Origin of the sequence: Kitasatospora sp. NPDC059827, assembly GCF_042731675.1 — a bacterium.
In the GTDB taxonomy this organism is placed as follows: Bacteria; Actinomycetota; Actinomycetes; order Streptomycetales; family Streptomycetaceae; genus Kitasatospora.
Genome location: NZ_JBHWIV010000051.1, coordinates 1 through 57,450, shown reverse-complemented (window position 1 = coordinate 57,450; position 57,450 = coordinate 1). Strand labels below are relative to the sequence as shown.

Annotated in this window: 44 protein-coding genes and 4 CRISPR repeat arrays (1 of these 48 only partly in view); of the genes, 18 read left to right on the top strand and 26 right to left on the bottom strand. The window is 73.8% G+C overall.

Annotated features, from left to right (window positions below):
- Window positions 1-513: the beginning of a hypothetical protein gene (locus ACFV8H_RS27660; protein WP_380405081.1), read on the bottom strand. The gene continues 1,737 nt to the left of window position 1, outside the view; only the first 513 of its 2,250 coding nucleotides appear in the window; the start codon lies at window positions 511-513; its stop codon lies beyond the left edge, outside the window.
- A 535-nt stretch (window positions 514-1,048) separates the two neighbouring features.
- Between ACFV8H_RS27660 and ACFV8H_RS27655 the strand changes: the two genes are divergently transcribed.
- The 3 genes from ACFV8H_RS27655 (at window position 1,049) to ACFV8H_RS27645 (ending at window position 3,279) form a co-directional block, all read left to right on the top strand.
- Complete coding sequence (locus tag ACFV8H_RS27655) at window positions 1,049-1,297, top strand: hypothetical protein (protein ID WP_380405078.1); 249 nt, start codon at window positions 1,049-1,051, stop codon at window positions 1,295-1,297.
- A 184-nt stretch (window positions 1,298-1,481) separates the two neighbouring features.
- A complete protein-coding gene (locus ACFV8H_RS27650) occupies window positions 1,482-2,225 on the top strand; it encodes a class I SAM-dependent methyltransferase (RefSeq protein WP_380405075.1) in 744 nt (247 codons plus the stop codon).
- Window positions 2,226-2,322: 97 nt separating this feature from the next.
- The gene (locus ACFV8H_RS27645) at window positions 2,323-3,279 is read left to right on the top strand and encodes a phosphatidylinositol-specific phospholipase C (RefSeq protein WP_380405072.1); all 957 of its coding nucleotides are present in this window, start codon (window positions 2,323-2,325) and stop codon (window positions 3,277-3,279) included.
- Between the two features lie 54 nt (window positions 3,280-3,333).
- Here ACFV8H_RS27645 and ACFV8H_RS27640 read toward each other — a convergent pair whose 3' ends face one another.
- Complete coding sequence (locus tag ACFV8H_RS27640) at window positions 3,334-4,383, bottom strand: DUF2690 domain-containing protein (RefSeq protein WP_380405070.1); 1,050 nt, start codon at window positions 4,381-4,383, stop codon at window positions 3,334-3,336.
- Between the two features lie 375 nt (window positions 4,384-4,758).
- On the opposite strand from ACFV8H_RS27640, the gene ACFV8H_RS27635 reads away from it, so the two are divergent.
- Window positions 4,759-5,307 (top strand): helix-turn-helix domain-containing protein, encoded by a 549-nt coding sequence (locus ACFV8H_RS27635; RefSeq protein ID WP_380405067.1) that lies wholly within the window; start codon window positions 4,759-4,761, stop codon window positions 5,305-5,307.
- Window positions 5,308-5,479: 172 nt separating this feature from the next.
- On the opposite strand, the gene ACFV8H_RS27630 is transcribed toward ACFV8H_RS27635, so the two are convergent.
- From ACFV8H_RS27630 to ACFV8H_RS27605, 6 genes are all read right to left on the bottom strand, one after another.
- Window positions 5,480-6,244: a D-Ala-D-Ala carboxypeptidase family metallohydrolase gene (locus ACFV8H_RS27630; protein WP_380405064.1), complete on the bottom strand. Its 765-nt coding sequence runs from the start codon at window positions 6,242-6,244 to the stop codon at window positions 5,480-5,482.
- Window positions 6,245-6,323: 79 nt separating this feature from the next.
- Window positions 6,324-7,046 (bottom strand): peptidoglycan-binding protein, encoded by a 723-nt coding sequence (locus ACFV8H_RS27625; RefSeq protein ID WP_380405061.1) that lies wholly within the window; start codon window positions 7,044-7,046, stop codon window positions 6,324-6,326.
- Window positions 7,047-7,262: 216 nt separating this feature from the next.
- Window positions 7,263-8,372: an N-acetylmuramoyl-L-alanine amidase gene (locus tag ACFV8H_RS27620; protein ID WP_380405058.1), complete on the bottom strand. Its 1,110-nt coding sequence runs from the start codon at window positions 8,370-8,372 to the stop codon at window positions 7,263-7,265.
- A gap of 276 nt (window positions 8,373-8,648) precedes the next feature.
- A complete protein-coding gene (locus tag ACFV8H_RS27615) occupies window positions 8,649-9,407 on the bottom strand; it encodes a DeoR/GlpR family DNA-binding transcription regulator (RefSeq protein ID WP_360234102.1) in 759 nt (252 codons plus the stop codon).
- Between the two features lie 147 nt (window positions 9,408-9,554).
- On the bottom strand, window positions 9,555-10,421 hold the full coding sequence (locus ACFV8H_RS27610; protein WP_380405055.1) for a ketose-bisphosphate aldolase: 867 nt from the start codon (window positions 10,419-10,421) through the stop codon (window positions 9,555-9,557).
- Window positions 10,422-10,500: 79 nt separating this feature from the next.
- Window positions 10,501-11,373 (bottom strand): SIS domain-containing protein, encoded by an 873-nt coding sequence (locus ACFV8H_RS27605; protein ID WP_380405052.1) that lies wholly within the window; start codon window positions 11,371-11,373, stop codon window positions 10,501-10,503.
- A 221-nt stretch (window positions 11,374-11,594) separates the two neighbouring features.
- Between ACFV8H_RS27605 and ACFV8H_RS27600 the strand changes: the two genes are divergently transcribed.
- Window positions 11,595-12,851, top strand: coding sequence for a 4-hydroxybenzoate 3-monooxygenase (locus tag ACFV8H_RS27600; RefSeq protein WP_380405049.1), 1,257 nt, complete (start codon window positions 11,595-11,597; stop codon window positions 12,849-12,851).
- A gap of 51 nt (window positions 12,852-12,902) precedes the next feature.
- A complete protein-coding gene (locus tag ACFV8H_RS27595; protein ID WP_380405046.1) occupies window positions 12,903-14,633 on the top strand; it encodes a methyltransferase in 1,731 nt (576 codons plus the stop codon).
- Window positions 14,634-14,678: 45 nt separating this feature from the next.
- On the opposite strand, the gene ACFV8H_RS27590 is transcribed toward ACFV8H_RS27595, so the two are convergent.
- Complete coding sequence (locus ACFV8H_RS27590) at window positions 14,679-16,301, bottom strand: multicopper oxidase family protein (protein WP_380405043.1); 1,623 nt, start codon at window positions 16,299-16,301, stop codon at window positions 14,679-14,681.
- A 303-nt stretch (window positions 16,302-16,604) separates the two neighbouring features.
- Here ACFV8H_RS27590 and ACFV8H_RS27585 point away from each other — a divergent pair, with 303 nt between their 5' ends.
- Window positions 16,605-17,849, top strand: a complete 1,245-nt coding sequence (locus tag ACFV8H_RS27585; RefSeq protein WP_380405040.1) for a 2-isopropylmalate synthase — start codon at window positions 16,605-16,607, stop codon at window positions 17,847-17,849.
- Window positions 17,846-18,556 carry a hypothetical protein gene (locus ACFV8H_RS27580; protein ID WP_380405037.1) on the top strand — a complete coding sequence of 237 codons (711 nt, stop codon included), beginning with the start codon at window positions 17,846-17,848 and terminating at the stop codon, window positions 18,554-18,556. Before ACFV8H_RS27585 ends, ACFV8H_RS27580 begins: the two co-directional genes overlap by 4 nt.
- A gap of 76 nt (window positions 18,557-18,632) precedes the next feature.
- On the opposite strand, the gene ACFV8H_RS27575 is transcribed toward ACFV8H_RS27580, so the two are convergent.
- The 3 genes from ACFV8H_RS27575 to ACFV8H_RS27565 form a co-directional block, all read right to left on the bottom strand.
- A complete protein-coding gene (locus ACFV8H_RS27575) occupies window positions 18,633-19,106 on the bottom strand; it encodes an ATP-binding protein (RefSeq protein WP_380405034.1) in 474 nt (157 codons plus the stop codon).
- Window positions 19,107-19,292: 186 nt separating this feature from the next.
- Window positions 19,293-19,718: an STAS domain-containing protein gene (locus tag ACFV8H_RS27570; protein ID WP_380405031.1), complete on the bottom strand. Its 426-nt coding sequence runs from the start codon at window positions 19,716-19,718 to the stop codon at window positions 19,293-19,295.
- 169 nt (window positions 19,719-19,887) lie between these two features.
- Entirely contained in the window at window positions 19,888-20,829 is a 942-nt protein-coding gene (locus ACFV8H_RS27565) for an RNA polymerase sigma factor SigF (protein WP_380405028.1), read from the bottom strand.
- Window positions 20,830-21,037: 208 nt separating this feature from the next.
- Between ACFV8H_RS27565 and ACFV8H_RS27560 the strand changes: the two genes are divergently transcribed.
- The 5 genes from ACFV8H_RS27560 (at window position 21,038) to ACFV8H_RS27540 (ending at window position 23,885) form a co-directional block, all read left to right on the top strand.
- Window positions 21,038-21,484 (top strand): SRPBCC family protein, encoded by a 447-nt coding sequence (locus ACFV8H_RS27560; RefSeq protein WP_375891605.1) that lies wholly within the window; start codon window positions 21,038-21,040, stop codon window positions 21,482-21,484.
- A 55-nt stretch (window positions 21,485-21,539) separates the two neighbouring features.
- A complete protein-coding gene (locus ACFV8H_RS27555; protein WP_375891607.1) occupies window positions 21,540-21,908 on the top strand; it encodes a PRC-barrel domain-containing protein in 369 nt (122 codons plus the stop codon).
- Window positions 21,909-22,007: 99 nt separating this feature from the next.
- Window positions 22,008-22,403, top strand: coding sequence for an SsgA family sporulation/cell division regulator (locus tag ACFV8H_RS27550; RefSeq protein ID WP_380405024.1), 396 nt, complete (start codon window positions 22,008-22,010; stop codon window positions 22,401-22,403).
- 73 nt (window positions 22,404-22,476) lie between these two features.
- Window positions 22,477-22,680 (top strand): hypothetical protein, encoded by a 204-nt coding sequence (locus ACFV8H_RS27545; protein ID WP_380405021.1) that lies wholly within the window; start codon window positions 22,477-22,479, stop codon window positions 22,678-22,680.
- 50 nt (window positions 22,681-22,730) lie between these two features.
- Window positions 22,731-23,885: a mechanosensitive ion channel family protein gene (locus ACFV8H_RS27540; RefSeq protein WP_380405018.1), complete on the top strand. Its 1,155-nt coding sequence runs from the start codon at window positions 22,731-22,733 to the stop codon at window positions 23,883-23,885.
- Window positions 23,886-23,909: 24 nt separating this feature from the next.
- Here ACFV8H_RS27540 and ACFV8H_RS27535 read toward each other — a convergent pair whose 3' ends face one another.
- On the bottom strand, window positions 23,910-25,337 hold the full coding sequence (locus ACFV8H_RS27535; RefSeq protein ID WP_380405015.1) for an amidase: 1,428 nt from the start codon (window positions 25,335-25,337) through the stop codon (window positions 23,910-23,912).
- 182 nt (window positions 25,338-25,519) lie between these two features.
- On the opposite strand from ACFV8H_RS27535, the gene ACFV8H_RS27530 reads away from it, so the two are divergent.
- Window positions 25,520-26,353, top strand: a complete 834-nt coding sequence (locus ACFV8H_RS27530) for a hypothetical protein (RefSeq protein ID WP_380405013.1) — start codon at window positions 25,520-25,522, stop codon at window positions 26,351-26,353.
- Between the two features lie 22 nt (window positions 26,354-26,375).
- Here ACFV8H_RS27530 and ACFV8H_RS27525 read toward each other — a convergent pair whose 3' ends face one another.
- The 3 genes from ACFV8H_RS27525 to ACFV8H_RS27515 all read right to left on the bottom strand — a co-directional run bounded on the left by ACFV8H_RS27525 (window position 26,376) and on the right by ACFV8H_RS27515 (window position 29,804).
- Entirely contained in the window at window positions 26,376-27,242 is an 867-nt protein-coding gene (locus tag ACFV8H_RS27525; RefSeq protein WP_380405010.1) for an NAD-dependent protein deacetylase, read from the bottom strand.
- 82 nt (window positions 27,243-27,324) lie between these two features.
- The gene (locus ACFV8H_RS27520; protein ID WP_380405007.1) at window positions 27,325-28,764 is read right to left on the bottom strand and encodes a carboxylesterase/lipase family protein; all 1,440 of its coding nucleotides are present in this window, start codon (window positions 28,762-28,764) and stop codon (window positions 27,325-27,327) included.
- Between the two features lie 122 nt (window positions 28,765-28,886).
- Window positions 28,887-29,804, bottom strand: coding sequence for an MBL fold metallo-hydrolase (locus tag ACFV8H_RS27515; protein ID WP_380405005.1), 918 nt, complete (start codon window positions 29,802-29,804; stop codon window positions 28,887-28,889).
- A gap of 184 nt (window positions 29,805-29,988) precedes the next feature.
- Between ACFV8H_RS27515 and ACFV8H_RS27510 the strand changes: the two genes are divergently transcribed.
- The 3 genes from ACFV8H_RS27510 to ACFV8H_RS27500 all read left to right on the top strand — a co-directional run bounded on the left by ACFV8H_RS27510 (window position 29,989) and on the right by ACFV8H_RS27500 (window position 35,511).
- Window positions 29,989-31,026, top strand: coding sequence for a helix-turn-helix transcriptional regulator (locus ACFV8H_RS27510; RefSeq protein WP_380405002.1), 1,038 nt, complete (start codon window positions 29,989-29,991; stop codon window positions 31,024-31,026).
- 128 nt (window positions 31,027-31,154) lie between these two features.
- The gene (locus ACFV8H_RS27505) at window positions 31,155-32,321 is read left to right on the top strand and encodes an alanine--tRNA ligase-related protein (protein ID WP_380405000.1); all 1,167 of its coding nucleotides are present in this window, start codon (window positions 31,155-31,157) and stop codon (window positions 32,319-32,321) included.
- A 160-nt stretch (window positions 32,322-32,481) separates the two neighbouring features.
- On the top strand, window positions 32,482-35,511 hold the full coding sequence (locus tag ACFV8H_RS27500; RefSeq protein WP_380404997.1) for a BTAD domain-containing putative transcriptional regulator: 3,030 nt from the start codon (window positions 32,482-32,484) through the stop codon (window positions 35,509-35,511).
- A 62-nt stretch (window positions 35,512-35,573) separates the two neighbouring features.
- On the opposite strand, the gene ACFV8H_RS27495 is transcribed toward ACFV8H_RS27500, so the two are convergent.
- The 4 genes from ACFV8H_RS27495 to ACFV8H_RS27480 form a co-directional block, all read right to left on the bottom strand.
- On the bottom strand, window positions 35,574-35,840 hold the full coding sequence (locus ACFV8H_RS27495) for a hypothetical protein (protein ID WP_380404995.1): 267 nt from the start codon (window positions 35,838-35,840) through the stop codon (window positions 35,574-35,576).
- Between the two features lie 508 nt (window positions 35,841-36,348).
- On the bottom strand, window positions 36,349-37,173 hold the full coding sequence (locus tag ACFV8H_RS27490; protein WP_380404992.1) for a HEAT repeat domain-containing protein: 825 nt from the start codon (window positions 37,171-37,173) through the stop codon (window positions 36,349-36,351).
- 563 nt (window positions 37,174-37,736) lie between these two features.
- Complete coding sequence (locus ACFV8H_RS27485; RefSeq protein WP_380404990.1) at window positions 37,737-38,546, bottom strand: hypothetical protein; 810 nt, start codon at window positions 38,544-38,546, stop codon at window positions 37,737-37,739.
- Window positions 38,547-38,914: 368 nt separating this feature from the next.
- The gene (locus ACFV8H_RS27480; protein WP_380404987.1) at window positions 38,915-41,038 is read right to left on the bottom strand and encodes a hypothetical protein; all 2,124 of its coding nucleotides are present in this window, start codon (window positions 41,036-41,038) and stop codon (window positions 38,915-38,917) included.
- A gap of 1,931 nt (window positions 41,039-42,969) precedes the next feature.
- Between ACFV8H_RS27480 and ACFV8H_RS27475 the strand changes: the two genes are divergently transcribed.
- Window positions 42,970-43,371 carry a hypothetical protein gene (locus ACFV8H_RS27475; RefSeq protein ID WP_380404985.1) on the top strand — a complete coding sequence of 134 codons (402 nt, stop codon included), beginning with the start codon at window positions 42,970-42,972 and terminating at the stop codon, window positions 43,369-43,371.
- 105 nt (window positions 43,372-43,476) lie between these two features.
- On the opposite strand, the gene cas3 is transcribed toward ACFV8H_RS27475, so the two are convergent.
- The 6 genes from cas3 to casA form a co-directional block, all read right to left on the bottom strand.
- Window positions 43,477-46,143 (bottom strand): CRISPR-associated helicase Cas3', encoded by a 2,667-nt coding sequence (gene cas3, locus ACFV8H_RS27470; protein ID WP_380404982.1) that lies wholly within the window; start codon window positions 46,141-46,143, stop codon window positions 43,477-43,479.
- Between the two features lie 47 nt (window positions 46,144-46,190).
- Window positions 46,191-46,646: direct repeats of the CRISPR family, unit length 29 nt; unit sequence CGGGCCACCTCCGCGCAGGCGGAGCGGAC.
- A gap of 39 nt (window positions 46,647-46,685) precedes the next feature.
- Window positions 46,686-47,339 (bottom strand): type I-E CRISPR-associated protein Cas6/Cse3/CasE, encoded by a 654-nt coding sequence (gene cas6e, locus ACFV8H_RS27465; protein WP_380404979.1) that lies wholly within the window; start codon window positions 47,337-47,339, stop codon window positions 46,686-46,688.
- A 55-nt stretch (window positions 47,340-47,394) separates the two neighbouring features.
- Entirely contained in the window at window positions 47,395-48,132 is a 738-nt protein-coding gene (gene cas5e, locus ACFV8H_RS27460) for a type I-E CRISPR-associated protein Cas5/CasD (protein WP_380404976.1), read from the bottom strand.
- Window positions 48,129-49,274: a type I-E CRISPR-associated protein Cas7/Cse4/CasC gene (cas7e, locus tag ACFV8H_RS27455; RefSeq protein ID WP_380404973.1), complete on the bottom strand. Its 1,146-nt coding sequence runs from the start codon at window positions 49,272-49,274 to the stop codon at window positions 48,129-48,131. Before cas7e ends, cas5e begins: the two co-directional genes overlap by 4 nt.
- On the bottom strand, window positions 49,274-49,897 hold the full coding sequence (gene casB / locus ACFV8H_RS27450) for a type I-E CRISPR-associated protein Cse2/CasB (protein WP_380404970.1): 624 nt from the start codon (window positions 49,895-49,897) through the stop codon (window positions 49,274-49,276). Before casB ends, cas7e begins: the two co-directional genes overlap by 1 nt.
- A 299-nt stretch (window positions 49,898-50,196) precedes the next feature.
- Entirely contained in the window at window positions 50,197-51,741 is a 1,545-nt protein-coding gene (gene casA, locus ACFV8H_RS27445; protein ID WP_380404967.1) for a type I-E CRISPR-associated protein Cse1/CasA, read from the bottom strand.
- Between the two features lie 1,708 nt (window positions 51,742-53,449).
- Window positions 53,450-54,399: direct repeats of the CRISPR family, unit length 29 nt; unit sequence GTCAGCTCCGCCCGTGCGGAGGTGCCCCG.
- A gap of 6 nt (window positions 54,400-54,405) precedes the next feature.
- Window positions 54,406-55,044: direct repeats of the CRISPR family, unit length 29 nt; unit sequence GTCCGCTCCGCCCACGCGGAGGTGACCCG.
- A gap of 281 nt (window positions 55,045-55,325) precedes the next feature.
- Window positions 55,326-56,449: direct repeats of the CRISPR family, unit length 25 nt; unit sequence GCTCCGCCCGCGCGGAGGTGGCCCG.
- Window positions 56,450-57,450: the final 1,001 nt, after the last annotated feature.

Sequence of the window (57,450 nt, the reverse complement as noted above, 5' to 3'; positions counted from 1 at the left end):
GGCGACCGGGCCGTTCAGGTAGTGGAAGGCGTCGCCGCGGGCGGCGGCGGTCGCGGTGGCGGTGGTGGCGTCCAGCGAGCCGGACCAGGTCGGCGCGGCCAGGCCGGTGTTGGCGCCGGGCCAGACGTAGGCGTCCACCTGGCGGACCTGGTAGGTCTGCTCGTACCCGGTCAGCGTGCTCAGTTCGGCCGCGGAGAGCTGGGTCGGCGCGTCGTTGGGCAGCACCACGCCCTCGAAGTGCCCGTGCGGGGTGCCGTCGGCCAGGGTGTCGGCGAGGAAGCCCGCGGTGATCGTGGCCCGGCCGGCGCTGGTCAGGTCGATGACGGTGGTGGGCACGCCCTCGGCGGCCAACTGCTGCCGGATGCCCTCGACCCAGGGGTTGCCGTCGGTGACCACGAGGACGTTCAGGTCCACCCGCGAGCTGGTGGCGGAGGCCGGGACGACGGTGGCCAGCCCGATCACCGTGGTGGCGACGGCCAGGGCGACGACGGGGAGGAAGCGGAAGGCCCTCACGCGGGAGCCCCCTGCGGTATTGCGGTGAATCGACTCATGTCAGCCGATGATGCCGGTCCGGAAGGGCCCCGCGCAGCAGCCTGGGAACAAGGTTTGCCAAGGGCTGGGGAATTACTGGCGAAGCCCTCGAAGGAACCGGCTCCGCATCAATGCCGCTCACTGGGAGGACATTTGACGAAGGCCCTGCGTCAGGTCCTTGACCAGCCGCTTTGCCCTTCCGAAGCCCTTCACCGACCCCGGATCCCATGCTTCTGGCGAGCGCCTGACAATTTCTCCCCCGAGCGCGCCTTCCGGGATTTCTCCGGCCACCGCCGGAATACCGGTCAGGTCAATTCCGTCGCCCGCGCGAAGGCCCGGCCGGGGCCCGGCCCGGCAGGCCGCCGCCCATCGGGTACGAACCCCGGAACGGCGCGGCCGTCAGGGGCCCGTCAGCGGCGCGTCAGCAGTGCGTCAATCCGCGCGGGCACGGGGGCGGACCGGCGCAAGCTGGGGGACGTACCTGCACGTTCCGCAGGTCCTTCCGGAGGTGAGTCGCATGTCCGTGGTCGCTGCGTTCCATTCCGTCGTGCCCGACGTCCGCCGGCGGGGCCAGGGGCTGCGCGCCGCGTTCTCCCAGGTGCTGGAGCGGCTGGCCGCCAGCCCCCTGGACAGTCCCGTCCTGGGCGCGATGGGCGCGCCGCGCTCGACCGACCGCCCCGCCGCCGGGCTGCACGCCCACTGGCACACCGTCACCCGCGCGGACGGGAGCACGGCACTGGAGGCCGACTGGCGCCCCGGCCGCTGAGGCCACCGGCACCGACGGCCGTCCCGCACGCCCCGGCACTCCCCGAGGGGGCGCGGGGCGGCCGTCGTGCGCCGGTACCCAGCGGGCCGCGCCGGTGATTTTGCCCTTCCGGATCGGGCACCGGTAGACACGGTCCCGACACGGTGCGTGACGACGCCGTGCGCGACCTCCGGAGGCCCCCGCCATGAGCGTGACGAATCGGTACCGGGACGCCTGGGAGGGCTTCTGGGGCGAGGCGCCCGAGGAGCCCGGCGCGGTGATCTGGGACGCCGAGCCGGCCCTCACCGCGGAGCGCCACCTCGCCCTGTTCCGGCCCCACCTGCACGACCCCGACCTGCCGGTGGTCGACCTGGGCTGCGGCAACGGCCGCCAGACCCGCTTCCTCGCCGAGCACTTCCCCCGGGCCGTCGGCGTCGACCTGTCCGGCACCGCCGTCGAGCTCGCCCGGCGTCAGGACCGCACCGGCCGCGCCGAGTTCGCCCAGCTGGACGCCACCGACCCGGCCGCCGTCCGGGCCCTGCACGAGCGCCTGGGCGACGCCAACGTGTACGTGCGCGGGGTGATCCACCAGAGCGAGCCGGCCGACCGCCGGCCGGTCGCCGAGGCCGTCGCCACCCTGCTCGGCTCGCGCGGCCGGGCCTTCCTGGTCGAACTGGCCGAGTCCGCCAAGGAGGTGCTCAAGGGGCTCGCCCAGTCCCCGGCCGGGCCGCCCCCGAAGCTGCGCCCGGTCTTCGCCCACGGGCTCGCCCCCGCCGAGGTGGCCGACGCGGCCTTCGACGGGCTGCTCCGCTCGGCCGGCCTCGCCGTCCTCGCCACCGGCGAACTTCCGCTGTCCCTGACCGAGTTCACCCCCGCGGGCGAACGGATCGAGCTGCCCGCCTGGTGGCTGGTGGTCGCCCCGGACGGCCGGCTGCCCGACCCGCGCTGAACCCGTTGACGCCGCGGCGGCGTTGGACGAGTGTCAGGACGGACCGATCGTCAGGACTTGTCGTCGCACCCGCGCGCGGGGCGGAGGGAGCCGGGCCATGGGCATCGCACGTCGTGAACTTCTCAGGTGGGGCGCGGGGGCGGGCGGTGCGGCCGCCGTCGGCGCTCTGCTCGGGGCGCCCGCCGCCCTGGCCGCGGGCGGCCCGACCACCCCGGGCGGGGTGCCGACGGACAGCTGGATGGGCCGGCTGGACGGGAACCTCTCCCTGCTCGACCTCACCGTCCCGGGCACCCACGACTCCTGCTGCCAGAACCCCTGGTACGGCACCGAGTGGTCGCACACCCAGAACTGGGGCATCCCCCAGCAGTTGCAGGAGGGCGTCCGCTTCCTCGACATCCGCTGCAACGGCCTCAAGGGGGCGCCCGACGAACTCGGGATCTACCACTCCGACGCCTACCAGCACATCCGGCTCCAGGACGTGCTCGACCAGTGCCGCGCCTTCCTGGCGGCGCACCCGGGCGAGACGCTCCTGATGCGCCTGCGCAACGAGCGCGCCGGCGGCCAGGCCCTCGACGACGCGGAGTTCCAGCGGCGGGTCGACCACTACCTGGACGCGCTGGGCTACCGCGGCCTGTTCCACCTCTACGGCTGGCCCACCCTCGGCGCGGCCCGCGGCAAGGTGGTGCTGCTCGCCGACTTCGCCAACCCCTGGGGCCTGATCGACTGGTCCAGCGGCCAGAACGCCTGGTTCGACACCCAGGACGTCTGGCAGACCGGCGGCACCGACCCGCTGGGCGACAAGGGCCGGTACGTCGTCGCCCAGTTCGACAGGGCCTTCGCCAGTCCGGGATATCCGAAGATGTTCGTGAACTTCCTCAGTTACGCGGGCGGCTACTGGCCCCGGAACAGCTCGCAGGCCGTGATGGACCGGGCGGTTTACCCGTACCTGAGCGCGCGCACCCGGCAGCGCGCCCGGTTCGGCATCGTCCCGATGGACTTCCCGGACCTCCACGTGAACGTGCTGCAGATGCTCGTCGACAAGAACTTCGTCTGAGAACCGGTGTCCGTTCCGGTGTCCGGGGCCCCGGCCCGTCCTCCGGAAGGAGCGTCAGGAGGAGGGCGTCACCGTCGGCGCGAGGGTGGGGGTGGGGGTAGAGGTGGTGGCCAGGGCCTGCGCGCGGGCGGCGGCGCCGGACAGGGGCAGGGTGCAGTCGTAGCCGTCCTTCTGGTGGCCGCACACCCGCAGGACGGTGTTGGGCGCGTCGGCGTCCACCATCTTCGAGTAGTTGTCGTAGCCCCAGTGGATCAGGGCGGTCTCGTGCCCCCCGGTGCCGGTGGAGATGGTGGCGCTGTCCCCCGGGGAGCCGTCGGTGATCCCGGCCCAGGCGGCCCGGCAGCGCGCACTGTAGTGGAGGTACAGCACGACCTTGCCGATGGTGCCGGTCAGCACGGTCTGGTCGTCGGCCTCGCAGCCCATGGCCTGCGGGTCCTTGCCGGCGCAGCCGACGGACTCGCAGAGCTGGGGCGGCAGGGCCCCCGTGCTCACCGCGGGCGGGGCGATCGGGGCGGTCGGCTCGACCAGCGCGGGCACGTGCCCGGGGGAGGCCGCGGCGGCGCCACCACCGTTCAGGCCGTGCAGGTAGAGGCCCGCGACCAGCAGGAGCACGGCGACGGCGGCGACCGCGACCAGGGCCTGCGGCCGCCGCCAGAGGGCGACGCGGGCGACGGGGAGGGACACCGGGACGGGCAGTGGGACGGGCACCGGGACAGGCAGTGGGACGGGTACGGGTACGGGCACGACGGCGGGCTCAGCGGCGGCGGTCGGGGCCACCTCGGCCGGGGTCACGGCGGCCGGAGTCACGGCGGCCGGGGCGCCGGGCGTCGCCTCCGCGTCGCGCGCGGCCTCGGCCTGTCGCAGCAGGGAGGTGAGCAGCACGGCGTCGCAGTCCAACGCGGTGATCAGGCCGGCCAGGGCCTGAGAGGTGATCAGACGCTTGCCGTTCAGCCAGCGTTCCCAGGACGCCTTGCTGAGGTAGGTCAGCCGGCCGAGCTCGGCGAGCGAGATCCGGTGCGCGTCCTTGACGGCGCGCAGTTCCTCGACCAGGCGTCGCGCAGGTTCCGAAAGGTCGTCAGGGAGCGGTTTCCAGGACTGACTCACGTGTGGGGCACCTCTGGCAGGTCGACGGCAGGCTCGAACTGATCTTCTTCCGGATGATCAGCTTAATCTCTCCCGCCCCGCGCTCCCATCCGGTTTCGGTCGCACCCCGGCGAATCGTCTCAAGGGTTTCCTGATCCGCGTCCCAACCCGCAGCTCAGGACCCTGGGGACGACGCGCAGCGTCTCAGAAGCCCCGGAGACGGTCGAAGATCGGTGCCCGATCGCGCAGAGTTGGCCGCGCCGGGTAGCCCAGGAGTCAACACCGGTTCTGGTCCGGATAAAGACTTCGCCGCAGACAGCACGGACGGGGGGCGCCCGGTGCAGTTCGGATCCATGCACCACAACGGTCATCTCAGAGGAAGTTCGGGGAAACCTCATGGGCCGCCACCACGCGTCCGAGATCACATCACCATCACCTGAGTCACTCGCGTCACTCACCGCACTCGCGGCACCCGCAGCAGCGGTAGCAGCCGCCTCACCCGCCGACCGGCTCGCCGGCGAGCTGCAGTCCTTGAAGAACCGGTCGGGCCTCACCTACGCCCGGCTCAGCGAACGCACCCACTACGCGAAGTCCTCGTGGGAGCGCTGGGTGAACGGGAAGCAGTTCCCCCCGCGCGGCGCGGTGCAGAGCATCGCGGTCGTCTGCGGGGGCGATGCCGAGCTCCTGCTGGAGCTCTGGCACCTCGCGGAGAGCCGACGCCTCGCGTCGGCCGCGCCGGGTGCCCCCGCGCCCGGCGGCGCCTCCTCCCCGTCCGGGCCGGCCGACGGACCGTCGGCCGACGCCCCGGGCGGGGAGGACCACCCGGAGTGCCCGCACGTGCGGCAGGCCACCCTGCTGCGGCGGTTGGCCCTGGTCTCCCTCGCGGTCGGCGCGGGCGGGGTCCTGGCGGCCGCCGGACGGCGCTCCCTGCGGCGCGAGGCCTGACCGACCGCACCCGACCACCCTGGTCCCTGTGGGCAGCACAGGAACCTCGACGAACCGCCGGAGGCACCGGAACCACCCGGCACCACCGGCACACGACAGAGCGGCACCGCGCCCTTGGGGAGGGCGCGGTGCCGCCGCCGTTGTGGCCCGGACAGGGCCGTGGCGTCCGCCGTTACGCGACGCCGTCCTGCCACCACCAGAAGCCCGAGCCGTAGTTGGAGTGCTCGATCCGGCTGTCCACGTGCTGCCAGGAGACGGTGTGGGTCTCCAGGCCCGAGAAGCCGCAGGTCTCGGCGATCCGGTAGACGTCCAGCGTGGACAGGCCGGAGACCGCGGTGTCGGCCGCCACCCCGTAGGTGTGCATGGAGTTGCCCGCCCCGCCCACGGAGGCGTTGTACGCGGTGCTGCGGAAGCCGGAGTTGATGGTGATCGCGCGGTCGCCCGCCTTCTTCCGCAGCGCCTCCAGCTTGTACATGGTGCGGCGGACGTTCTCCTTCACCTCGTCGGCGCCGACGTTGCCGCCGCCGAAGCCCGAGCCGTCGTGGCTGGTGAACTCGGACCAGTTGAAGTGGGCGGTGGAACCGTCCGACTTCTCCAGCGCGTTCAGCACGCCGAAGGTCTGCGGGCCGGCCACGCCGTCCGCGCTGAGCCCGTAGGCGGCCTGGAACCGGCGCACCGCGGCCGCGGTGCCGGGGCCGAAGGAACCGTCCACGGCGACGCAGGTCTGCGAGGCGGAGTCCGCCGCCCAGCCCGCGACCCGGATCTGGAGCTCGGACACGGCGGAACCGGAGGAACCCTGGCCGAGGTTGCCGGACCAGCCGTAGGCGGCGGCCGGACGCGCGAGGCCGACGTTGGCGACCACGGCGAACCCGGCCGCGGCCACCGCGCCGGTGCCGTAGCGCAGCAGGGCGCGACGGTCGAGGGAAGAGCTGTTCACCACGTGCTCCTTCGAGGAGTCGACAGGGGAGGACGTCGTACAGGGCGGTGCGGGTGGCCGGTCGGGACCGGCCGACCGGTCAGTACCAGTTGTGGGACTGCCAGAAGCTCCAGGCGTTGCACGGGGAGCCGTAGCGGCTCTGGATGTAGTCCAGGCCCCACTGGAGCTGGGTGGCCGGGTTGGTCCGCCAGTCCGAGCCCGCGCTGGCCATCTTGTCGCCGGGCAGCGACTGCGGGATGCCGTAGGCGCCGGAGGAGGGGTTGGTCGCGTAGACCTTCCAGCCGCTCTCGTGGTTGTAGATCTGGTCCAGGCAGCCGAACTGGCCGCTGACGCTCCAGCCGTGGGCGGGGAACTTCCACTGCGCGGTGATCTGCACCGTGCGGGCGACGCCCATCGCGTTCATGGTGGCCGGGCCGGCGATGCCGTCGTTGCTCAGGTTGTGGGAGTGCTGCCAGGTGCTGACGGCGCCGGTGGTGCCGTCGCCGTAGGCGCCGTCGGCGCCCGAGCCGGCCACCCGCTGGACCTCGGCGACCTTGTTGTGCAGGGCGAGTTCGGTGCGGCCGCCGTAGACGCCGTCCTCGTCGAGGCCGTTGTCGTGCTGGAAGCTGCGGACGGCCGCGGTGGTCTGCGGGCCGTAGTTGCCGTCGACGCCGCCGCTCGCGAGGTAGCCGATACCCACCAGGTTGCGCTGGACCCACGTGGTGCTGTCGGTGGCCTGGGCCGCCTGTGCGGGCAGCAGGGCCAGCACGGCGGCGGCGAGCACGCCTGCGGCGAGTGCGCGCAGGGCCGAGGTTTTCTTCACGGTCGATCCCATTCCGTCGGGTGCCTGTCGGTCGATCAAGCAGTGCCGCCCACTCTCGGGGGGCGGCCGCCCGTCCCTCCAGGAGTCGGCGGCACCAGGGACGTCCCGGGTGCGCTCGGGGACGGTGGGCGGGGGCGGTGGGACGGGCCCCGGAGACGCGTGGGACGGGCGTGGGACGGGCGTGGGACGGCCCCGGCGGGCGCTCGGGAGGCCGGCTCAGGCCAGCAGCCGGCTCCAGGTCCGGGCGTCCACCAGGCCGTCGGCCGGCAGCCCGGCGGAGGACTGGAAGGACGTCACCCCGGTCTGGGTGCCCGGGCCGAACGCGCCGTCCACGCTCACCTGGATGCCGTGCGCGACCAGCTGGCTCTGCACGGCCTGCACCGCGCTGCCCGAGGCGCCGCGGGCCAGCGGCGCCACGGCCTGGCTCCAGGTCTGGTTGCCCGCGACGCCGTCGGCCGAGGCGTGGGTGGTGTTCTGGAAGGCCGTGACGGCGGCCTGGGTCGCGGGCCCGTACGAGCCGTCCACGGTCAGCGACTGGCCGCGCTGCACCAGCAGGTACTGCAGCGTCCGCACCTTCTCGCCCGAGGCGCCGCTGGCGAGCACCGGCCAGACCGGGCCGGTCGGGTCCCCGCCGATCCGCGCGGCGACGTCCCGGCGGATCTGCGGGATCAGCGCGTAGAGCCGGTCGCCGGGGCACTCGGTGGTGTTGAAGTCGCGGTGCCCGTAGACCTGGTAGGCGCGCAGCCCGTACTGCTGGCAGATGTAGGTGATCAGGTCGATCAGCGCGGCGTACTGCTGGCTGCGCGGGTCGACGGTGCTGTACGTGCCCTCGTTCTCGATGCCGATGGCCACCGTGTTCTGCGCGGTGCAGTGGGCGCCCTCGACGTGCTGGCCGCCGCCGCGCAGGGTGGCCAGGCTGCTGTGGCGGCCCTCCATGACGTAGGCGCCGCGGCTGACGGTGAAGTGCTGGCCGGTGTCGATCCAGTGCTCGCTGTCCATCTGGTAGGTCTGCATCGAGCGGGCCAGCGAGAAGGCGGCGGCCTGGGAGTAGTCCGTCACGTTGGGCGTGGCGGTGTGGTGGACGATCACCTTGTCCGGCGCGCCCGGGACGAAGGTGAGCGGGCTGCTCGCCGGGCGGGCGCCCCAGGCGCCGGTGTCGGCGATCACCGGGCCGGTGGCGGCGGCGGCCGCCCCGGTGGTCAGGGCGGAGCCCAGCAGGGCGCCGGTGCCGACGGCGAAGGCGCCGGCCAGGAAGGTGCGGCGGCCGGGGCCGACGGGGGCGGGGGTCGGGTCTACGGCGGCGGAGTTCGGGTCAACGGCGTTCATACGGGGCGACCTGGTCCTTCGGGGAGCGGGCGGGGACGGAAGGACCCCTGCCCCCGGGCCTGCTGACGGCACGGGGGCAGGGGTGGCCTCGGACTCGGCGGGGGTCCGCACGTCCGCACCTCGGCGGACCGGACGGCAGTCACGCTAGGAGCGGCGCGCGCCCGTCCGCCACGCTTCGCCGTCCCCTCCCGCGTCCCAGCGCCGTCCCGGGACGCCCAGGGCGTGGCCTGACGCCGCAGGCCCGCTCGTCAGGCCCGGCTCGTCAGGCCCCGCTCGTCAGGCCCGCCGCACCCGGACGCCGCTCTCGGCGATCGCCTGCTCCTGGGCGTCCGGCAGCCCCGCGTCCGTCACCAGGTCGTGGACGTCGGTGAGCGGGCAGATCGAGGCGAAGGTGACCCGGCCGACCTTGGTCCGGTCGGCGAGCACGACGGTGTGCGCGCTGCTGCGCAGGAACGCCCGGTCGGTCTGGGCCTCCATCTCGTCGTGGGTGGTGCAGCCCTGCTGGACGGTCAGCCCGTCCACGCCGATGAAGGCGAGGTCCAGGTGGTACTGGTCGAGCATCCGCTCGGCGGCCGGGCCGACCAGCTCGTAGCTGGCCGAGCGGGCCAGGCCGCCGATCACGACCAGGCGGACCTCGGGGCGGACGATCAGCTCGGCGGCGATGTTCACCGCGTTGGTGACCACGGTGAGGTTGCCGCGCTCGGCGAGCACCCGGGCCAGCTCGGTGGTGGTGGTGCCGCCGGTCAGGCCGACCACGGCGCCGTCCGGCACCAGTTCGGCGGCGGCCCGGGCGATCCGGCGCTTCTCCTCCGCCTGCTGGTCGCTCCGGTGCCGCAGCGGGATCTCCAGGTTGACCGCCCCGGTCACCGCACCGCCGCGGGTGCGCTGGAGCAGCCCCTGGTCCTGCAGTTCCTGCAAGTCCCGGCGCACGGTCGCGTCGGACACCCCGAGCAGGTCGGAGAGCGTGCGCACGTCCGCGCTCCCCGCCTCGGCGATGTGCGAGACGATCCTGGCGGCGCGATCAGCTTTGAGCATGGACGGAGTGTAGTTCAGCCCGGGTCGACGGTCGGTGACTGCACCCGCGGACAGCTCCGCGCACCCGCGCGCAGCCAACCGCGCAGCCGACAGTGCAGCGAACCGCGCACCCCGGCGGCGGGCGCCGGTTCACGGCGGGACGGCCGGTCAGGGCGAGACGGCGGCCCGGTCCGCCGCCCGGGGCGCGGTCAGCACGCCGAGCAGCCGGGTGACCTCGCGGGCCACCGCCGCCCTCCCGTCCCCCAGGTACGTCCGGGTGTCGACCAGTGCGGGTTCGGCGGCGAGCCGGCCGCGGACCGCCTCGGTGAAGGCCTTGTTGAGGTGGGTGGCGATGTTGACCTTCGTCATCCCGTGGGCGACCGCCGCCGCGAGGACGGGCTCCGCGACCCCGGAGGAGCCGTGCAGCACCAGCGGCACCGGGACGGCGGCCCGCAGCGCGGCGATCAGGTCGAGGTCCAGCGCCGCGGTGCGGGTGAGCATGGCGTGCGAGGTGCCGACGGCCACGGCCAGCGCGTCGACGCCGGTGCGGGCCACGAACTCGGCGGCCTGCGCCGGGTCCGTCCGGGCACCGGGGGCGTGCACCCCGTCCTTGCCGCCGACCTCGCCGAGTTCGGCCTCCACCCAGACGCCCGCCGCCTGGCACTGCCGGGCCACCTCGGCGGTGGTGCGCACGTTCTCCTCGTACGGCAGCGCCGAGGCGTCGAACATCACCGAGCCGAACCCCAGCGCGAGCGCCTCCGCCACCAGCGGCCGCTCGGTCGCGTGGTCCAGGTGGACGGCCACCGGCACAGCGGCGGCCCGGGCCACCGCGAGCGTCGCCGCGCCGATCGGCGCCAGGCCGCCGTGGTAGCGCACCGCGTTCTGGCTGAGTTGCAGCACCACCGGCACCCCGGCGGCCTCGGCCCCGGCGACGATGGCCTCGGCGTGTTCCAGCTGGATGACGTTGAACGCCCCCACGCCGCGGCCGCCGTTCACCGCGGGCGCGACGATCTCTCCGGTTCCGACCAGGGTCACGGTGCTCCTTGGGGCTGTGCCGTCAGCGGACGGGCGGGGCGGGTGGCCGGGCCGGGCGGGTGCTCCGCCGGGCCGCCGGTCACGGCTGGTCCAGCACGATCGAGCGGGTGAGGTGGCGCGGCCGGTCGGGGTCGAGGCCGCGCCGGACGGCGAGGCCGACGGCCAGGCGCTGGATCCGGACCAGTTCGGCCAGCGGGTCGAGCCCGGGCACGCTGACCGCGGCGCCGGTCGCCCCGGCCTGGTCGACCAGGCCCGCCGGCGGGGTGTCCAGGAACCAGACCAGGCCCTCGGGGCCGCTGACGCTGATCGGGCCGTGCCGGTACTCCATCGCCGGGTAGGCCTCGGTCCAGGCGGCGGAGGCCTCCCGGACCTTGAGCGCGGCCTCGTTCGCCACCCCGCAGCTCCAGCCGGTGCCGAGGAAGGTGAACTGCCGCGCCTCCAGGGCGCCCCGGGGCAGCGGGTCGGCGAGCGCCGTACGGGCCTGGGCGGGCAGGTCGGCCGGTGCGGCGCCGAGGTGGGCGCGCAGCAGGACGAGGGCGGTGGTGGCGAACCTGGTCTGGACGACGGACCGCTCGTCGGCGAACTCCAGCGCCACCAGGTGGCGGGCGGCGGCGCCGACCGGGGTCCCGGGGTCGGCGGTGATCGCGACCGTCTCGGTGCCGCCCACCCGGGCGAGGGCGTCGAGCACCTCGGTGGTGGTGCCGGAGCGGGTGAGCGCGACGATCCGGTCGTACCGGCGGCCGAGCGGGAACTCGGAGGCGGCGAAGGCGTCGGTCTCGCCGTGTCCGAGGGATTCGCGCAGCGCCGCGTAGGCCTGGGCGATGTAGAGCGAGGTGCCGCAGCCGATGACGGCGACCCGCTCACCGGGTTCGGGCAGGTGTTGCGGGGCCAGTTCCAGGGCGCGCTGCCAGCAGTCGGGCTGGCTGGCGATCTCTTCGTCGACGTGGGCCATCAGGTCCTCCTGCGCGAGACTGCACGAATGTGCGTGAAGATGATCGATTTATAGTCGAGACCTCCATCATTGCGCAACAGTGCGCAGTCCCGATCAGCTTCGAGCAGGGCGCCCGGGAGTCGGCGATTGTGCGAAGCACTGGTGAAGATCATCACCCTATTCACCGATCCGAGGGATTCCGGCGCTTCCTTGTATCCAGCGGTGGCTAAGCTCCCCGTACTGTGACTGAACGTCAGACAGGCCGAACAGCCCAGCAGACCGCCGATGTCGTCATCCTCGGCGCCGGACCGGCCGGACTCACCCTCGGGAACCTCCTCCTAGCCGCCGGCATCGACTGCGTCGTCCTCGAACGGGCCGACCCCGAGCACGTCCGGACCAGGGCCCGGGCCGGGTTCCTCGCTGCCAACACCGTCCGGGTCCTGGACCGCCACGGCCTCGCCGACGGCCTGCACCGCCACGGGAAACCGCACGGCACCTGCGAGTTCCGCACCGAGGACGGCAGCTTCCGGCTCGACTACGGCGCCCTCGGCCGCCGCGAGCTCCACACCGTCTACCCCCAACAGGACCTGGTCACCGACCTCCTGACGCACTACCTGGCGGCGGGCGGCCGGATCGCCTTCGAGACCGAGGCCCAGGCCGTCGAGGGCATCGACGGCCCCTCCCCCACCGTCACCGTGCGCGACGCCGAGGGCCGCCCCGGCCGCTGGCGGGCCCGCTACGTGGCCGGCTGCGACGGCCGCCACGGCGCGGCCCGCCGCTCGCTGCCCCCCGACACCCGCCGGTACCACCGCGACCACGGCGTCTCCTGGCTCGCCCTGCTGGCCGAGGCGCCCCCGAGCATGGACGCCGTCGGCTACGCGATGCACCCCGACGGCTTCGCCGGTCACATGGCCCGCACCGCCGACGTCACCCGCTACTACCTCCAGTGCCCGCCCGGCACCCCCGCCGACGCCTGGTCGGAGGACCGGATCCGGACCGCGCTCGACCGGCGGCTGCGCGCCGACGAACACGGGCCGCTGCACCACGGCCGGATCCTCCACCGCTCCGTCGTCCACCTGGAGTCGGACGTGCTCGACCGACTCCGGTACGGCTCACTGCTGTTGGCCGGGGACGCCGCCAGCCTCCCCGCCCCGGCCGCCGCGAAGGGCGCCAACCTGGCCGTCCTGGAGGCGGAACTGCTCGCCGAGGCGCTGATCGACGAGCTCCACCGGGGCGACGCCCGGGCGCTGGACGGCTACTCCGCGCGCTGCCTCACCCACATATGGCGGGCCCAGGAGTTCGCCCACTGGATGATCCAGCTCCTGCACTCCCCCGTCGGCCCGGGGAGCGGCGCGGCAGTCGGCCCGGCAGTCGGTGCCCAAGCCGGCCCGGCGGAGGAATCGTTCTTCCACGAAGCCATGCGGCGCTCCCGCGTCGAATCCCTGCGCACCTCGCGCACCCACCAGGACTGGTTCGCCGAGAACTACGTCGGCATCTGACCCGCCCTGCCCACCGGGCGCCCCCGCCCCCGCACCAAGGACTCCCTCCCCATGACCGCGACACCCCCGGACGACACCGCCCGCCTGCGGGCGACGGCCGAGTTCGTCAGGGAGCACGACACCACGACCCTGCTCCCGCTGCTGCTGCCCGACCTCGACGGACCGGAACTGCGGGCCCTGGCCGAACGCTGCCGCTTCTCGCACGCCGCCCTGCTCGTCCTGCCCCCGGACGACGCCACCCTCCGCGCCCGACTCGCCTCCTGCGGACTGGAACCCGACGCGCCCCCGCAGCCCAGCGTGGTGGTCCGCAGCCGGCTCGCCCGCCGGTACGGACGCGCCGAGGCCGAGCTCGACGTCAGCATCCTGCGCCCGCCGGTGCCCGGCCCCGACGGGGAACGCAGCGTCGAGGTGTTCGTGCTCACCGTGCCGCCCGGCTCCGACCTCGCCGAACTCGCCGACCAGGAGCGCGCCCACGAGCACGAGGCCCACCTCGCCTTCGACGTCGCCCACCCCGACCCGCTGGCACTGCGCGGGCTGTGCGCGCTGCTCACCCGGCACGGCGCCGCCCCCGACGGCGGCGGCTACAACCCCCACGAGGACTCCACCGTCCTCTACTTCACCACCCCGGCCGGCTCCCGCACCGGGTACCGGCGGGTCGAGCTCCACGCCCACGGCGACCACCGCACGGTGCTCGCCGACCACCTGGGCGAGGACCCGACCCAGCGCTCGGCCGAGACCCTGCTGCACCAGCTCACCGGTGCCTGGACCACCCAGGCCCTGGCGGTCAGCGCCCGGTTGGGCCTGCCCGACGCCCTGGACACCCGCACCGCCACCGCGCCGCGGCAGCTCGCCGACGCCCTCGGCGCCGACCCGCAGAGCCTCGCCACCCTGCTGCGCTACCTCGCCATGCTGGGCGTCGTCGCCGAACACCCCGACGGCTACCGGCTCACCGGCACCGGCGCCCTCCTGCGCGCCGACGCCCCGGCGTCGATGCGGCCGCTGGCGCTGATGTACGGCGGCCCGTTCTACCGGTCATTCGCGGAGCTGGAGCACACCGTGCGCACCGGGGAGGCCGCCTTCGACCACCTCTTCGGCGAGAACCACTTCGACCACTTCGCCCGCGACCCCGAACTCGCCGAACTCTTCGACCTGTCGATGGCCGCCAGCGCCCGGATGTTCGACCCGCTCCCGGACCACCCGGTCGTCACCGCAGCGGGCTCCCGCGCCCCCGCCGGGACGGTCGTCGACATCGCCGGCGGCAACGGCGAACTGCTCGGCCGGCTGCTCGCCGCCCACCCCCGGCTGCGCGGCGTCCTGCTGGAACGCCCGCACGCCGTCGAGGCCGCGCGCCGCCGCCTCGACGCCGCCGGCCTCGGCGGGCGCTGCGGCTACGTGACCGGCGACTTCGCCGACGTCCCCGGCGACGCCGACGTCTACGTGCTGTCCCGGGTGCTGCACGACTGGGACGACGAGCGCTGCGCCGAGATCCTGCGGCACTGCGCCCGGGCCATGCCCGCCCACGCCGACCTGCTGATCGTCGAACGGCTGCTGCCCGCCGACGGCTCGGCCTCGCTGGCCACCGCGTGGGACCTGCACATGATGGCCAACACCGGCGGGCGCGAGCGCCGCGCCGACCACTACGGCCGACTGCTCGCCGACGCCGGGCTGCACCTGCTGGACCACCGCCCGCTCCCGCTGGGCGCCGCCGTCCTGCACGCCCGCCGGGCCGCCGTCCCGGCCCCGACCGGCCCGGCCCCCGCCCCGGCCCGCGCCGGGGCGTAGCCCTCGGGTGCCCCCCCGCCGGGCGGCGGGGCACCCCACTGTGCGTCAGGACCGGTGCGGCTCCACGTACTCGACGGCCTGCATCATGCCGAGGTCCTCGTGCTGGAGCTGGTGGCAGTGGGCGACGGCCCGGCCGGTGAAGTCCTCGTAGCGGACCAGGAGGGTGACGGTGTCGCCCGGTCTGCCGCCGGCCAGGTCGACGGTGTCCTGCCAGACCGGCGGGTCCAGCCGCTCGCCGTTGCGGTGGGTGACCAGGACGTGGTTGGTGTGCAGGTGGAAGGGGTGGTGGAAGGCGGGGTTGGTCTCGGCGGTGCGCAGCGTCCAGCGCTCGACGGTGTCGAGTTCCAGGGTGTGGTTGACGTAGCCGGGGTCGAACAGGCCGTAGGCCGGGTCCCGGGTGGGGTCGCCGGCCGGGTCGGCGGCGGGGGTCGGGTTACTGCCCAGCATCCGGTAGGCGTTGGGGAAGGAGCCCGGGAAGACCCCCGGATCGACGTGGAAGACCACCTCGCGGTCCGCGTCCGGGTTCGCGATGTCGCCCTCGTCGAGGAACGGCTTGCCGGCCGGCAGCGCGGTCGGCAGGTCCATCGGCGGGTCGAGGGCCTCGCCCGTCACCTCGACCGTCATCAGCGGCGCGGTTCGCCCGTCCGCCCGCAGTTCGTAGCTGCCGGGGTCGTCGACCCGGACCAGGACGTCGGCCCGGTTGCCCATGGTCAGGCGCACGGCGTCGGTGGCGGCCACGGCCGGGAAGGTCACGCCGTCCTGGGCGATCCGGTGGAGGGTGAGGTCCCCGCCGCCGCCGGTGAGCCGCAGCACCGGCGCGGTGAAGGCCGTCGCGCAGACCAGCCGCCAGCGCTGCACCTCGCCCGGGCGCAGCGTCACGGTGGGGTTGACCGCGCCGTTGACGGTCAGAACGGCCGGGACGGCGGCCAGCGCGTTGCCGGAGGTGAAGTCGGGGACCTTGCCGTCCTTGAGCCTCAGCTCGTTGAGGCAGACCACCAGGTCGGCGGCGGCCGCGATCTCGGGCACCTCGTCGACGTCGCCCTCGATGACGAGGACCCCGGCCATCCCGCCGACGATCTGCACGGAGGTGGCCCCGTGCAGGTGCGGATGGTACCAGTAGGTGCCGGCCGGGTGGCCGGCCGGGACGTCGATCGTCGTCACGTACTGCGGTTCCGGGGCGCCGGCCTCGACCTCGTCGGCGGTGCGCGGCTCGAACACCCGGAGCACGTTGTCGGCCTCCCCGGTCGGGTCGACGTGCAGGCCGTGGGTGTGGAGGTTGAAGCTGTTGAAGCCGTGCGGCCGGTTGTGGTCGCCGTCGTGGGGTTCGTTCGGCGGCAGGCCGTTGACCTGGGTCAGCCGCAGGGTGTCCCCGGCGCGCAGCCGCAGGGTCGGGCCGGGGATCGTCCCGTTGTAGGTGCGAGTGGTGACCGTGCCGTAGCCGGGGACGACGGTGTCCGTGAACCGCACGTCGAGCGTCTGCTCCAGCACCGCCCCCGCCCGGCCGGGCACCGGCCGCGCGGTCCGCAGGGCGGGCTGGGGGAACGGCTGCGGCACGGGGGCGGCCGCCGCGTACCGCCGGGAGAGGATCCCGTCGGACGCGGCCACCAGGACGGCGGTGGGCAGCGCCTTGAGCAGCGACCGACGACTGATTCCGACATTTTCACTCATGGTCGGGCAATCTAGGCCAACCAGCCCGGGCGGACCGGAAAGCACACCGGGCACCCACCGGCCACCGCCCCGTCATGACCGTCAGCTCATGTCCCTCAGCCGGACCAGACGGTCACCGTCGCCTCCAGCTGGGCCGCCCAAGCCCCCCTACCCCCGAAATCCCCTCCTGACAAGCGGATCCGGGAATCCCGTACCGGAACGGCGGCAGTTTCCCGGCCCGCCCCCACCGGCCCCACCCGCCGCCTAGAGTCCCGACCCGGTCGCCCTCCACCTGTGGAGGGCCGGGCGGGTTCGGGGGTTGCGATGGAGCGGGACGTCATACGGGAGTCCGCGCGGGCGGGCCGGGTGGTGCTGTGGGAGGAGTCGGCGCGCGACGGCGCCCAGGCCAAGACGCTGATGTCGGCCGCGTTCCGGGTCCGGCTGGCCCGCGAGCAGGGCCGGATGTTCGGCGCGGACGGGCCCCGGCACGTGGTGTTCGCGGCCGGCTTCCCGGCGGTGTGCGAGGAGGAGTACGAGGCGGTGCGGCGGGTCGCCGTGGAGGCCGAGGGCACGGTCAGCGTCGCCGCCGTGTGCCGGGGCCGGGCGGCGGACGTCCGGCAGGCGGTGGCCTCGGTGCGGGGCACCGCGCACGCCCGGGTCATGGTGGTCGTCCCCGCCTCCGAGCCGATGGCCCGGACGATGACCCACCGGCCGGCCCGGGAGGCCCTGGAGTCGGCGGCCGCCCTGATCGAGGAGGCCCGCGCCCTGGACGACGGGGTCGCCGTCGACCTCTGCCTCGCCGACGCCTCCCGCGCCGACCACGGCCTGCTGGCCGACCACGCGGGCGCGCTGACCGCCGCCGGGGCCGGGACCGTCCTGCTGGCCGACACCGTCGGTGTCCAACTTCCCTACGAAGCCGCCGAGTTGTTCGGCCGGGTCCGGGCGGCGGCCGATCACGACGTCGTCCTGGGTTGCCACCTGCACAACGACCTCGGCCTCGGCCTGGCCAACACCCTGGAGGCGCTGCGGGCGGGCGTCCGGGTGGTGTCCGCCTCCTGGCTGGGCATCGCCGAACGCAGCGGCATGGCGGCCACCGAACAGCTGCTGTTCCTGCTCTCCCACGACCCGGCCCGGGCGGCGCGGCTGCTGGGCGGCGACACCCCCGCCTGGTGGACCGCCCCGGACCTCACGGCGCTGCCGCACCTCGCCCGGGCCGTCTCCGGGGAGACCGGCGTCCCACTGGGCGTCACCACCCCCGTCGTGGGCAGCGGGGTCGGCACGATCTCCACCGGCACGCCCTTCGTCCACCCGCAGCTGTTCCAGCCCTTCGACCCCGAGGCCGTGCTGGGGATCGCCCCGAGCGTGGTGCTCACCCAGCTGGCCAGCCTCCGGGTGGTCCGGGCCGTCGCCGTCCGGCTCGGCCACGAGCTCGACGAGCAGCAGGCCCGGGCCGCACTGGCCTGGGTGAAGTCCCGGGCCTACCGCACCGGCCGGGCCGTCGTCGAGGACGCGGCCTTCGCCGCCTACCTGGTCGGCCTCCGCTCGGCGCCGACCGGGGCATCGGCATGACCGCCGGCACGGTCGGGACCGGCGGGACCGGCGGGACCGGCGGCACGGTCGACCTCGACGGCGCCCGGGCGGCCCTACGGCGCGGCACCGCGGTGGTGCTGCCCAACCCGGCCCCGCTGACCCACGTCGTGGCCGGCACCGACCCACGGGCCGTCAACACCGCCAAGGGCCGCCCCGCCGAGCAGGCCGTCGCCCTCTGGGTGCACGACCCGGGCACCCTGGCCCGGCTCGGCGCCGCCCTCGACCTCTCCCCCGCCCTGGCCGCCGTCGCCCGCCGGCTGCTCGCCGAGGAGCGGGTGACCCTGCTGCTCCCGCTGCTCCCACTGTTCCCGGGCACGGCACGGCCCGACTGGCTGGCCCCCGCCACCCGGGACGGCTGGACCCTGCTGTTCGGCGCCCGCTGGGAACCCCTGCTGCCACTGCTCGCGGACCACCCGGTGCTGTACGTGAGCAGCGCCAACCGCACCGGCCACCCGCCCGCGGCGACGGCGGCCGGGGCCCGCGCGATGTTCCCGGCCGCCGTGCCCGTCCTCGGCCCGCTCTCCCCCGACGATCACGACGGGCCCACGGACGACCGGGCGGCCACCACGACCCTGCGGCTGCACCCGGACGGCCGGCTCGACCTGCACCGGCCCGGGGCCCAGGACCGGCCGTACCCCGGGCCCGAGGCCTACCTGGCGCACGTCCGCAGCACGTTCCTGCCGTGAGCTCGGCGCCCATGAACGCGCACGGCGCCCGGTCGCCCATCCGGAAACCGCGCGCCGAGGGATCGGGGCCGGGCCGTCAGTTCCCGGGCTCCCGCAGGGGCCGGGCGTCGATCTCGGCCCAGACCGTCTTGCCGTCGTCGTGCGGCACCGCGCCCCAGCGGGTGGCGGCCTTCTGCACGATGAACAGGCCGTGCCCGCCCGGCAGGCCCGGGCGGTGCGGCCGGCGCGGCTCGGGCAGGTCGGTCGAGCGGTCGCTGACCTCGATCCGCAACCGGGCCGCGGAGGCGTCCAGGACGAGGTCGACGGGGCCGCCCGCGTGCAGCATGGCGTTGGCGACCAGCTCGGCGACCAGCAGCACGATGTCGTCCTCGGCCCCGGCCGGGCCGGTCGGCCAGGACCAGTCGGCGACGGCCTGCGCGGTGTACGCCCGGGCCCGGGCGACGGGCTTGGGCTGCCCGGCCAGGTGCAGGCGCCGGCGCTGGCCGCCGGGCGGCAGGGTGGGGCCGGTGCCCGGCCGGTCGCCGTCCAGGGTGGCCCGGCTGGTCGTCATGTGCGGGTTCCCCTTCGGTTCCGGTTCGGTTCCCGTTGCGGTTCCGGCGCCGTGCTCCCGGCGCGGTGTCCCGCTGTGTGCCACTGCGTACCGCGGTGTGCCGCTGTGTGCCACGTCGTTGCGCTGTCGTCTGCTCGGTTTCCCGACCACCGACGAATTATGCGTGCCGACGGGCGGCCGCGGCACTCACCGGGGTTCGGTGGCCGCGGCCTCCACGGTCGGGTGGAGCGAGAACACGGTGTCCGTGCAGGTCAGTTCCAGCAGCCGCCGCACCGTGCCGGACGGCGCCGCCAGTCGGAAGTCGACATCCGCCGCCGCGGCCGATATCCGGGTCTGCAGCAGCAGGTTGAGGCCGGAGGAGTCGCAGAACCCGACCTGGGCGAGGTCGACGACGAGCAGCGGCGGGCGCTGCTCCACCAGGGCGTCGAGGGTGGTCCGGGCGGGGGCCAGGGTCTCGATGTCGAGGTCGCCCGCCAGGGCACAGACGGCCGCTCCGGCGTCGGTGCGCCAGGTGTGCACGGCCAGGTCGGGCCCGAGCGGGGCACCCGCCCCTGGGGCGTCGGAGGGTGCGGTGGTCGGCGGCACGGTCACGGACTCGTTCTCTGCGGGCATCGTCTTCTCGGCTGGCATCGTCGTCGTGTTCCCCTCAACGGGTGTGCTCCACGAGCGTACGCACGCCACCCGGCCCAGGACCAGGCCGGGGGCGGACCGGCCTGGTGGCGGTGGGCGACGGCGGGTGGCGTGCGCGGTGCGGCGGTGCGTCCGGTGACCGTGCGGCGGTTCAGTCGGCGGTGAGGTCCGCCCGCAGGTGTTTCAGGGTCCGGCTGAGCAGCCGGGAGACGTGCATCTGGGACAGCCCCAGGCGGGCGCCGATCTGCGACTGGGTGAGCTCCTCGCCGAAGCGCATCGACAGGATCCGCCGGTCGCGTTCCGGCAGGGCGGCGACCAGCGGCTTGAGGACGATCAGGTTCTCGACCGTGTCGAACCTCGGATCCTCCTCGCCGAGCCGCTGGGCGAGCGGGCCGCGGTCCTCCTCACTCTCGGTCACGGGGGCGTCCAGGGACCCGGCGGTGTGGCCGTTGGCCGCGGCGAGGCCCTCGATCACCTCCTCCGGCGACAGGTCGAGGTGCTCCGCCAGTTCGGCCACCGTGGGCGCCCGGCCCAGCCGCTGGAACAGCACGTCGCGGGCCTTGGCGAGGGTGATGCGCAGCTCCTGGAGGCGGCGCGGCACGTGCACGGCCCAGGTGGAGTCCCGGAAGTGGCGGCGGATCTCGCCGAGGATGGTCGGCAGCGCGAAGGTCACGAACTCGGCGCCGTGGTCGGGGTCGTAGCGGTCGATCGCCTTGATCAGGCCGAGCGAGCCGACCTGGAGCAGGTCCTCCTCGGGCTCCCGGCGGTTGCCGACCCGGCGGATCGCGAAGCGCACCAGCGACAGGTTGAGCTCGATCAGCGTGGCCCGGACGTACGAGTACTCGGGGGTGCCCTCCTCCAGCGTCACGAGCCGGGCCAGCAGCACCCTGGTCAGCTCCCGGGCGTCGCCCGGCGCCACCTGCTTCGGGTCCTCGATGCCGGCGAGCTCCGGCAGTTCCGGGTGCCCCGGTTGCCCCGGTTGCCCCGGGAGCCCCGGTTGCCCGTGCCCGGCGGCCCGGTGGGCGGCCGGCGCGGCCTCGTCCGGGGCCGGGGCGGTCACGCGGTGGAGGAGTTCGTCACTGGTCGTGGCCATGTCGGTCCTTTCCCCTCGGCGTACGGTCCGTCCCCGGGTACCCGCCGTGGCCCGTTCCATGCCGGTTCCCCTTGTGAGGATTGCGTGAGCGAACGACCCGGGCGCCGACACGGTGACGCCCGCCACACCCCGCGCATGCCGGGCGGGGAACGGGGCACCCGGACCGGGTACGGGGCCGGAGCACGAGGAGGAGAAGGAGGACCGGACGATGGGACGGATCGAGGAATCGGTCGAGGTCGCCGCGCCGCTCGACGAGGTCTACCGGCACTGGGTGCACTGCGAGGACTTCCCGCGGTTCATGCGCGGCGTGGTCAGCGTGGACGTCACCGGTGGCGGCGCCAGCAGCTGGGTGGTCGAAACCGCGGGCGGCCGCCGGGAGTTCGAGGCCGTGACCACCGAGGTGGTGGAGGGCGAGCGGGTGGCCTGGGACGGCGGGAGCGGCCCGGTGCGGCACAGCGGCGTGGTGACCTTCCACCACGTGGACGACCGCACCACCCGGGTCATGCTCCAGCTGGAGGTCGAACCGCACGGGCTCTGGGCCCAACTCGCCGAGGCGCTCGGCTTCGTGGACCGCCGGGTCATCGACGACCTGAACGACTTCAAGCACCACGTCGAGCGGGACGACAACGCCCCCGGCACCACCCCGGGGGCATGAACTCCCGCATCGGGGGCAGCCGAGCCCTACCGGACGAGACGAAACGGAGGCAGTCATGACCGCACGCCGCACCATCTGGGAATTCCGCACCTCCGCCGGACACACCGCCGGCACCGACCTCATCGGCTTCCACGTCGAGGCCACCGACGGCGCGATCGGCAAGGTCGACAAGCTGTCCGAGGAGGTCGACGAGCAGTACCTGGTCGTCGACACCGGGCCGTGGATCCTCGGCCGCCGGGTCCTGCTCCCGGCCGGCACCGTGACCCGGATCGAGATCGGCGAGCAGAAGGTCTACGTCGACCGCTCCAGGGCCGAGATCCGCGACAGCCCCGACCTCGACGCCGGCGGGCCCGACCAGGAGGCCGACACCCGCGGGCGCTTCGGGCCCTACTGGGACCCGTACTACGGCGGCCGGATCCTCTGACCGGGCCACCGGAAGCACAGACCGACAGTCAGCGACGACGGACGGGGGCGGGCCGCCGGCTCCCCCCGTCCGGACCACCCGGGAAAGGGGAAACCTCCCATGGAACGTCTCACCACCCGGATCACCATGCGACTGATGACCGGCGACGACCGCAGCCGGGACCTGGACGTCGACTGGTCCTACCGGGACGACGAACCCCACGCGACGGAGCTGGACTTCACCTCCTACCAGCCGAACGCGGTCTGGTCGCTCTCCCGCGACCTGCTGCTCGCCGGGCTGCACGCGCCCACCGGCGAGGGAGACGTCCACGTCACACCGTTCGACGACGCCCACGTGTTGATCGCGCTGGCCGGCACCGAGGGCGTCGCCCTGCTCGCGGCCCCCGCGGCGGCGGTCGCCCGGTTCCTGGCCCGGACCGTACGGCTCGTCCCGCCGGGGCGGGAGCACGAGCGGATCGACTGGGACCGCGGCCTGCACGACTTACTGGCGGCCTGACCCCCATTGGCCCGCCGGGCAGTACGGCACCCCACCGCACCGCACCACACCGCACCGAGAGGAGCACCCGCCCATGACCACCTCCCCCGCCCGCCCCGGTCAGCCGCCGCCCGCGCCGGAGCCCCCGGCGCCGCCGACCAGGCCGCTGCTGCCCGACCCGCCGCCCCCGCCCGGCTCGCCCGTCCCCCCGCCGGCCCCGCGCCCGGTGCACCGGCCGGCCCCTGAACCGGCCGCCCCGCAGCCGGGCCGGCCCCACCCGGTCGAGCCGCCCGACTGAACCGGCCTTGACCCCGACCACCGTGCCAGCAGCGGAAAGGAGAGCCGCAGATGTGGTGGAGCCTGCTCCGCCTGGCCGTCGTCGGAGCCGCGGCCGCCCTCCTCACCTACGGCCTGGACCGGGCCGTCCGGTCGGCGGCCCGGCGGCTGGCGGCCCCCCGGGGTGTCGGTGACGTCCCGGAGGTGCTGCGCAGGTGCCGCCACCCGGTGCTGGCGCTGACGGCCTGTCTGCTGCTCTCCGCCTCGCTGCCGTGGATCGCCGCCCCGCCCGCCGCCCGCGCGGGGCTGCGGCACCTGGCGGTGATCCTGGCGATCACCTCCGGCGGCTGGCTGTGCGGCCGGCTGGTGGCGATCCTGGCGGAGGGCGCCGCCCGGCTCGCCGTGCACCGCCGCGAGCCGGCCTGGGCGGGCCGGGCCCGGACCCAGGCCGTCCTGCTCGGCCGGATCGGCCAGGCGGTGGTCGGCCTGGTGACCCTGGGCGCGGTGCTGATGACCTTCCCGGCGGTGCGCGGGGTCGGAACCAGCCTGCTGGCCTCCGCCGGGCTGGTCGGCGTGGTGGCGGGCGTGGCCGCCCAGAGCACCCTCGCCAACGTCTTCGCCGGGGTGCAGCTGGCCTTCGGCGACCTGGCCCGGATCGGCGACGTCGTGGTGGTGGCCGGCGAGTGGGGGACGGTCGAGGAGATCACCCTGACCGCCGTGGTGATCGAGACCTGGGACCAGCGGCGGCTGATGATGCCGATGTCGTACTTCGTCGGGCGGCCGTTCGAGAACTGGTCCCGCCGCTCCAGCCGGATCACCGGCACCGCACTGCTCCACCTCGACCACCACGCCCCGATCGGGCTGCTGCGCGAGGAGTTCGAGGACTACCTGGCCAAGTGCGAGCTCTGGGACGGCCGGGGCAGCGCCCTCCAGGTGGTCGACACCACGCCGACCACCATCGTGGTGCGGGTGCTGGCCACGGCGGCGGACGGCGGCGACGCCTTCGAACTGCGCTGCCGGCTCCGCGAGCACCTGATCGGCTACCTACGCGACCGCCACCCGTACGCGCTGCCGCGCCTCCCGGTGGCGGAGGCGCCCGCGCGGGACCCGGACGACCGGGGGGACCCCCGTACCCCCCGGCCGACCCCGGGCCCGCGCACGCCGCGCACCCCTCCGCCGCGCACGCCTCCACCGCATACGCCGCCACCGCGCACGCCGCCGCCGTAGCGGCCCGGCCGGTCGGCCCGCGCGCTACGGCCGCGGGTCGACCGGCGTCAGCGCGCCGAAGCAGCGTTCGAGCACCTCGGCGGCGTCCAGGCACTGGTCCTCGCGGTACATCCGGCCGATCAGCTGGAGGCTCTGCGGCAGCCCGTCGGCGAACCCGCTGGGCACGTTCACCGCGGGCACCCCGATCAGCGAGGTCACCGCGCACACGGCCCTGGGCAGCGTCAGCCGGGCGTGGCCCTCGGCGTCGGTGTCCTCGGAGAACACGTCGACCCCGGGCACGGGGTGGGGGCAGGTGGGGGTGAGGAGCAGCGGGTGGGTCTCCATCAGCGCGGCCCAGTCGCGCTGGAGGCCGAGCCGGACGCCGGTCTGCCGGAGGAACTCGCCGAGGTCCTCGTGCGGGGTGCGCTCCAGGAACAGGTCGACGTTCCGGGCCCCCTTCTCGGTGAGCAGCTGCCGGACCCGGGGCCAGCTCAGCCCGAACTCGGTCATGATCAGCTTGCCGTAGCACTCCAGGGCCTCGGACAGCCGGGGGATCCTGACCTCCTCGACCTCGTAGCCGGCCTCGACCAGGGCCTCGGCGGCGTCGACGGCGGCGGCGCCGATCTCGGGGTGGACGCCGATGCCGGCCGGGTCGACCACGACGCCGACGGTGATCGGGCGGGTGGGGCGTGGCCCGCGGAGCGGGGCCGGGACGGCCCTCGGGTCCTGCGGGTCGGCGCCCGCCAGCGCCTCGAAGGCGGCGCGCAGGTCGGCGACCGAGCGGGCGAACGGGCCGTCGACCGGGATGAGTTGGGAGGCCAGCATCGGCTCCTGGCCGAGGATGCGGTGGTCGGCGGCGAAGCGGCCGTAGCTGGGCTTGAGCCCGGCGACCCCGTTGAAGGCGGCGGGCAGTCGGACCGAGCCGCCGGAGTCGTTGCCGAGGCCGAGCGCCGCCATGCCGACCGCGACGGCCACCCCGTCGCCGCCGCTGGTGCCGCCCGGGTTCCTGGTCCGGTCCCACGGGTTGTACGTCCGGCCGTAGAGCTGGCTCTCGGCGTCGGAGGAGATCGACAGGTCGGACATGTTGGCGTGGCCGATCGGGATGGCGCCCGCGGCGCGCAGGCGGCGCACCGGCGGGGCGTCGGTCTCGGCGACGTGGTCGCGGAACCTGGGCACGCCGTGGGTGGTCGCCCAGCCGGCGACGCGGATGTTCTCCTTCACGGTGAACGGCACCCCGGCCAGCGGGCCGAGCGGCTCGCCGGCCGCGCGGCGCCGGTCGGTCTCGCGGGCGGCCTCGCGGGCGGCGTCCGCCATCAGCTGGGTGACGGCGTTGACGGCCGGGTTCACGGCCGCGATGCGCTCCAGGTGGCTCTCCACCACCTCGGCCGCCGTGAGCTCGCCACGGGCGACGGCGGCCCCCAGTTCGGTCGCGCCCAGTTGCCACGGGGCGGTGGTGGTCGGTGCGGCACTCATCGTGGTTTCCCCTCCGGTTCGTTCCGATGCGCTTGCATCGCATCGCGGGTCCATCACATCGCACCCCGGGAACCGATGCAAGTGCATTACTACGATCCCGCGGCGGATCCGCTCGCCCCGTCGGCACCGGTCGGCACCGGTCGACGTTAGGGTGAACGGATCGAATGATCATCAGGAGAGCCATGACCGCCGCCAAGCCCCGCGTCCTGCTCGTCACCGACCTCGCCTACCAGGCCCGGGGGCGCCGCTACTGCGACGAGGACATCCAGCTCTCCGCCCGCCTGCGCGAGGACTTCGACGTCGCCCTCTGCCACCCGCTCGACGCCGCCGCGCTGATGGACTCCTTCGACCTGGTGCTGGTCCGCAACAGCGGCCCGGTGCTGGACCACCTCGCCGCGTACCGGGACTTCCGCACCCGGGCGCTCGAACGCGGCACCCGCGTCTACACCCAGCTCACCGGGCGCGCCGACCAGGCCGGCAAGCAGTACCTGCTCGACCTCACCGCCGCCGGGTACCCCGTCATCCCCACCGTCGACCGGGCCGCAGACCTCGACCGGCTGCCCGTCGTGCCCGAGTACGTCGTCAAGCCGAAGCTCGGCGCCGACTCCATCGGCCTGCGGACCGTCCCCCGCGAGCAGCTCGACACCGTCGCGTACGACCGGGACGTCCTGGTCCAGCCACTGGTCCCGTTCCGCTACGAGGTCTCGTTCTACTTCGTCGACGACGCCTTCCAGTACGCCCTGCACGCCCCCGACCCGGAGCGGCGCTGGCGCCTCGAACCGTACGAACCCACCGCCGCCGACCTGGAGTTCGCCCGGCGCTTCATCGCCTGGAACACCGTCGAGCACGGCATCCAGCGGGTCGACGCCTGCCGCACCCCCGAGGGCGCGCTGCTCCTGGTCGAGCTGGAGGACCTCAACCCCTACCTCTCGCTCGACCTGGTCGACCCGGCCGTCCGGGACCGCTTCGTCGACGCCCTCAAGGCCGCGCTGCACGCGCTCGCCACGAAGCCCTGACCCGCCGGGCGGCACGCGTTCGCTACGCAGCCCTGACCCGCCGGGCGGCCTCGGTCAGCACCGCGCCCAGCGGCAGGCCGACCCGGGCCGCCGCCAGCTCGTCCCCGCGGGTCGCGCCCTGGTTGACGATCACCACCGGGGTGCCCGCGCGGGCGGCCCGGCGCACGAAGCGCAGCCCCGACATGACCGTGAGCGAGGAGCCCAGCACCAGCAACCCCTGGGCCGCGTCCACGAGTTCGAAGCAGCGCTCGACCCTCGGCCTGGGCACGCTCTCGCCGAAGAAGACCACGTCCGGCTTGAGCACTCCCCCGCACACCGCGCACGGGGCGACCCGGAAGGCGGCCACCGACTCCGGCGCCAACTCGGCGTCGCCGTCCGGGTTGACCCGGGCCGGGCCGTCCCGGAAGCCGCCGTTCAGCTCCTCCAGCCGGCGGTCCAGCTCGGTGCGCAGGCTGGTCCGGCGGCAGTCCAGGCAGACCACCCGGTGCACCCCTCCGTGCAGTTCCACCGCCGTCCGGGTGCCGGCCGCGCGGTGCAGGCCGTCCACGTTCTGGGTGATCACCGCCGACACGTGCCCCGAGCGCCGCAACCGCTCCACCGCCCGGTGCCCGGCGTTCGGCTCGGCCGCCGCGATCGCCCGCCAGCCGACGTGGCTGCGCGCCCAGTACCGCTGCCGGGCCGCCGCGCTCCCGGTGAACTCCTGGAAGGTCATCGGCACCGCGCGCCGCCGGCTGCCCGTCTCGCCCCGGTAGTCCGGGATCCCGGACTCGGTGGACAGGCCCGCCCCGCTGAGCACCACCGCCCCGCGCCCGGCCAGCAGGCGCACCAGCGCCGCCAGGCCGGCCGCATCGGCCGCCGTACCGCCGGGAGTCGCCGCGAGCGCGTCCATGCCGTCCAGGGTAGGACCGGGCCGGGCGCGGGAGCGAGGGCCGGGGCGGCGCGGGGCGACAGCAGCGCACGGCGGCCGGGGCTCAGCCGCCGAGGGGTTCGGCCGCCGGGTGCTCGGGGTCGTACCCCGCCCAGCCCGGCTCGCCGCTCCGGGCGAACGCCGTCCAGGCACCGTGCACCCGGGCGGCCAGCCCCGCCGGCACCGGGTCGGGGCCGAGCAGCCCCTCGGGCCCGTGCAGCCAGGGCTCGTCCGCCACGTCGAACACGAAGGGCAGCTCGACGGTGTGGGCGGCGCCGAGCCGCCCGTCCAGGGCCGTGGACCGGTACCCGAAGGAGTAGCGGTGGGTGCGGCCGCCGGAGATCCGGGCGTGTGCCCGGGCGAGGCGCTCGGTGCCGGCCTCGAACAGGGCGTGCGCGAGCACGGCGGAGCGCAGTTCGCCCGGGGTGGCCCGCGGCCGGTCGGCGCGCAGGGCCGCGAGCACGCCCTCCGGGTCGGCCAGCAGCCCGGTGGCGGCCGCGCGCAACCCCGCCTCCGTGGTGGATTCCAGCTCCCCCTGCGGCGCCAGGTAGAGGTTCGCCTCCTCGGTGTTGGTGCCGATCAGCAGGTCGACGTCCCTCGCCGGGCCGGCGGCCAGCGCGTCCGCGGGCTGGACCGGCAGGACCAGGCCGAGCGGGCTGAGCCCGGCCAGCGGGTCCACGGCGGTGTCGGTGCGCAGGTCGAGGCCGGTCAGCTCGGGCAGGACCGCCACCAGCCGCTCGTCCGGCACGGCGGCGAACGCCCCGGCCGTCGGCTCGACGCCCAGTGCGGCGGCCGCGGCGGCGGTGACCCGCCGCGCCTGCTCCGGGGTGAACGCGCCCGTCCCGCTGCCGCTCTGGACCACCGCCCGCCGGAACAGCCCGCGCGCCTGCGGCGTGGCGAGCAGCGCGCAGACCAGCGTGGCGCCCGCGGACTCGCCGAACACGGTGACGTTGCCGGGGTCTCCACCGAAGGCCGCCACGGAGTCGCGCACCCAGCGCAGCGCGGCGAGCACGTCCAGCAGGCCCCGGTTGGGCGGGGCGCCCGGCAGGTCGAGGAACCCGGGGATGCCCAGGCGGTAGTTCACCGCCACCAGGACCACGCCGTCCCGGGCGAAGGCGGAACCGTCGTAGAGGGCGGCGCGGCTGGAGCCGGTGATGAAGCCGCCGCCGTGCACGAAGACCATCACCGGGCGGCGCCGGCCGTCGGCGGCGGGCGTGTGGACGTCGACGGTGAGGTACTCCGGGCCGGGCACCCAGCCCGGCCCGAAGTAGGGGCTCACGTCGAGCCCGTCGAAGGCGCGGGGCGGCTGCGGGGCCGTGGGCGAGGGCCGGGTGCCGTCGCGGACGCCGGACCAGCCGGGGTGCGGCCGGGGCGGGGCGAAGCGGCCGGCGCCGGTCGGTGCCGCCGCGTAGGGGACGGCGCGGTAGCGCTCGCCGGTGCGGGCGCGGGCGCCGCGGACGGCTCCCGCCGGGGTCGTGACGACGGGTTCTGCCTGTCGGGGCACGTGAATCGGTTCCTCTCCACTGCTTCAACCGGGCGAACCGGCTGGACCGGCTGACCTGGCTGGACCGGTTGAACTGGGGGCTGACCTGGGGCCGACCGGGGCCGACCGGTGCCGGCGGCGCGTCAGGAGATGCGCGGGAAGCCCGCCCACTCCTTGACCGCGAAGCCCGGGCCGCGGCGCGCGACCTCGACCGCGCCGCTGCCGCCGAAGTGCGCCGGGAAGAGCAGCGCGTGCCGCTCCGCGGCCTCGCCGAGCAGCCGGTGCCGGGTGGCGCGGGACTGCGCCGGGTCCTCGCAGAAGCAGGAGTTGGTGTCCGGCTCGGCGAGTTGGAGCGCGGTGTGCACGAGGTCCCCGACGAACAGGGCGCGTTCGCCGCCGGAGTCCAGGGTGAGCACGGACGATCCCGGGGTGTGCCCGGGCGCGGGGTCCAGCCGCAGGTTGCGGTCGATCCGGTGCCCGCCGTCCCACAGCCGGACCTGCCCGGCCCGGTGGACCGGCGCGACGCTGTCCTCGAAGACGTTCCGGTTGCCCTCGCCGAGCACGCTCCGGTGGCCGTTGGCCGGGTCCCAGAACTCGAAGTCCGGGCGCGGTACGAGGTACGTCGCGTTGGGGAAGGTCGGCACCCACTCCCGGCCCTCCAGGCGGGTGTTCCAGCCCACGTGGTCGACGTGCAGGTGGGTGTTGACCACGAGGTCGACGTCCTCGGGCCGCACCCCGGCGGCGGCGAGGTTGTCCAGGTACTCCGTGTCCAGCCGGTGCCAGACCGGCGCGTACGGCCGGTCCTTGTGGTTGCCCACCCCGGTGTCGACCAGGATCGTGCGGCCCTCGCTGCGCAGCAGCCAGGTCTGGATCGCGGTGCGGCACTGGTCGGTCCCCGGGTCCCAGAAGTCGGGCGCCAGCCAGTCTCGGTGCTCCTGCCACGCGCCGTCGGGACTGTCCGGGAAGAACTGCCCCGGGGTCAGCCCGGCCGGGCCGTAGTACTCCTTGACCCGGGTCACCGTGACGTCGCCGAGGGTGAGCTGGTCCGGGTCGTGGTGCATGGGTCCGTCCTCCGGTGCGGGGCGCGCCCCGGGGCGGGGCGGCCGGCTGCGGCCCGTCCGGCGGATCGTGCCGGACGGGCCCTGGCACCGAGCCTCGGCGGTCCGGGCCGTGCGGACCAGACCCGGCCGTTCCTACCCCTCGCAGGGTGTGGCCGCGCCCGGCCGGCCGTCGAATACTGGGGGGATGAACGGACCAGGACCCCTCGGCGACTTCCTCCGGGCCCGGCGGACGCGGCTGCATCCCGCGGACGTCGGACTGCGCGAACTCGGGCCCCGCAGAAGGGTGTCCGGGCTCCGGCGGGAGGAGGTGGCGCAGCTGGCCGGCGTCAGCGTCTCGTACTACACCCGGCTCGAACAGGGGCTGTCCCGCGGGGCCTCGCCCGAGGTGCTGGACGCGATCGCCCGCGCCCTGCTGCTCGGCGGCCACGAGCGCGAACACCTCGACCGGCTGGCCACCGCCGCCCGCCGGGCACCCCGGGTGCGCCGCCCCGGGCCGGAGCGGCTCACGGCGGAGACCCGCGACCTGCTGCGCGCCGTCGGCGGCGTCCCGGCGGTGGTGCTCGGCCGCCGGATGGACGTCCTGGCCTGGAACCCCCTCGGCCACGCCCTGCTGGCCGGCCACCTGGACCGGGACAGCCCCGACGACCCGGCGCGGCGTCCGAACCTGGGCCGGATGCTGTTCCTGGACGCCCACACCCGGGAGCTGTACGCGGACTGGCCGCGCAAGGCCCGCGCGGTGGTCGGGAACCTGCGCGGAACCGTCGGCCGACACCCGGAGGACCGGCTGCTCGCCGAACTGATCGGCGAACTGACCATGGGCAGCCCGGAGTTCGTCGCCCTGTGGGCCGACCACCGGGTGGCGCCCTGTGACACCGCCGCCCACCTGCTGCAGCACCCCGTCGTGGGCGCGCTGGCGGTGAGCCAGCAGCTGCTGTCGATCGCGGGCTCGCCGGAGCAGGCACTCATCGTCCACACCGCGCCGGCCGGCTCCCCCGCCGAGGAGGCCCTGGCCCTGCTCGGCCGGGCGGGCGAGTTCGGCCCCTCGGCCGCACCGGACGCCGACCGGGTCGGCGCCCGCACACCGGACACCCGCAGACCGATGGCCCGTAAAACCGGTGGCCCGGCGGGTGCCGCCGGAGTTAACCTCGGGGGCATGGACGTCATGGACCGAAGCACCAGCGCAGCCGCGCGAGCCGCCAGCTCGCCGGTTGCCGCCGCCTGACGTACCCCCTCCCCCCGGCGACCGAAAACGGTCCGCCGGTGGTGTTGCCGGGGCGTTCCCTCCCCCGGTCCCGATTTTCGCGCGGCTCGTTCTCCGGCGCCTCCCTCCCCCGAGAAGGAGCCACCGCCATGAACACCGACCAGCTCGTCCGCGTCTTCACCGAGTACTTCGAGGAGCGCGGCCACCGCCGGATCACCGGTTCCACCCTGCTGCCCCCGCCCGGCGACCCGGTGCTGTTCACCACCTCCGGCATGCACCCCCTCACCCCGCACCTGGAGGGCCGTCCGCATCCGCTCGGGACGAGGCTGGTCAACCGGCAGCGGTGCCTGCGCACCACCGACCTGGACGAGGTCGGCGACCGCACCCACCTCACCGTCTTCGAGATGCTGGGCAGTTGGTCACTGGGCGACTACGAGGGCCCGCAGAGCCTCGACTGGGGCTACGGCCTGCTCACCGACGGCCTCGGCATCGACCCGGGCCGCCTCCACGCCACCGTCTTCGGCGGGGACGACCGGGTCGGGCCGGACACCGCCTCGCTGGAGCTCTGGCAGGACCACGGGGTCCCGGTCGAGCTGACCGTCGACGACAACTGGTGGTCCAACGGGCCGACCGGCCCCTGCGGCCCCGACTCGGAGATCTTCCTCTGGACCGGCGACACCCCGCCGCGGTCGACCCCGACCCGGGACGACCGCTGGGTGGAGGTGTGGAACCACGTGATGATGCGTCACCGCCGGCTCGACGACGGCTCGCTCGTGCCGCTGCCCCAGCGCAACGTGGACACCGGACTCGGCCTGGAGCGGCTCTCCTCGCTGCTCCAGGGCCGCTCCTCGGTCTTCGAGTGCGACGTCTTCGACCCCTGGCGCCGCCTGCTGCCGCCGCTGTGGCAGCTGGACGAGCCGTCCCTGCGCCTGGTCTGCGACCACGTGCGCTCGTCCGTCGTGGTGATCGGCGACGGTGTGCGCCCCGGCACCACCGGCCGCGGCTACGTGCTGCGCCGCCTGGTCCGCCGGGTGCTCACCGTCCTGCGCCGCGACGACCCGCAGCGCCGGCTCGGGGACCTGCCGCCGGAGCTGGTGCGGCACACCCTGGACCGCTTCGGCCAGGACGTGGACCCGGAGTCGGTGCGCCGGGTGCTGCTCGACGAGGAGCAGCGCTTCGACCGCCTGCTGGAGCGCGGCCGCCGGCTGCTCTCCCGCCCCCGCTTCCGCGGCCCGCTCGGCGAGGACGACCTCCGCTACCTCCACGACACCCACGGCCTGCCGCGCGAGCTGGTCCTCGAACTGCGGTCGCAGTGACGGACGGTGGCGGGGGCGGGACGGTCGGCAGTACCGTCCCGGCCCCGGCACCGCTCTCCGCCTCCCACCGGCCGCCGACCGGACCTCGCTCGGCGGCCCTGGTGGATCGGGCTGGTGCGTGTAAGGTAAGTCGACTTTTCGGGGGGCGGGGGAACGGAACGTGGTTCAGGACGAGTGTGCGCCGGCGCGGCTGCGGTTCAGCCTGCTGGGGCCGATCGGCATCGAGGCCGACGGACGGGCCGTACCCGCGGGCCCGCCCCAGCAGCGGGCCATGCTGGCGGCGCTGCTGCTGCGGGCCGGCCGCCCCGTCACCCTGCACGAGCTCGTCGACGCGCTGTGGGGTGCCGAACCGCCCTCGTCCGCCGTGATGGTCCTGCGCACCTACGCCTGGCGGATCCGCCAGCGGCTGGCCGGCCCTGACGGCGGCGGACGCGACGGTGGCGGACGCAACGGTGGCGGGCCCCGGAGCGGCGGGCCCGACGGCACCGGCCCCGACGGTACCGGCCCCGGCGGCGGTGCGCCCGTGGCGCAGCTGCTCAGCTCGGTGGGCGACGGCTACCGGCTGTCCGTACCGCCGGAGTCCGTGGACGTCCACCGGGCCGAGCGGCTGGCCGCCACCGCCGCCCGCGCCTGGCGCAAGGGGCGGCGGAAGGAGTGCGCCACGCTGCTCACCGAGGCACTGTCCCTGTGGCAGGGGGAGCCGCTGGCCGGCGTGCCCGGGCCGCTCGCCGAGGCCGAGCGCTCCCGCCTGGCCGAGCTGCGGCTGACCCTGACCGAGCAGCGCTTCGCCGCCGAGCTCGCCCGCGGCCGGCACCACGCCCTGGTGTCCGACCTCACCGCGTTCGTCCAGCAGCACCCGCTGCGCGAGCAGAGCTACGGCTTCCTGATGCAGAGCCTGTACGCCGCCGGCCGGCAGGCGGACGCGCTCGCCGTCTTCACCCGGGCCCGGCGGACGCTGGGCGAGGAGCTGGGGATCGACCCCGGCCCGGAGCTGTGCGCGCTGCACGGCCGGATCCTGGCCGGTGACCCGGGCCTGCTGGCGCCCGCCCCGGCGGCAGTCCTCACCCCGGCGCCGGAGGGCGTCGTCCGCCCGGCCCAACTACCGCCGGACATCTCCGACTTCAGCGGCCGCGCCGAGGCCGTCCGGCAGCTCGCAGCGGGCCTGACCGGAGCCGACCGGTCCGTCCTCGGCGTGGCCTCGATCAGCGGCATGGGCGGCATCGGCAAGAGCACGCTGGCCGTCCGGGTCGCCCACCAGGTCCGCGACCACTACCCCGACGGCCAGTTCTACGCGGACCTGCGCGGCACCAGCGGCGAACCGGCCGACGCCGCCGCCGTCCTGGGCAGCTTCCTCGGCGCGCTCGGCGTCGCCGCCGCCGACCTGCCGCGCGGCGTCGAGGACCGCTCCCGACTGCTGCGCAGCCTGCTCGACGGCCGCCGGGTCCTGCTCCTGCTCGACGACGCCCGCGACCTCGCCCAGCTGCGGCCCCTGCTGCCCGGCTCCGGCGACTGCGCGGTGATCGTCACCGGCCGCACCCGGGTCCCGGGGCTGTCCTCCCGTGCCCACCTCGACCTCGACGTGTTCGCCGTCGACGAGGCACTGGACCTGCTGCGGCAGGTCATCGGCGGACCGCGGGTGGCGGCCGAGCCCGCCGCCGCCGACGAGGTGGTCGGCCTCTGCGGCCGGCTGCCGCTCGCCGTGCGGATCGTCGCCGCCCGGCTGGCGGCCCGGCCCCGCTGGGCGCTGGACCGGCTGGTCACCGCGCTCACCGACGAACGCCACCGGCTCGACCAGCTGCGCGTCGGCGGCCTGGCCGTGACCACCGTGTTCGAGCTCGGCTACCGGCAGCTCAACGGCGTCCAGGCGTACGCCTTCCGCACCCTCGCCCCCTTCACCCGGCCGACGATCGCCCTGGACGCGGCGGCGGCCGCGCTCGGCCTGGGCCCGGAGGACGCCGAGGAGGTGCTGGAGTCCCTGGTGGACGCGGCCCTGCTGGAGTCGCCGCAGCCCGGCCGGTACCGCTACCACGAACTGCTGCGCAACTACGCCGAGCAGCGGCTGCTCCCGCACGAACGGCCGCCGGTGGCCGCCCGGCTGCTGCGCTTCCTGCTGGCGGGCGCCGTCGCGGCGTTCCAGCGGGCGGTCCCGGGGGATCCGGTCGGCACCACCTTCACCGTCGCGGGCGCCGCCCGCTTCGCCGACCTGGCCGGGGCCAGGGCCTGGGTGGTACGGGAGTTCGACGGCATCGCCCACGCCGTCGGCGCGGCCGTGCGCTCCGCCCCCGACCCCGCGCTGCTCGACGTCGCCGCCGATCTGCTGGTCGCGTGCAGCGCCTTCGGCCGGGACATCTCCTCCGCCCTGCTGGGTTCGGTCGCCCACGAGGTCGCCGAGGCCGCCGAGTCGCTCGGCCACCACCGGGCGGCCGGCCGGGCCCGCTTCGTCTGCGGCAACGTGGCCGTCCAGGCCACCCGGCTCGACGAGGCCCGCGAGCACACCACCCGGGCGGCGGACTCCTGCCGGCGCGCGGAGGACACCGTGATCCTCCGGCAGACCTGCAACGACCTCGGCGTCATCGCGCTGTTCCAGCAGCGGAACGCCGACGCGGTGCGCAACTTCGACCAGGCCCTCGCACTGGCCCGCCTCCTCGGCCACCGCTCCGGGGCGCTCGCCACCGCCCTGAACGCCGCCGTCGCCCGGCTGCGCAGCGGCGCCGCCGAGGAGGCGGTGGCGATCTGCGACGAGGAGCTGCTGGCCCTGCGGGACGTCCCGGACAGCCACGGGGCCGCCCACGCGCTCGGGATCCGCGGCCGCGCACTGCACGAACTCGGCCGCCACGACGAGGCCTTGGCCACCTACCAGGAATGCCTGGAGCTGTGCCGCACGGCCGGTCTGCCCCGCCAGGAGGCGATGGCCCGCTACCGGCGCGCCGACACGCTGCGGGTGACCGGCCGGCCCGCCGAGGCCCTGACGGAGGCCCGGGCTGCGGTGACCCACCTGGAGGGCGCGCGCGACGGCGAACGCGACCTGGCGTACGCCCTCCAGATCCTGGCCCGGACCGAGGCCGGCCTCGGCGACCGCGCGGCGGCCGAGGAGCACGCGTCCCGGGCGTACGCCTCGCTGGCCGCCCTGGGACTGCCGGAGGCGGCGGACGCCCGGGAACTCCTCGACCGGCTGCGCTCCGGGGCCTGAGCGGCGGATCTCCCGGATCCCCTGGATCCTCCGGGGATCCGCCGCGGTCGGGGCCGGGCGGCTCAGAGCTGCCCGCCGGACGGCAGCGGCCTGGAGGCGATGGTGTTCCACTCGCTGGTGTCGTCGATGTGCGCCCTGGGGTCACCGTTCACACCGGCCAGGACCGCCGCCCCGGGCTGGAGCGTGGCGGCCGACACCGACGCCGACAGGGCGGAACCCTCCGCCGCGGCCGGGGCGGCCTGTGCGGCCGTGGCCGCGAGCAGCACGGCGCCGGTGGTGAGGCCCAGCAGGGTTGCAGCGCGCTTGGCGGCGTTCGGAACACTGTTCATGGGGGACTCCAGTTCGTTGCGGAGGCGGTAGCGCCGGCCCACCGGAGTGTGCGCCGACTCGGTGAGCTTCGCAGCCCCCGATAGACAAATGATCAACGCACCCCACGCGGGCGTCCCGCAGGGGCCAGGGTCTGGACGAGTAGTTCCGAGGTTGGGTCAGTGGTCGTAGGCGATCAGTGAGCGGGTGACGGGTCGGCCGGTGGTGCGGTTGTGCCAGATCGCGCAGGTCAGCGCCAGCAGCCGCTGGCCGACTCGTGTGTGTCGTTCGAGGCCGAGCCGGCCCTTGAGGGTGTCGTGGACGGACTCGATCAGCTGGCGGACGGACTTCGGCAGGCCCTCGCCAGGACGGGAGTCCGGTCGCGGTAGGAGGGCCGCAGCAGCCCGATGCCGTACTGGTCGAGGAATCGGTCGGTTCGGCGGAGACGTAGCCCTTGTCAGCGAGGATCAGCAGGCCGGGCCGCTCGCGGGCGAGCTGGGGTTCTACTCGTCTAGCTGGAACCGTTCCGGGCTACGTGCGCGTGCCGGGGCCGGCGGGCTGCCTGATGACGGCCCGGCAGGCACGCAGCAGTGCCTCGTCGTACTCGATGCCGTCGAAGAAGCCGCCGCTGCGGCGGGTGAGGGCGAGTTCGGCGCGGACCCGGGGCAGGGCGGGCGCGGCGGCGGGGCCCATCCGCTGCAGGCACTCCAGGACGTGGCGGGCGGTCGAGTCGTTGCTCTCCCACCCCCGCAGCAGCACGGGCAGGACGACGGCGGCTTCGGCCGGGCCGGCGATGTCGTGGATCGCGGCGGCGGCGTGTGTGCGGGTCCAGGCATGACCGGCGTCCAGCAGCTGCCGCAGGCGGGGCAGGGCCGCTGCGGCCGGCGCCCCGATCCGGCCGAGGACGTCCGCAGCCTGGTGGCTGTCGGTGTCGAGCAGGGCGGTCAGCTGCGGCACGGCATCGTCGGGGTCCCCCTCGATGTGCCACAGGGCCGTCACCGCCGCGACGCGCAGCTGCGGGTCATCGGCGTCGGTGAGCGGGCGGACCGCCCCCAGCGCGGGTGCGGCACCGCTGCCGAAGGCGCCGAGCGCGCGGAGGGCCGCGGCGGCGGTGCGCCACTGCTCCTGCTCGACCGCCGTGCTGAGGGCCGTGACGAGAGCGGGCACGGCCGCCGGGTCGCCGAGCCGGCCGAGAGCGCCCACCAGGGCGGTCGCGGACCCCCAGGGCGAGGAGAAGTCCGCGTCGGCCAGACGACGGGTCAGCCTCGGCAGCAGCTCCCCGACGGCCTGGGGCAGGTGACCGGCGGCCCGCACGGCCCGCCACTCGTCGACGCCGGTGTCGAGCGCCGTCAGCAAGGGCCCACTCATCGCCGAGGCCAGCCAGTGCCGTGACCACCTCCTGGTGGGCCCGGCGCAGCAATTCGGCACGCGCGGTACAAGTGAGGGGCGAGGCGGCGTTGTACGGGAGCTTCTTGAACAGGGATTTGATCTCCAATGTGGTCTCTCCTCTGGGGCTGCGTCGTTCGCGTGCTAGTGATCAGCGTGGACGTGAGGGGAGATCCTGCTCGCCGATCCCGTTTCGTTCACTCAAACGGGCGATCGTGGAGGGCATGCCGCGACGTCGACGGACACCTCCGACCATGTATCAGCGCGACGCTCCAGCTGGGGACGTGGATGCCGGGAGCCCAAGGGGCGGCCCCGTACCCGTGGGGGTCAGCCGGTGTTGGGGAAGACGGTGCGCAACGGGGGCGGGGCCGACGCAGACGTCGATGGCCCGAACGGTGCCAGGGCGCAGCCGCTTGAGGTCGGCGAGGATGCGGCACAGGTGGAGGCGGAGCTGGGCGGCCCAGGCCGGGGAGTCGGCAACCACGCGCAGGCGGCGGGTGGTCGGGTCGCAACCGGCGAGGTGCGACTCAAGACTATTGGGTCACTTGCGTTGGCAAGGTGGGCTGATCTTGATTTGAGGGGCGGGGCCGCCTCTTTGGCACAGGCACTCCACGATTCCCGGGACCAGGTGTAGCGCCTCGATGCATCTCCTTTCCACTTTCCAAAACATCTCCAATAATGCGCTCCATAACCGATGACTGCCGATCCTCGGGAAGTGAGCGTGCAAGCCTTTCCGCGGTCAAGAAGTAGCCATTCAGAACCGGCTGATTGAAGTATTGATTGAGCTGTTGCAAAGATCGTTCATAGGTGTGCATGTAGGTTCGACTGAGATAGGCAGTAAATGCGGTTCCGACTGCCGCGACCGAGCCCAGAAACAGGCGATCACCTTGCGTGTTGTATCGCCAGCCCGCCCCAAATGCCGCGATCAGGACTACCAGTCCAACATTCATAGCGATTCGGCTACTCTTATAAGCCTTCTCGGCCTGCTTGGTTGCAATGTCGTGATACGCATCCAAAAGAGTTCGATTAAAGTCGACCAGGCTAGGCAACTCCATCTTATCCCTCAGTCGGTCAGCTGCCGACTCCAGGGCCTCCCTTTGACGCGCAGACTCCTCTAGAGCTTGCCTCCTGGTGCCATAGTAAAGCCAGGAAAGATAACACACCACGATCGCCACAAGTCCAGCCAAGACAAGCACGACCCATACCGGAACTGGTTTAGATTCACCATTCTTAGAGTTCGATTGATTGGTAACCAGGCCTACAAGCGCTACGGTTGCTAGCGTCGCCGGAGCAATCAGGCCCAGGCCCTCGCCGAGTACGGGAAGGCGCCATCTCTTCGACACAGCACGCCTCCTAGCAGCCCGCTCCCTCAATGCTTTGGCCGCCTCGTGCGGGTTCCCCGAATTTGAGGACTCCTCCACGCTACTCATCTCCTCGCTCAACCTGGCGGACTGTAGGACCTTCGCCGGAGCCTGCGCTCCACGTCCGGCCTGCGCGAAAGGATCGCTGATCCGGTGGCGCCGTGTCCGGTGAACACCGACATCGGCACGAGTCGATCGGACACGAGGTACCCGTCAGCCGGTACCACCACTGGCGCAGGTCCTGGTAGGCGGTGTGGTCGGCGAACGGGGGCCGGGCCAGCTGCGCGGCGGGCCGGTCGTCGGGGCTCGAGGGGCGGGACTTGGTCAGGGACGGGACCGTCGCCTTCCGCTCAGCGCAGAGAGGGAGGCATCTCGAAGTCGCTGCCCGCGAGCCATAGTCCCTGGCATTGGTCGGTACCTGCGCTGTTGGCCATCCGAAGGATCTCGACCGGGTCGGTCTCCTCTGCAATGAGCTTCTCGAGGCTCTCCTTGAAGGAGGCCCAGTCCTCGACAGAGGGCCAGGCCTTCCACCGTGTTGCTTCGACTGGAGACCTGCGCCAGGCCCGGAGCCAGATTGTGGCGGCGTCGTGCCGGAGGTCGCCGGATCCGCGGACGTGCCGGGATACCCCGGGGACCAGGTCGGCGGCGCTGTCTTTTACGGCTTCTTCGATCAACGGGAGCGTGTACCCGGAGTTGAACATTGCCTTGACTTCGGCGCGGATCCTGGCACCCAGATGCGCCCTCGTTCGGTCGCCCATCGGCTCTACGTCGAGCTCGACGAGTTGCTCGCTCAGCAGGTCTACGTAGCGGTCGGCCAGTTTGACGACGTCGGGGTCCTCGAGGGTGCGCATCCTTCGCATAGGCAGCGGTTCGTCCTGTTCGTAGCCCTCCGGTGCGGACACGTCCTCCACGTAGGGCGTCCCGGGGAAGCCGTTTACCTCGCCGGAGGCTGCCAGGAGCAGCGCCCCGAGCTGGGTGGCGATCCACGTCGCCAGTTTCTCGGCGTCGGGTTCGCGGGCGACGGTGTGTGGTAGGGCGGCAAAGGTGGCGAGCGCTGCCTCGCGTCGGCCGATCACCGGGGCGAGCCCGTTGAACAGCAGGGTCAGCTGGAACGCGGTGTGCGCCACGGTCTCGAGGCGGTCGTGCGGTTCCCCGTCGTCGGCCCACCGCTTGGCCAGGTGGCTGAGGGCAGCGGGGACATCGTCTGGGTTCCAACGGTCGGGGTGTTCCGACAGCCATGTCAGCGGGACTGCGGTTGGCGGATCCGCCTGCGGAGTCTGCGCGGTCTGCGGCGACGTGGCTGGGGCGGGGGACGGTTCGGGAGCCGGATCGGGCAGCCGGTCCTTGAGCTGGCGAAGGCTGGTGTCGATCGGATTGCTGTCGAAGAGGCCGTAGAACAGGGTCCGGGTCATGGCAGCCGGTCCCTGGCCGGTGAGCTCGTTGAACGGCTTGATGGGCCAGTTCGCTTCCGCTGCGGCCCGCTGGGACTGCGTCTCGAAGTGGTTGACGGCGTGGGTGGTCATGTTCACCCGCGGCGCGCGAGGGTTCGCCTGCGCGGCTGCGGCCGCCGCCTGACTTGCTCGCCAGACCAGGTTGTAGATCTCGCCGAGGGGCCGGTGGCCGGCCACCTTGAGGGCGGCATCGTGCAGCCGGGCCACGTGGTTGTCCGGTACGGCGGGCAGGAGCAGGTACTCGAGTCGCGACCTGAAGTACCGCAGCGCCTCGGCCGCGACCAGCTCACGGGCCAGGACCAGGAGGGCATCCTGCTGGCCGGCGGTCAGCACGTGGAGAGCCAAGGACTTCATGAGGAGCACGTCGAGAGCCTCGGCGGACGTGCCCAGGCTGGTGCCGTAGGGGGCGAAGTAGCTTGCGCGGGAGGGATAGAACGAGTCGGTGAGCACCGGAGGCGCCACGGCGTCGAGGTCGCCGCCGGCCTTGGCCAGCGCTTCCTCGAAGGCGGCCGTCTCCCAGACGAAGGCGTTCAGCGGGCTCGAAGGGTGGACCGCCAGCAGTCCGGCCTGGACCAGGTCGCCCATCAGCGGGACGACGGCCTCGGGCCCCGGGTGGAGCGGTACCGACCAGGAGGTGACGTCGGCGACGGGGGTCGTGGCCGGCGCGTAGCGCAGGACGGCGAGTGCCCCGAGCATCGTGCAGACCGAGGACTTCGGCAGCGTGCCCCGGGGCGAGGGGAACTTGGCCGGGTTGTCCTCACCGACGGCTGCGTGCTGCTGCTGCCTCCAGCCGTCGCGTGCCTTCTCTACGACTTGCCGGGCCTCGGCATTGGCCCGCTGCGCTTGGACCTTGGCCAGGCGGGTGGGGTTTGTGAGGAGCTGCACCAGGGTGGTGAGGGAGGTGGTGCAGTCGACGCAGTCTGGGATGGTGCCGAGGCAGACCTGCTGGAACGCACTGCGCGAGGTGAGAGTGAGGGGGCCGGCGCACTTCGGGCAGGACCGCCCGGGGACGGTGGCACGCACACCGGCGGCGGCGATGACGTAGTGCTGTCGGCCCCAGCCCGCGGTGTCGATCGCGCTTGCCTTCTCAGACCAGACGGGAGTGAGGTGATCCTCCGCGAAACCGGCCAGCGCCCAGTAGCGTTCGCCGACCGCGACGAGCTCTGGTGAGACGCCTTCGACGGGCCGGACTTCCGGGGTCAGCCGTGTGGGTCGTCGAGGTCCTGAGGGGTCTCCGCGTCCGCCATCGTTTCACTCTAGTGGCTCATGGCAATCCTTTTCCCGTGGTTCCGCGGTGCGGAACGGACAGGAGGGGCCTTGCACCCAGGCAGGAACTCAGTCGTTTGTTCGATAACTCTGGAGTGTGAGAACAGCCGTCGGACCCCAATAGAGGACCAGGCACCGAAGTGTCAGCGCGTCGAGGCACAATTGGCCCACCCCCGTGAGCAGTTGGCAACTGAGACGAGGATCCATGGACAGTACGAATGGCCGGTCCTACTACAAGCGCAACCCCGTCTTCAGCGTCCTGGTCGACGGACTCCTCGACCTCGACCGTGCTGACCTCGGCTACCCGCAGTACAAAGGCCTCTGGGAACTCCTGCTCGCCGACAAACGCCCCGTCGAAGAACGGGGCCTGTACTGCCCGACCTGCTACAAGCAGAACCCCGGCCAGATCGAGTGGATGTACGTCTACGCCAAACGGGGCCTCAAAATCGCTGCCCACCACAACCGTGACCAGCGGGACCACGGCGACGGCGAAAGCGATCAGCACAAGGCCTTGAAAGAGCGGTTCGCCCGGGCAGCCGAACTCGGCGGATTCCACGCCGAACTGGAGGTGCTGGCCGCGGACGGCCGGCGTCGCACCGACGTCCTGGTCACCGGAGCCGACGGACGGCACGTCGGTTTCGAGCCCCAGCTCTCCTACTCAACCGCCCCCGCCATCCGCAAACGCGACGCGGCTTCCCGCAACGAGGGCGTCACCCCCGTGTGGCACGTCCTCGACCCGAAGGCCCCGCTGATCGACCACGTGCACTGGAGCCGCACCGACAACCTGCCGCCCGAGGCCATCCTCAACGACCGCGACATGCTCGTCCGCGGAGGCGTACGCAGCCTCGAGCTCGACAAGTGCGACCTCACCAACCCACTCCCCTGCCCCGTCCGCCACAGCGGACGCTGCGGCAACTGGCACCCCACCTGGAAACCACGCGGCCGCCAGCTCGACGACCTCGTCCGCGACATCGCCGCCGGCGACTACGTCCCCCTCACGACCAAGCAGCGCCAGCGCACCATGCGGTTCTGGATATCGCGCACCGACTACGACCAGTTCACCGACAACGGAGGCCAGGAAGCCGCCCCCGAGACCGGCCCCAGGAAGAACCGGATCCGGATACCCGTACAGCGGGACGCCGAATGCATCCGCACCCGCGCCGAATCCGAACGCCGCTCCACGCCTCAGCCCCCCCCCGGGACGCAGGCGAATCCATCCGCCCGGCGGTCACCATCACCCGCACCACACCCCCACCCAGCCACACCTTCGCCCGCCCTCCCAGCGAGTGCCCGACCATCAACATCACCTGGGACCAGCGCCAGACCACCGCAGCCGAAGCCGGCTGCAGACCCTGGGAACTCGGACCATGCGCGGGCTGCGGCACACCCATCAACCGCTACGGACCACACCCCGCCCATGCCTGCGCCCAGTGCCGTGCCCGCTACGGCAGCCGGTGAGCAACCGCGCCCAGCCGTCCCCAACGGAGCGATGCCTGCCGTCTGCCCGGCACCGCGGGCTTGCCGTCCGCCGCTGGAGCCACGGCCCCACGGCGGACGGCCCGAGGAAGCCGACAGCACGACGTCCATCAGGATGACGACGACGTCGACAGCCGCCGGGAGTCAAGCCGGTTGGTGCAAAGCCGGATCGCCCCAGGCTGGTGCGCGCGGGCGACAGCGAGGGCCGCACGGTGACGTTCTCGCTGCTCCCGTGCACGGGTGGCGGCCTCTGGCTCCCCGAGCGCAGCCGCACCGACCAGTACAGGATGCTGGCCGGCCTGCTGCCCACCACACGGAGCCTCATCTGGAGCGAGCTGGCTGGCCACTGGACGTTCTCCGTACGCCACGCACTCGACGTCACCAGAAAAGTCGCCCGCCGCAACCAGCTGATCATCCTCGGCCGCGAGTACAACCCCAAGGAGAACTGCACCCCCTCCTGCCGACGCGCCGCGGAGTTCACCTGCACCTGCACCTGCCTGGCGAAGTTCCACGGCGACGGACGCTGGATGAAAGGGCTGCGCATCGTCGAGGAGCTCGACACCAGCCGCGACAGCGCCGCCTGGCACTGGATGATCTTCGCGTTCGAGGAGTGACGGCCAGCCGCCGGGCCGAGCCGGAGGCGCCATTGGCCGCCTCCGGTCTCAGCGTCTCCGGGCCAACCGGATCCGGCGTGCAGGTCTCTTCTCGCGGTACGGCGTTCACTCGCGGATGATGCCGTCGACGGGGTCGAGGCGGATTGTCCGGCCGTCGGGGGCGTGCCAGCGGCCGGTCCGCGGGTCGTGCGGGACCAGGGCGACGTCGCGCAGCGCGGGGATGTCCTGCCACGGGGCCGGCGGGTGGGTGTCCGCTCCGGCGCCGGTGAGCCAGGTCGACCGGACCTGGACGGTGGAGAGGACCACGGTTCGGATGTCGTCCTTGCCGGGGTGGTGGGGCAGCTTGGCCGGGCCGTCGGCGGTGACGAAGGTCCAGCCGTCGCCGTCGGGCCACACAGGCAGGATGCGCTTCGACTCACCGCCCAGACGCGTGACCGCCAGGTCCGGGTCCAGGGCGGAGGTCAGCGGGTACAGGTCCTTGACCCGGTCCGGCGCGGGGATCATCACCATGTCGGCGGCCGAGGCCTGGGCCTGCTCCCTCGCCAGGCGCCGCGCGTCGTCGGCGTCCATCCGGGCCGGGTCCCAGGCCGCGTCGTACACGCCGGCGATCAGGCCGGGGACCGCAGCAGGGATCGCGATCGGCCCCTCCAGCCCGCGGAGCGCGTCACAGGTCCGGCGCAGCAGTGAGGTGTCGTAGACGTCGCCCCAGCTGGGGGCGGGCAGGCCGTCGGGCGGGGACAGGACGACCAGCCGAGGGGCCGGCGCCCAGGTCGGGCGTGGGTGGTCGTGCCGGTGGCAGCGCCCGGCGCGCTGCAGGAGCAGGCTCATCGGGGCGAGGTCGGAGACGACCAGGTCGAAGTCCCAGTCGAGGGACTGTTCGACGACCTGTGTCGCGACGACGACGAGCGGCCGGTCCGGGCGGGCTCCCTTCGAGCCGACCATGCCCTCGATCAGGTTGGTGCGCTCGATCCGCTGCCATATCGGAAGGCGGGCGTGCAGGAGCACGACCTGCGGGCCGTCCTCGCCCCACTGCTCGGTGAGCAGCCTCCTGGTTGCCTGGGCGTCGGCGACGACGTTGCACACCACCAGCGCGCAGCCCGTGCCGGCCGCGGCGGGCCGCAGCTCGGTCAGGATCCGGGCGGCCCGGCCTGCGGGCACCGCCGGGTCGTGGGTGTGCCGGACGGTGTGATGGTCAACGGCGACGTCGCGTTCCCGGGTGGTGGGCAGCGGCCCGTGCGCGGTGACCTTCCCGGTCCCGGCGCAGACGTGGACCCAGCCCGGGTAGGGGGAGGTGATCGGCTCCGTGTCCTTGTGGCCGGCGCCGGCCCGGTAGGCGCCGACGAGGTCGGTGGCGGTCCGCCCGGTCAGCGTCGCCGACACCAGCACGACCGGAATGCCGAGGTGGCCGCACCATTCCAGCAGCCGCTGCGTCAGCCGGTGCCCGTACGCGTCGTAACTGTGCGCCTCGTCGATGACCAGGGTCTTGCCCGACAGCCCCAGCCACCGCAGCACGTTGAAGCGCACCGGCAGCGCCGCCAGTGCCGCCTGGTCCCAGGTACCGACCGCGACGCCGGCGGCCAGTCCCCGGTGCGGTCCGCGGAGGAAGGACGCGGCCTGGGTCGACACGCAGTCGTCCGCCACGATCTCGTCGCGGTCCGGGTCGTAGTCCTCGTTCAGCCACGCCATCGAGTTCAGCAGGGTCACCGGGGTGCCGACCTCGGCGGCGCGGGCGGTGAACTTCTTCACCCGGCGCCACATCGCGTCGGTGGTCGCCATGGTGGGCAGCAGCACCGCCAGGCCTCCGGTGCCGGCCGCCGCGCCGAGGACCCGGGCGGCGAACAGCGCGGTCTCGGTCTTCCCGTCGCCGGTGGGCGCGGTGACGAGCACCAGCCCCGGCCCCTCCACGAGGCCTCCGAGGCGCTGGGCGACGTCGGCCTGCAGCGGGTACGGCTTCGAGATGTCGGGGAACAGGTCGGTGAACGTCGCCGCCGGTTTCCAGGCCGGGGCCGCCAGCTGGGCGTGGGCGAGCACCCACGGTGTCCGCTGCCGCATCCTGGCGACGTGCGCGGCCAGGTCCCCGTTCCACGCCGCCAGCCGGCCCCGCACCTGCCCGGTGTTGGACGCCAGCCAGTCCGCCAGCACCACCAGCCCGGTCACCACCACCGCCGCACCCGCGGGCAGCAGTCGCCCGGGCGCCGCCGGCGACCCGCAGACCCCGAACACCGCCCGGACGTGCTCCTCACGCTGCTCGGCCCAGCCGTCCCCACCCAGCCCGCGCAGCTCCTTCAACGGGTCGGCCATCGCAGCGGGCGACAGCGCCTCACCGAACACCCCGTGATGACCGCCGAGGATCTGCGCGACCTGGTGCGCCACGGACTTCCACGGCCGCTCGACCGGCGGCCACCCCAGCCCGGTGAGGATCTGCGGCAGCGCCCAGTGGTTCGCCACCTGATGGGGGATCCATTCCTCGTGCATCCAGCCCGCCGGCGCCGGATACCGCGGATCGGCCAGCAGCTCGGCAGTGCCCTGGAGGCCTCGCTGGAAGCAGTGGATGGTCTTCCCGACGTCGTGCAGCCCCGCCGCCAGCATCACCAGCCGCCGCGCCCGTGCCGGATCGACCCCCCAACCACCGGCGATCAACCGACGTTGAGAAGCCGTCAGGTAGGAGTCCCACAGCCCGCCCGCGATCACCGCGGTGTCCGCCAGATGACACACCAGCGGGTACGGACCAGGCAGCCCACGACGCTTACCGGCAACTCGCGGATCGAACACCAAACTCCTCCAGACCACCGGCCTACCAACAACGTGAACACTGACCACAGGCCACCTCCGCGCAGGCGGAGCGGACCTCGTTCGGCCGATTGGATCTTCACAGCTCTCCGGGCCACCTCCGCGCAGGCGGAGCGGACGCGTGGCACCGGGGCATCTGGTCGAGCGTGGCCGGGCCACTTCCGCGCAGGCGGAGCGGACTCCGCTACCCGCGCTGCGAGTTCGTCGGCGCGCGGGCCACCTCCGCGCAGGCGGAGCGGACTCACGCAGGACCCGCACATCCACCGACCCCGGCGGGCCACCTCCGCGCAGGCGGAGCGGACCGCGGCTTCTCCTACGGCAAGGCGTGGCACCGCGGGCCACCTCCGCGCAGGCGGAGCGGACGGTGACCAGCTCGACTCCTACGTGGCCAGGGTCGGGCCACCTCCGCGCAGGCGGAGCGGACCTTGGCGACACCCTGCGGGATCCATTGGCCGACGGGCCGCCTCCGCGCAGGCGGAGCGGACCTTTTTGACCTGCGACACTCTGGCTGCTTTGCGGTTTCTTTACTCGTGGTGGGGGGCGATGCTGAGGAGGCCGGCGCCGTAGGCGAGGCCGCGGCCGATGCCGTTGGTGAGCGCGGTGTGGAGTGCCTGGTGGTCGGTGATGGTGGCGGTGCCTTCGAAGCGGGTGAGAGTGTGGCGGATCGGTCCGGTGGCGCGGTGGCCGGTGGCGGGTTCCTGGGGGATGTCGAGGATGTCGTGGAGGTCGAGGCCGGCGGTGTGGGCTTTGCGTTCCCACCAGGCGATCGCGTCCTTGCCGTGCAAGGGGGCGGGCTTGCCGCGGTTGAGGCGCCCGCCGGCGTCGCGGGTTCCGTCACGCAGCGAACGGGTCGGAGAGGCGTCGATGCGGTAGCGGACCGTGCGGCCGTCGGCCAGCCATTCCAGCAGTGGCGCCAGATTGCGCTGCTGGGCTGTGGCGTAGTGGTCGGGCAGGACGGTGGGGTCGGCGGCCAGGGTGGACTGGACGAGGACGGTGGTGGCCTGGGGGGTGCGTTCGATGCGGTAGAGGACGCCCAGGCTGCGGCGGGCGGCGTCGCCGCTGGTGAGGGCGTCGGGGTACATGCTCATGATCCGCTGGTGCATGTGGCTGGTGTTGCGCAGGTCCGCTGCCGCCTCGCGGGAGCGGGGGTGGAGGCGGAGCTGGGTGAGGTGGGTCATCGGGTTCTCCGGGTGGGCGGTGTCCCCCGCGGCGGGCGGGGCCGGTGAGGCTGGGTCAGGTGCGGGTGTAGGCGGTGAGAGCGGTGATCCAGGCGGTGCCGGTACCGGCGTGCTGGTCGGCGGTGAACGGGTGGAGGGTCTCCCACAGGGGGCGGTGGGCGAAGCGGCGGGAGCCGGTGGTGGGGAGCTGGTCGCGGACCTGGGTGAGCGGCGGGCGGCCGGTGCAGGGGTCGGTGTCGTGGACGAAGACCACCTCGGTCGCGCCCTTGCCGTCGGGTTCGCGGTGCAGCGGCAGGCGGTGGAGTTCCGCGACGGGATCGTCGGCGGCGCCCACGAGGACCGGTGCGGCCGGCGGGCAGGAGCGGCGCCCCAGGTACGGGTGCCAAACCGGGCGCCGCAGCGCCTCGGCCACCGCAGTGGCGGTGGCGGCCGGGCCGGTGACCGCCACGGTGAACGCCGCGTCGGCCAGGTACCAGCGCTCGGACTGCAGCGTGGCCTCCTTCAGCGGGCGCCGCCCTCCCGCGGCGGTGACCACGGTCCTCTCCCGCGGGTAGCCGCCGCCGACGGTGTGGTAGTCGCGCAGCAGCCGGCCCGGCCGGTCCACACGCACCGTGTACCGCAGTGCGGCCAGCTCCCCCAGGTCGGACCCGCGGGCCAGACCGAGCGCGCACGCGAACAGGCCCGTCAGGCCGGACCTCGTCGGATGCGGGTAGGTCAGCCGCGTCCCGAACTGCGAGGGGCTGCCCCAGGACTGCATCGGCGCCGACAGGTGCAGCAGCAGGCCGCCGCTCACAGGTGCTCCCCGATCGCCGCGTCCACGCCGGCCAGCAGCTTCTCCAGCGACCCGGCGTCCTCGCCCAGGTGCTCCACCGACCCGACCCCCAGGCCGCTGTACGAGCGGGCGAGGACACCACCGTCCCCGTAGAAGCCGTTCACCGCCCCGGCGTGCGCGTCCAGGCACCGCACCGACGGCTCGACGAAACCACTGCCCCCCTCCGCCCGGACAGGCCGCTCGAACGCCCCGCCCAGGTTCACCGGCTGGTCCCCGCGCAGCACCACGTGCACCAGCGCCGGCGGGGTGAACGGAGCCGTCGACCCCTGCCGCGCGGACGGCACCACCACGGCGAACGCCCGCGCGAACTCCACCGAGACCCGCCTCGCCCCCTCCACGTCCCCGCCCAGGTTCCCCGCCAGCTCCGGCAGGTTCACCGAGCTGTACCGGTAGTACGTCCCCGACGTGTGGAACGCCGTCCCCAGGTGCGCCGACCCCGACTCGTCCTCCTGACCACGCGTGATGTCGTCCACCGCGGTGAAGTAGTCCGGCTGCACCGCCAGCGCGTGCGTCGTCAGCTGGTGCGCGACCTGCACCGCACCCGCCACTGCCGACCCCGGCTCGTTCGCCAGCATCCGCCCGAACGCCGCTATGCTCGACGTCTGCCCCCGCAACACCTCCAGCACCCGCCCGCCGGCCGCCTTCACCAGCTTCTCCTGCGCCACCGCCTCCTTCTTCCTGTCCGCACCCGCCTCCACCAGCTCCCGGTGCTCCACCGCGACCTCGGCGAGCTCCGCGATCCCGGCCCGCGGCAGCAGCAGCATGCTGTTCGTGTCGTTGTCCCCGTCCACGGCCACGCCCTTCACCCCCGCCGCCAGGACCACCATCCGCCCGGCCCGCTGCGCGAGCTCGTCGTCCCAGCCGCCGGTGCGCACCAGTTCGGCGGCGATGCTCTCCGGCAGCCGCTTCGTGCGTACCGCCCACTCCCCCAGCCGGTCCTCCACCTCCACCCGCACATGCCGCTTCCCGGACTGCGAGGAGATCCGGCCTCGCTGCTCGCCGCCGTAGTGGGCGGTCTTGGGCATGTTGAGGTCGTCGCGGTTGAGGCAGGACAGCGGGTAGGAGTGGATGACGTGCAGGTCGAGGTACAGGCGGCGCTTCATCAGGAGGTCTCCTCGTCGGTGCTGGCGGCGGTGGGCGCGGTGGGCGCGGTGGGGTCGTACTGGTAGTAGGCGCGGGCCCAGGCCCGGGCGGTGTCGGTCGGGTGGTCGACCCAGCGGGTCAGGTCGCGCAGCAGCAGCGGCCACACGACGGGGACGTCGCCGGCCCGCAGGCGGGCGACGAGGGGCGGCAGGTCGCGGGTGAGCGCGTCGGCGTCCTGGCGGGACATCAGCAGCAGCCGGGCCTTGACGGTGTCGTCGGTCAGGGTCTTCGTGTGAACGGCGCGGGCGAGCGACCAGCCGAGGTTGCGCCAGCGGTCCCCGTCGAGCGGAGCGGCCAGGCCGGCGGGCGGCTTCGGCTGGTGGCCGAGGCGGGGGTTGGGGGCCTGGTCGGCGTACATGCCGGCGGTCAGGACGTAGGCGCGTTCGGTGTCGCTGTTCGTCCAGCGCGGGATCCGGGCGAGCAGGTACTCGTAGGCGCGGAACGGCTTGTGCGGGTCGGTCAGCGCGGAGCGGACCGCGGCGCGGCCGCCGGGCGTGGAGCACTGCTGGTGGACGTGCAGCATGAAGGCGCGCTGGTGCGCGAGGACGTCCGGTTCCGCGGAGGGCGGCGAGTCGGTGGACATGGGCTCCTCGGTGAGGGTTGAAGGGTCGGGCTCCCGCCGGTGGCGGGAGGGGACGGGGTTGGAGGCCGGCTCCATTCGTGTCGGCCGAGCGTTCGTCTCGGTGGTCGGTGGTCGGTGGTCGGTGGTCGGCCCCGGTCCGGGTCCAGCACCCCACCGGCCCGGCCGCCGCCCCGCACGGTCGACCCGCCGTGCCGGGGACCGAACGAACGGGGATCGGAGGAACGGGGATCGAGGAACGGGCGGAAACCGGAACCGGGAGAACCTCAACGCCGCCGTCTACGTCCCCGGCGCCGGAACGGCTACGTCTTCTTCCGCGGACCCCGGGGCCGCCTGAGCATCGCGGCCCGGGCCTCCTCGACGGCCTGCATGCCCCGAGGCGTGAGCGCGGCCGCCTCCGTCACGGCGTCGAACACCCTCGTGGCGACCCCCAGAAACCCGGGCCGGGCCCGGACCCCGTCACCGTCCGGGACGACCGCCTTCCAGAACTCGGCCTCCGCCTGCGACCAGTACACCGGCAGCGCCGAATCGACCCACGGACAGACCTTGCTGTCGCCACTGAACCCCTGCCACGCCGCCCGCAACGCCTTCGCCAGCCCGGACGACACACCCTCGGCCTGCGACCGGGCCACCGAGACCGCCGCCGCACCGTCCCCGTCCAGCTCCTCGAGGAAGCCGAGCACCGGCGGCGTCACCGCGGTGAACCAGACGGTCTCCGGATCCCGCCGCTCCTGGTGCAGCCCGTACGCGCGCAACCGCAGACCTGCCGCCGTCTCCCGCGGCAGCCGCGCCACCGACGCCAGAACGGCCGGCCGGTAGCGCGGCGTCTTGCCCGCCACCGTCTTCAGCAGCAGCGCGTCCAGATCCCTCCACGCCACCCGCGCGCTGTTCGCCCGCACCGGACCGCCCTCGTCACGCCTGATCACGTACGGGTCCTCGGCCTCCGGCAGCTCGTTCTCCCACGCCCACGTCACCCACGAATCCGTCACGTGCCCGCCGTCGGCGTCCGGCTTGAGCAGCACCGCGTGCGCGGCGCGCGACGTCAGCAGCGACACCGGCCCGGACGGCGCCGCCGGCACCCTCGGATCCGGCAGCTGCTCCGCCTCCCACGGGGCCTCGTCCCGGCCAGGGTTCGTCGGCCAGGTCTCCGGCGATGGCACTCCCAGGATGAGCGTCTCCGCGAGACTGCGGCCCGCCGGGAACCACGACACCAGCGCCCGGATCGGCCCCGCCACCGTGTAGTGGCTGTTCCGCCCGTCCGAACGCCGCCGGTTCGCCGCCGTCCCCGACGGCCCCGCGAACAACCACGTCAGCAGCCCGAACGCCGCCGTCACGGCGGGAACGGGCCCGCCGATCCCGCCCTTCTCCAGCGGCCACCACACATGGTTGTTCCCCGACGGGCTCGTCATCACCAGCCGCCCGGTCCCGCTGCTGCCCGTGCACTCCCCCTCAAGCCGCGGCTCCTGCAGCCACGGCCGCTCCACGTCGAACAGGTCGAACCGCCCGGGATACCGGTCGAAGTACGCCGCGATCCGCCCCGAGTCCAGCCGGCCGGCCTCCAGCGCGTCCCACCGGCAGTCGTCCCAGTCCTCCGCCACGTCCAGACCCGTGACCCGCGCCGTCACCGCGATCAGCACCCGCAACAGCGCCGACTCCGACGCCGGATCCGGGCAGTCGACGTGCTCCAGCAGATGCGCCCACGCCAGCACATCACCCAGACCCAGCACCACCGACTCCCCCGGCCCACCCCTCACCGGCAGCTCGGCCACCTCCCCAGGAGCCAGGTCGGCACGCACACGAGCCGTGATCCACGGCCTCACAACCACATCGAACGACGGACGCGACACAGGGCGGTCCCTACTACTCGAGCACGGTCAGTCACCACTCAGTGACGCTAGACCCAGCCACTGACAACCGGGACCCAAACCCAGAACAGATGACGCCGTCACACCCCACCACTAGGATCAACTCCTCATTCCTTGACACCACAACAGCTCCTCAACCCGACGCTTCAGCACGGTCAAGAACCAGCACAGACCACGCTGCGCAGCAGGTCTCGAAGGTCCGCTCCGCCCTGCGGAGGTGCCCCTTGGGTACCGCGCTTCGGCGACGACATGCCGCAGTCTGCTCCGCCCGCGCGGAGGTGACCCGATGATCGTCGGGACCAAACCGGTTCCCGAGAGATCTGCTCCGCCCGCGCGGAGGTGACCCCACCGAACCGACGATGGAGCCGACGTTGCCCAGGTCCGCTCCGCCCACGCGGAGGTGCCCCATCGGCGGTGCTGCGGGTGTTCCATGGGGTGGCGTCCGCTCCGCCCGTGCGGAGGTGCCCCGGTGTCTATCAGTCGGGGCTTCGCGGCGAAGACGTCCGCTCCGCCCACGAGGAGGTGAGCTGACGATCGGCCCCGCCTGCGCGGGGGTGGCCCCTCGACGACCGCGGCGAGCACCTGCTCCTCGTCATCGGCCCTGCCTGTGCGGAGGTGGCCAGCCCCGCCGGACTCGGTTGTCCGGGGCCGGAGGTGTCCGCTCCGCCCGCGCAGGGGTGGCCCCGGCGACGGGTTACTCGAGTACACGGTGAAGGCATCGGCCAGATGACCCGGTCTCCTCGGCCGGACCACCAGCCTTGAGCTGGTCCGCTCCGCCCACGCGGAGGTGCCCCGCCTCGGTGCGGGTCATCCCCGGGGATCAGGTGGTCCGCTCCGCCCGCGCGGAGGTGCCCCGGGCACGCGGGTCCGCTGCGAGAGGGCGAAGGCGTCCGCTCCGCCCGCGCGGAGGTGACCCGTTGAGCAAGTGCACTGGTCTCGGGAAGGTCTAATAATCTCCGTCGCGCGGGGTGACCCGGTCCACCGAACTCGGGCGGGGTGCCAGCCGAGGTTCGCTCCGCCTGTGCGGAGGTGCCCCGATCCGTTCCCAGCGCCGGACGGCGGGGAGGTAGTCCGCTCCGCCCGCGCGGAGGTGCCCCGTCGTAGTTCCCGGCGCCGTTGCTCCTGAACTGGTCCGCTCCGCCCCGCGCGGAGGTGACCCGCCTTGCTGTACGTCGACGACGATCAATGCCGCCGTTCTGTCTGCTTCGCTCGCGCGGAGGTGCCCCGGACCCGGCGGACCGTGCGGAGTCTTACGGTGCGTCCGCTCCGCCTGTGCGGAGTACCTGGGCCGCGAGGGCGAGCTCGAGCTGATGGAGCTGTTCGTTGTTCGCACGAGTTCAGCGCACCCGCTCCCCAATGTCGGCCTCCAGGCTGGCGTCCGCTCCGTTCGTACGGAGGTGGCCCGTACACGCCGGAGCAATGCCGCATCCTCTCCCGGTCTGCTCCGCCCGCGCGGAGGTGACCCGGTGCTGCACGAGGTGCTGGAGACCCTGGACGAGTCCGCTCCGCCCGCGCGGAGGAGTGCCGCCGCCAGGGTGAGCGCGTGGGCAGCTCTTCACAGCGGTGCTGTCCGCGAGCCGTGACACCATGGGCAGCGAGCGCTCCTTGACACCACAACAGCACTGCCGACCCGACACTGCGGCACGGTCAAGAAGCCGCAAAGGCCGCGCTGCGCCGCAGGTCGCGAAGGGTCAGCTCCGCCCGTGCGGAGGTGCCCCGATCCGCGTCTACCCCGAGCCCTGGGGCATGCGGTCAGCTCCGCCCGTGCGGAGGTGCCCCCCCTCGGGGCGCAGCGTGGTGGTCATGTGGTGGGTCAGCTCCGCCCGTGCGGAGGTGCCCCGGCCGGCGGACTCCACCCCACCCGAGCGCAGGAGTCAGCTCCGCCCGTGCGGAGGTGCCCCGGACCGCGCACATGACCGACCTGTTCTTCTTCGGTCAGCTCCGCCCGTGCGGAGGTGCCCCGGCCGTGGGCCGCTCGTAGACGGTCGGCTTCTCGTCAGCTCCGCCCGTGCGGAGGTGCCCCGCCCTTGCCGCTGGCATCACCCTGACCGTTACTGTCAGCTCCGCCCGTGCGGAGGTGCCCCGACGACGCGTCGTTCTTCGATCAGCCGACGAGGGTCAGCTCCGCCCGTACGGAGGTGCCCCGTTCGACGTGATCGTGCTGCGCTTCGTGGTCGGGTCAGCTCCGCCCGTGCGGAGGTGCCCCGTAGCCCACGGGTTCGGGTGCCATCAGCACTCCGTCAGCTCCGCCCGTGCGGAGGTGCCCCGGTCCTTGACGGTCAAGCCCCCGAGCTGTTCACGTCAGCTCCGCCCGTGCGGAGGTGCCCCGGCGGCGAGCGTGGCGTGCAGCCGCTCGGTTTCGTCAGCTCCGCCCGTGCGGAGGTGCCCCGAGAAGACCAGTGCCGGGCCATCGGGGTCCTTCGTCAGCTCCATCCGTGCGGAGGTGCCCCGTGCTCCGACGACACGCCGGCGGCCCTCGCCGGGCCCGCGTCAGCTTTGCCCGTGCGGAGGTGCCCCGCCTGGACGGAAGCCAGCCAGCCGACCCCGAGAGTCAGCTCCGCCCGTGCGGAGGTGCCCCGCGACGCAGGCGAGCTGGTCGCCGGCCGTCATCGTCAGCTCCGCCCGTGCGGAGGTGCCCCCGCGACCGTCCGCTCCGCCCACGCGGAGGTGACCCGTCGGGGCCGCCCGAGTAGGCCCAGGTTCGCCGGTCCGCTCCGCCCACGCGGAGGTGACCCGTTCGAGGTCTGCGGCCTCCTGCTCGCTCGGGTGTCCGCTCCGCCCACGCGGAGGTGACCCGGCGAAGAGGAAGAGGGGTACCCGCCCTTCATCGTCCGCTCCGCCCACGCGGAGGTGACCCGTACCAGTCGGGCACCGGAGCGGGGCAGGTGGAGTCCGCTCCGCCCACGCGGAGGTGACCCGGAGAGAAGAGCCGTGACCACCGACCACACCGCGTCCGCTCCGCCCACGCGGAGGTGACCCGTAGGGACGTCCCGTATGCACGGCCAACGCGGGGTCCGCTCCGCCCACGCGGAGGTGACCCGTCGAGGCCGATGGCGTGGCTGGCCGGGGAGTTGTCCGCTCCGCCCACGCGGAGGTGACCCGGCCCGGTACAGGTGGCTTCGCGCGCGACGCGCGTCCGCTCCGCCCACGCGGAGGTGACCCGTTCACCGGGGCCATGAAGTCGCGCATCCTGTAGTCAGCTCCGCCCACGCGGAGGTGACCCGAACTCGTCGTCCGATCCGGCCGACGCCGCCGCGTCCGCTCCGCCCGCGCGGAGGTGGCCCGCCGTACGCGACGACGACGTCGTTGTCCCAGGTGTCCGCTCCGCCGCCCCGGCACGCCCGGACGGCGGCGAGCAGGACGTCGAGTCCGCTCCACCCGCGCGGAGGGGCTGCCTCCTGCACGGTAAGAGTTCCTGGGTAGCTCTTCACAGCGGTGCTGTCCGCGAGCCGTGACACCATGGGCAGCGAGCGCTCCTTGACACCACAACAGCACTGCCGACCCGACACTGCGGCACGGTCAAGAAACCGCAAAGGCCGCGCTGCGCCGCAGGTCGCGAAGGGTCAGCTCCGCCCGCGCGGAGGTGGCCCGGCGACGATGCGCAGCAACCGCAACGTGCCGACGTCAGCTCCGCCCGCGCGGAGGTGGCCCGCGAGTAGGGGAATCCAGCGCGGGGGCATTTTCGTCAGCTCCGCCCGCGCGGAGGTGGCCCGAGGTACGGCAGGCACAGCGGGTGCCCGGTTGGGTCAGCTCCGCCCGCGCGGAGGTGGCCCGAACCACGCCAACCGCGACCACCGCACCAAGGCGTCAGCTCCGCCCGCGCGGAGGTGGCCCGTCGGCGGCCGCGGTGCCCATGAGGACGGTGCCGTCAGCTCCGCCCGCGCGGAGGTGGCCCGGCGCTGGCCGACGAGCGCGCGCGCTGGCTGTCGTCAGCTCCGCCCGCGCGGAGGTGGCCCGGCCAGCCGGATGTGCTCCCAGTGCGGGGCGGTGTCAGCTCCGCCCGCGCGGAGGTGGCCCGTCATCGCGGTCTCCGGCCTCCTGGCGGCACGTGTCAGCTCCGCCCGCGCGGAGGTGGCCCGCCATCCACGACTTCGACGAGGCCGACAGCACAGTCCGCTCCGCCCGCGCGGAGGTGGCCCGCTGACCGTGTCGCGCGCCTACGCGGGCCATGAGTCCGCTCCGCCCGCGCGGAGGTGGCCCGTTCTCGTACGCCTTCCCGATCGGCGTGGACGTGTCCGCTCCGCCCACGCGGAGGTGCCCCGTGCTCGGCAAGCGGCCCGTACCCGCGAGAACTATCCGCTCCGCCCGCGCGGAGGTGCCCCACCCTTGACCAGCACCGCTACAGCGGCGAGCCAGTCCAATCTGCCTGTGCGGAGGTGGCCCGAGGCCGGACCGCTCGTTCATCGTCCAGCACGTGTCCACTCCGCCCGTGCGGCGGTGGCCCGTCGACGCCGACGAAGAAGGGCTTCAGCCCGAAGTCCGCTCCGTCTGTGCGGAGGTGCCCCGGGGACGGTGTGGGATGTCCACCGGGCCGACGTGTCCGCTCCGCCCGTGCGGAGGTGCCCCGGAGCGCATGGTGGCGACGGTCGTCCCGGCCTTGTCCACTCCGCCCGGCGCGGAGGTGACCCGGGTTGGGGCAGGACGCCCCTGTTGGCGGCACTGTCCACTTCGCCCGCGCAGAGGCGTCCCGGCGCTGATGGTGTCCCCGCTGTCCCGCCCGCGCTGAGGTTGCCCGCTGTCGTGGTCGGACCTGTTCGAGTTGATGGGGTCCGCTCCGCCCGCGCAGAGTTTCGAGCCGCGAGGGCGAGCTCGAGCTGATGGAGCTGTTCGCTATCCGCACGAGTTCAGCACACCCGCTCCCCGACGTCGGCATCCAGACCGGCGTCCGCTTCTCCCGTACGGAGGTGCTCCACCATCCCCGAAGAGGTGGCCGAACTGGGCATCGTCCGCTCCGCTTACGCCGAGGTGACCCGTCGCGGGTGTAGCTGATTCCGAGGAGGTCCGCCTTGCTCCGCCCCTGCGGAGGTGGCCCGTGGAGCGAGGCCACTGCCACAGTGGTCTTCAGATCCACTCCGCCCGTGCGGAGGGGACCCGCGCCTCGGCATTCAGCACTACGACAAGGCAAAGTCCGCTCCGCCCGCGCGGAGGAGCGCCTCCAGCATGGTGGGCACGTGGGCAGCTCGTTCACCGCGGAACTGTTCGGGGACCGTGGCACCATTGGTGACGAGCGCTCCTTGCCACCACAACAGCACAACCCAGCCTCTCCATCACGGTCAAGAAATGGCAAAGGCCACGCTGCGCCGCAGGTCGCGAAGGGGTCCGCTCCGCCCGCGCGGAGGTGACCCGCAGCCGCCGGGGCATTCGAATCGGTGGGGGCCGTCCGCTCCGCCCGCGCGGAGGTGACCCGAGCCTCGCCCCCAAGGACGAGGTGAAGATCATGTCCGCTCCGCCCGCGCGGAGGTGACCCGCCTTGAACTGGTCCGGGTCACCGTCCCAGTGCGTCGGCTCCGCCCAGCGGAGGTGACCCGTTGAGCAAGTGCACTGGCCTCGGGAAGGTCTAATACGCTCCGTCGCGCGGGGTGACCCGGTCCACCGAACTAGATGAGTGAGTCCGATTGCTGTGCTGGCCGCGACCATGACGAAGGGTGCCCGTTGGTTGGTTTGTGAAGACGAACCTGGACACCCTTCTGA

What these genes read in the sequence shown, in the direction of transcription:
- ACFV8H_RS27655 (WP_380405078.1), top strand. Translation starts at nt 1,049, where the DNA reads ATGTCCGTGGTCGCTGCGTTCCATTCCGTCGTGCCCGACGTCCGCCGG.
- ACFV8H_RS27650 (WP_380405075.1), top strand. Translation starts at nt 1,482, where the DNA reads ATGAGCGTGACGAATCGGTACCGGGACGCCTGGGAGGGCTTCTGGGGC.
- ACFV8H_RS27645 (WP_380405072.1), top strand. Translation starts at nt 2,323, where the DNA reads ATGGGCATCGCACGTCGTGAACTTCTCAGGTGGGGCGCGGGGGCGGGC.
- ACFV8H_RS27635 (WP_380405067.1), top strand. Translation starts at nt 4,759, where the DNA reads ATGGGCCGCCACCACGCGTCCGAGATCACATCACCATCACCTGAGTCA.
- ACFV8H_RS27620 (WP_380405058.1), bottom strand. Translation starts at nt 8,372, where the DNA reads ATGAACGCCGTTGACCCGAACTCCGCCGCCGTAGACCCGACCCCCGCC.
- ACFV8H_RS27615 (WP_360234102.1), bottom strand. Translation starts at nt 9,407, where the DNA reads ATGCTCAAAGCTGATCGCGCCGCCAGGATCGTCTCGCACATCGCCGAG.
- ACFV8H_RS27605 (WP_380405052.1), bottom strand. Translation starts at nt 11,373, where the DNA reads ATGGCCCACGTCGACGAAGAGATCGCCAGCCAGCCCGACTGCTGGCAG.
- ACFV8H_RS27595 (WP_380405046.1), top strand. Translation starts at nt 12,903, where the DNA reads ATGACCGCGACACCCCCGGACGACACCGCCCGCCTGCGGGCGACGGCC.
- ACFV8H_RS27590 (WP_380405043.1), bottom strand. Translation starts at nt 16,301, where the DNA reads ATGAGTGAAAATGTCGGAATCAGTCGTCGGTCGCTGCTCAAGGCGCTG.
- ACFV8H_RS27585 (WP_380405040.1), top strand. Translation starts at nt 16,605, where the DNA reads ATGGAGCGGGACGTCATACGGGAGTCCGCGCGGGCGGGCCGGGTGGTG.
- ACFV8H_RS27580 (WP_380405037.1), top strand. Translation starts at nt 17,846, where the DNA reads ATGACCGCCGGCACGGTCGGGACCGGCGGGACCGGCGGGACCGGCGGC.
- ACFV8H_RS27575 (WP_380405034.1), bottom strand. Translation starts at nt 19,106, where the DNA reads ATGACGACCAGCCGGGCCACCCTGGACGGCGACCGGCCGGGCACCGGC.
- ACFV8H_RS27570 (WP_380405031.1), bottom strand. Translation starts at nt 19,718, where the DNA reads ATGCCCGCAGAGAACGAGTCCGTGACCGTGCCGCCGACCACCGCACCC.
- ACFV8H_RS27565 (WP_380405028.1), bottom strand. Translation starts at nt 20,829, where the DNA reads ATGGCCACGACCAGTGACGAACTCCTCCACCGCGTGACCGCCCCGGCC.
- ACFV8H_RS27560 (WP_375891605.1), top strand. Translation starts at nt 21,038, where the DNA reads ATGGGACGGATCGAGGAATCGGTCGAGGTCGCCGCGCCGCTCGACGAG.
- ACFV8H_RS27555 (WP_375891607.1), top strand. Translation starts at nt 21,540, where the DNA reads ATGACCGCACGCCGCACCATCTGGGAATTCCGCACCTCCGCCGGACAC.
- ACFV8H_RS27550 (WP_380405024.1), top strand. Translation starts at nt 22,008, where the DNA reads ATGGAACGTCTCACCACCCGGATCACCATGCGACTGATGACCGGCGAC.
- ACFV8H_RS27545 (WP_380405021.1), top strand. Translation starts at nt 22,477, where the DNA reads ATGACCACCTCCCCCGCCCGCCCCGGTCAGCCGCCGCCCGCGCCGGAG.
- ACFV8H_RS27540 (WP_380405018.1), top strand. Translation starts at nt 22,731, where the DNA reads ATGTGGTGGAGCCTGCTCCGCCTGGCCGTCGTCGGAGCCGCGGCCGCC.
- ACFV8H_RS27535 (WP_380405015.1), bottom strand. Translation starts at nt 25,337, where the DNA reads ATGAGTGCCGCACCGACCACCACCGCCCCGTGGCAACTGGGCGCGACC.
- ACFV8H_RS27530 (WP_380405013.1), top strand. Translation starts at nt 25,520, where the DNA reads ATGACCGCCGCCAAGCCCCGCGTCCTGCTCGTCACCGACCTCGCCTAC.
- ACFV8H_RS27525 (WP_380405010.1), bottom strand. Translation starts at nt 27,242, where the DNA reads ATGGACGCGCTCGCGGCGACTCCCGGCGGTACGGCGGCCGATGCGGCC.
- ACFV8H_RS27515 (WP_380405005.1), bottom strand. Translation starts at nt 29,804, where the DNA reads ATGCACCACGACCCGGACCAGCTCACCCTCGGCGACGTCACGGTGACC.
- ACFV8H_RS27510 (WP_380405002.1), top strand. Translation starts at nt 29,989, where the DNA reads ATGAACGGACCAGGACCCCTCGGCGACTTCCTCCGGGCCCGGCGGACG.
- ACFV8H_RS27505 (WP_380405000.1), top strand. Translation starts at nt 31,155, where the DNA reads ATGAACACCGACCAGCTCGTCCGCGTCTTCACCGAGTACTTCGAGGAG.
- ACFV8H_RS27495 (WP_380404995.1), bottom strand. Translation starts at nt 35,840, where the DNA reads ATGAACAGTGTTCCGAACGCCGCCAAGCGCGCTGCAACCCTGCTGGGC.
- cas6e (WP_380404979.1), bottom strand. Translation starts at nt 47,339, where the DNA reads ATGACCCACCTCACCCAGCTCCGCCTCCACCCCCGCTCCCGCGAGGCG.
- cas7e (WP_380404973.1), bottom strand. Translation starts at nt 49,274, where the DNA reads ATGAAGCGCCGCCTGTACCTCGACCTGCACGTCATCCACTCCTACCCG.
- casB (WP_380404970.1), bottom strand. Translation starts at nt 49,897, where the DNA reads ATGTCCACCGACTCGCCGCCCTCCGCGGAACCGGACGTCCTCGCGCAC.